The sequence below is a fragment of the Duganella levis genome, assembly GCF_009857605.1.
Lineage (GTDB): Bacteria > Pseudomonadota > Gammaproteobacteria > Burkholderiales > Burkholderiaceae_D > Rugamonas > Rugamonas levis.
In genome coordinates this window covers 1-57,629 of the sequence record NZ_WWCT01000031.1, presented here as the reverse complement: position 1 = coordinate 57,629, position 57,629 = coordinate 1, and the positions used below count along the sequence as shown (strand labels likewise).

Below are 57,629 nucleotides of genomic sequence, written 5' to 3'. Positions count from 1 at the left end.
CACGCGATCGCGGCTGGCCAGCTTGCCGACTTTCTCCGGCGGCGTCCAGAAGCCCAGCGATTCGCTGCCGCCGGCAGGCCGTGCCTCGCCCTTTGGCGGCGCCGGCTTCTTGGCCAGTGGCGGCGCGCCGGCAGGGCGCTTGGCGGCGTTGGGCGGCGGACCTTTGCGCGCCGGCGCCGCAGCACCTCTCGCCGAGGTTTCAGGCACACGGTGGTCGGCTTCAAAGCCTTGTTCTTCGAAACGCGGCACGGCTTGGCGCGTCAACGTCTCGATCGCCTTCAGCACATCCACTTCGTCGGCGCACACCAGCGACACCGCTTCGCCCTCCATGCCCGCGCGGCCGGTACGGCCAATGCGGTGAATGTAGTCTTCGGCCACGGACGGCAGGTCAAAGTTCACCACCAGCGGCAGCGCTTCGATATCCAGGCCGCGCGCCGCCACGTCGGTGGCGATCAGCAGTTGCACTTCCTTGCGCTTGAATCGGTCCAGCGCTCGCAGGCGTGCCGGTTGCGTCTTGTCGCCGTGGATGGCGTCCGCCGTCAGGCCATGATCCAGCAACTCCTTGACCAGCGCCTCCGCGCCTTTGCGCGTTTTGACGAACACCAGCGCCTGCGTCCAACCCAGCTTGTTCAGCAGGTGCAGGAACAGCTCCGGCTTGCGGCGCTTGTCGGTGGTGACCAGCCACTGTTTGACCGATTTGACGGCCGTATTGGCCGCTTCCACCTGAATCGACACCGGATCGCGCAGCAGGCCCTTGGCCAGCTTGCGGATCTCGTCCGAGAAGGTGGCCGAGAACAGCAGGGTCTGACGCTGCTTCGGCAGCGCCGCCAGCAGAATGTCCAGATCGCGTTCAAAGCCCAGGTCCAGCATGCGGTCCGCCTCGTCCAGCACCAGCGTTTGCAGCAGTTCGAAACTGATCACGCCCTGGTCGTGCAGGTCGAGCAAACGGCCCGGCGTCGCCACCAGCACGTCCAGACCCTTGCGCAGCTTGGTGATCTGCGGCTCGATCGCCACGCCGCCATACGCCACGGCGCTGCGCAGCGGCAGGTTGCTGCCATAGCTGCGGAAGCTTTCGTAGACCTGTTCCGCCAGCTCGCGCGTCGGCACCAGCACCAATGCGCGCACGCATTGCGGCGCGGTCGCGCCTTCCATCGTCAGGCGATGCAGGATCGGCAGCGCGAAACCGGCGGTCTTGCCGGTGCCGGTCTGCGCGGCCGCCATCACGTCGCGGCCTGCCAGTACGGCGGGAATGGCTTGCTTTTGCACGGGCGTAGGCTGCTTGTAGCCCAGCGCGTCCAGCGTGCGCAGTAAGGGATCGATCAGGCCGAGGGATTGGAAGGTCATGGTGTGGTCAGTCAAACAAAAAGGGGCGCAGTATAGCCGGTTTATGCGGTCGCCAGCGCATCCGACCACAAGGCCAGGATCTCGCGCACGCGCTGGTCGGACAGCGACAGCAGGTTGTCGCCGATGTACAGCTCTACCCAACTGCGGTCCGGCAGCGCCGCATGATTGGCGCCGTTGAACAGCCACACGCCATGTTCCTGCGCGATGCTGCCACGAATTTCCAGCGCGCGCTGGCGGCTCACCGGCAGGTGAATGTGCAGCATATTGGCGTGCGGCTTGGCCGGATTGGGCATCAGCAGCGGATAGTCGCGCAGCGCCTCATACAGCCATTGCGTGCGGCGGAAGTAGTCCGGCATCGCCGCCAGCCGCGCGTCGAACTGCATGGCGGCGGCGACCACATAGGGCGTGCGCTGATACACATTGCCGCCCTGGCGGCGATACCACTCCTGCGCCTTGGCGACGAAGGCCGCGCTGCCAGCCAGCATGGCGCCGCCCATGCCGCCGATGCCTTTGTACAGCGACACGTACACGCTGTCGAAGCCCGTCGCGATCTCACTGGCAGGGCGATCGAAAGCGGCGGTGGTTTCCCACAGGCGCGCGCCATCCATGTGCAGGTGGATGCTTCGTTCTTTGCAATAGGCTTTGATGGCCGCCAGTTCGTCCCAGCTTGGGCACTGGCCACCGATTTCGCGCGCCGGCAGTTCCAGCGCGGCCGCGCCCAGTTGATCGGGAATGGCTTTCAGTTCATCCAGCGTCCACGGACGATTTGGATCGCCGATCTGCAAGGCCTGGAAATGGTCGAACAACTGATGGTTGCCGCGTTCATGCTTGAGAATGTGCGAGGTGGGATGCAGCGCCACCAGCTTGCTGCCACGCTCCGCGCAGGCGATGCGCAGCGCGGTGGCTTGCGTCATGGTGCCGGTGATGCAGAACACGGCCGCCTCAAAACCCAGCAGGCGCGCGACTTTCGCTTCAAAATCCTGTATCAGCGCGCCGCTGCCGTAGACGTCATGCGTGACCTTGTGCGTTTCGCACCATTCGCCCATGGCGGCAAACAGCTCGGCGGGCGAGGGCGTGCGATGGCCGGGCAGGTGGCTGCGGCAACTGAGTTTGAGTTCTGCGTCGGTCACGGCGGTCTCCTGAAAGGCAGCATGTTACCACTTCGCCCTGTACTGCCCCTCGTAGTCCGGCGACAGGGTGCCCATCATGCGGTCCCAGAACAGGAAATACCAGCTGAAGTTATAGCGCGCCTTGGCGTGGTGGATGTTGTGCGCAGTGGAGGTGTTGATCCACCGGCCCAGCCAGTGGCCGGACAGCGCGCGCGGATACAGCTCGTAGCCGAGGTGCGTGTACACCGCATACACCGTGTTGATAATCGAGAAGGTGAAGATGGCCCAGCCGGTCATCGGCACGATCAGCAGGATCAACACCCCGGCGCCGCTGTCGACGATGGCTTCCAGTGGGTTGACGGAGTAGGTCGACCACGGATTGGTGTTGGTCGAGCGGTGGTGCGTGCGGTGGAACCAGCGGAACAGGCGGCGGTGGTGCATCAGCCGGTGCGTCCAGTAGAAGTAGGTGTCCTGCACCACCATCGCCAGCAGGATGCTGAGGAAGAAGTACGGCCAGCCGTGATCTGATATGCGCGGATAAAACTGCGTGTATTCGCCGAAGCCGATCAGGAACAGCAACGGCAGGTAGCTGGAGAAGACGATGATGCTGCCGATGGAGGTGAAAAGCTCACGGCGGATTTGCGACACATCGACCGGCTTGGGCTGCAACGGCTTGCGCTTGCCGGGCCATTTGCGCCACCACAGCCACAACGCGAAGAACGCGCCCGCAATCACCGCATAGTAGATTGCGGTTTGCTGAAGGCTGTTGAGTATTCGGTGCAGCAGCATGGCGTCTCCCGGTATTGGAAGACGCCATCATACGGTCGGCCTGCGCCGGCTGTGCTTATAAAATAATTAATGCACTATGTGGACGTTGTGGAATTGCAGTGCCGCGAGGTTGGCGTAGATGCCGCCCAGCGCCACCAGCGATGCGTGCGTGCCGGTTTCGACGATTTTGCCGTCTTCCATAACGATGATGCGATCGGCGCGCTGCACTGTCGCCAGGCGGTGCGCGATGATGACGGTGGTGCGGCCGACCATCGCCGCTTCCAGCGCGCTTTGCACCAGGCGTTCGGATTCCGCATCCAGCGCGCTGGTGGCTTCGTCCAGCAGCAGCAGCGGTGGATTTTTCAGCAGCGCGCGCGCAATCGCGATGCGTTGACGCTGGCCACCGGACAAGCGCACACCACGCTCACCCAGGAAGGATTGATAGCCTTGCGGCAGACGTTCGATGAATTCATGGGCGGCGGCCAGCTTGGCGACCGCGATCACTTCTTCGTCGGTAGCGCCGGAGCGGCCGTAGCGGATGTTTTCCATGGCGTTGGCCGAGAAGATGATCGTATCCTGCGGCACGATGCCGATGGCGTCGCGCAGCGTGTGCAGGTCGAGCTGCGTGATGTCGACACCATCCAGCTTGATGCTGCCGTGTTGCGGATCGTAGAAGCGCAGGAACAACTGGAACAGCGTGGTCTTGCCGGCGCCGGAAGGACCGACGACTGCCACCGTTTCACCCGGCTTGATATCCAGCGATACGTGGTCGAGCGAGTTGGTCTCCGGCCGGGATGGATACGAGAACATCACGTCGTTCAGCGTCAGTGCGGCGCCGTTGGCCGCGCGCGGTGGCAGCGCCAATGGCGTGACCGGCGATTGAATCCTGGATTTGACCGACATCAGTTCCAGCAGGCGCTCGGTGGCGCCGGCGGCCCGCTGCGCTTCGCCCATCACCTCGGACAGCGCGCCAATCGCACCGGCCACGATGGAGGCGTACAGGATGAACTGACCGAGGTCGCCACCGGTCATTTCGCCCGACAGCACGGCGTGCGCGCCGAGCCAGAGCACGAAGACGATGGCGCCGAACACCAGCACAATGGCCAGCATGGTGAGTACGGCGCGCGCGCGGATGCGGCGCATGGCGGTCTGGAATGCGCCTTCGACCGAATTGCCGAAGCGCTGCGATTCGATTTTTTCGTGCGTGAAGGCCTGCACCGTCGGCATGGCGTTGAGGATTTCGCCGGCCATGGCGGAAGCGTCGGCCACGCGGTCCTGCGAGTCGCGCGACAGCGTGCGCACGCGGCGGCCGTACATCACGATCGGCAGCACTGTCAGGATCAGCAGGCCGATGATGATGGCCGACAGTTTGGGACTGGTCACGAACAGCATCGCCAGGCCGCCGATAAACAGCAGCACGTTCCGCAAGGCCATCGAGATGCTGGTGCCGACCACCGACTGAATCAGCGTGGTGTCGGTGGTGATGCGTGACAGGACTTCGCCGGTCTGCGTGGTCTCGAAAAATTCCGGGCTTTGCGTGACGACGTGCTTGTAGACGGCGCTGCGGATGTCTGCGGTCACGCGTTCGCCCAGCCAGGAGACGGTGTAGAAGCGCGCCGCCGTGGCCAGCGCCAAGATGGTGGCGAGGCCGAACAGCGCCAGGAACACCAGGTCCACATGCTGGATGCTGCGCGTGCCGGCGCCGCCGAATCCGAGGTCGATCATTTGCTTGAAGGCGGCGGGAATGGCCAGCGTGGAGGCGGCGGCCACCACCAGCGCAACCCCGGCCATGGCGAACTGGCGCTTGTACGGCGCCAGGAATGGCCCCAGCTCGCGCAAGGTGGCAAGGCTGCCTTTTTTAAGTTCACGGGATGCGTTCGGTGCAGCGGCGGTTGGCGTGCTGGCGGTGGTGCTATTGGTCATCGTGTGGCTGCGGTTACGTGAATATACTTGTTATGACGTCTGGTACGGCTTTATATTGTGCTTACAATTTCATGGCGCTGACATAGCCCGTCAATTCCAGATAGGCGCGGCCGATACGCTTGCCGTCACGGTTCAGCGTGACCGCACCTTCCCAGTACACCGCGCCGACCGACCGGCGCGAATCGAGCTCCTGGTCGTCCTGCAGCGGCACCACGTCCCAGACGTTGCTGCCGGTGGTGAGCCGGGTGGCGACCGGATACTCGGCATTGGTGCGCGGTGAACGCCACTTCCGTTGCGGGCTGAAACTGACCTGGTCCGGCGCGAACTGCGTGATCTTACCGGATGCGTCGCGCCATGTCGCGTGCGCCCATAGTTTAGCACCTGTCTTGCTTCTGATCTGGAATGCCATTAATGCACCGCCGTCATCGAGGTTGGCGCCGATCCAATCCCAGCCGCTGGCATCGGGATCGACATACTCGCTGAACCACTCGTGATCGAGCCACGCGCTGCCGGTGACGGCGACCGGCTTGCCGTTGCGGGTGACGTTGCCGCTCACTTGCAGGTGCGGTTCGCTGTAGTAGTAGCTGGCCTGGCCCGGGCGCGGGCCCTTGCGCGAGTAGCCGCGTTGATCTTCTGGCATCACGGCCTGGCTGGGCGTCAGTTTGATGTCATATTTGAATTGCGCGCTGTCGACATGGACGGTGTAGCTGCCGTCGGCGGCGCGTACCATATGCCAGTCTTCCAGCTTGACGTTGGTGTCGCCGGTTTTCGCGTAGGACAGGCCGAAGCCTTCGCGCTCGGAGCGTTGGTCGTGCAGCAGCTTGCCGTTGGCCGGGTCGGAGACGGCGGCGTGGCCGATGATCAGCTGCTTGGGCGCGAACTGGCTCGGGTTGTCGCGGTCGTGCGTGGTGGCGCTGCGGAAGAAGGTGACCTGGAAGCCGAGCGGTTTGCCGTCCGGCGTATCGAGCCAGCCGGTGACGTACCACCATTCGGTTTTGAAGTCGGGATGGGCGCCGTAGTCTTTAGGGAAGGACAGCGTGGCGCCGGCCGGCAGCGGCGTGACGGTCGCAAATTCCGGCGCGGCGGCATGCGCCGGCGAAGACAGAGCTAGCGCCAGCGTGGCTGCGACAAGGCGCAGTAGGCGAATGAACATTACCAGTCCTCCCTGACGGCGCGTATCGGTCCGCCGGACAGCGCCTGGCGGCCGGCCAACAGCGCGGTAAGCGCGGCGGCGGCCAGCAGCAGGCCGGCCACGGTGGCCAGCAGCGGCCATGGCATGTGCAGTTGCATGGTCCAGTGGAAGGACTGCGGATTGACGACGAACACCAGGATCAGGCTAATCACCCAACCCAGCGCGAAGCCGGTGACGATGCCGAGCGCCGTCAGCGAGCCGCCTTCAATCGCCAGTATCGACAGCACCTGGCGGCGCGTGACGCCGACATGGCGCAGCATGCCGAATTCCTTGGCGCGCGCCAGCGTTTGCGCCGAGAAGGTGGCAGCCACGCCGAACAGGCCGATGACGATGGCAATCGCCTCCAGCAGGTAGGTGATGGCGAAGCTGCGGTCAAATATCTTCATGCTCATGGCGCGGATTTCCGATGGTTCGCTGGCGTTCAGCGCGGCGGCGAACGGCAGTTGTTTAAGTGCCTTGATGGTGTCCTCCGGCCGGCTGCCCGGTTTGAGCGTGAGCGCCACGCCACTGGCTTCCTGTTCGCCGGTGATGGCGCGGTAGTCGTTCAGCCGCATCTGGATGGTGCCGGTAGGGCGGGCGTAGTCGCGCCAGATGCCGGCCACGAGGAAGGCGCGCGGCGTGCCGGCCAATGGCAGTTCGATGCGCTGGCCGACCTTCATGCCGTACAAATCGACCATGGCTTCCGACACCCACACCGGCGGCGGTCCGCCTGCTGCGGGTAGTTGCGTGGCGCCGACGATGGCCAGCGTGCGGCCGGGATTGGCCGCATCCACGGTGCGCGCCATCAGCGTGACGGGCGGACGGCCCGGCGCCAGGGCGACGGAGCGCGTGGTCAGAAAGTCGGCGCTGGCGACGCCTGGCAGCGCGGCCATCGCCGCCTGTTCCAGCGGCCGCAAGCCGGCCGTGGCGCCGCCGCTGGCGGTACTGACGTAGATATCGGCCGGCAGGATATGTAGCAGCCAGTCGTCCAGCGACACGCGGAAGCTGGCGACCATGATGGCCATAGCGACCATCAGGCTGAAACTGGACAGCACGCCGCCCAGCGCGATGCCGGCCTGGCTGGAGGCGTTGGCGAGGCGGGACAGAGTGAGCGTCATGACGGCCGATGCATCGGGCTTGCCGGCGGTGGCGACACTCCAGCGCTGGTGCGCGAAGCGGAACACGATGGCGGCCAGGCGCGGCATCAGGCCAATGGCGCCAATCAGCAGCAGGGCGATGGACAGGTAGCCGAACAGCGGCAGTTCGAATATCGGTGGGGCTTGCGACAGCAGCGCGGCCAGGGCGATGCACGCCAGCGACGGCCAGGCACGCGACAGGCGCGACATCGCGGCTTCTTCGCTGCCGGATTTGAGGGCGATGGCTGGTTTTGCGCGGGCGGCGTCCAGTGCCGGCGCGGCGCAGCCCAGCAGGGCGACAGCCACGCCCAATGCGAAATAGATGGCGGCGGCCACCGGTGTGAACTGCACTTGCGGACGCACACCGGAGAAGAAGCCGGCGCCGAGATCCGCGCCCATGAAGTGCAGCGCGGCGGCGGCCAGGCCATAGCCGGCGGCGATGCCGATGGCCGAACCGGCGATGCCCAAGCACAGCCCTTCGAGCAGGATCTGGCGCAGCAGGCGGTGGCGGTCCATGCCCAGCACGCGCAGCAGCGCGAACTGGCTGCGGCGGCGGATCACCGACAGCGCTTGCGTCGAGAAGACCAGGAAGGCGCCGGTGAACAGCGCCACCAGTGCAAGCACGGTCAGGTTGACGCGGTAGGCGCGGCTCATGCTTTCGTTGCTGTTGTTTTGTTCGTTGTCGTTGGGCTGGTTGACGCGGAAGCGGCCGGGGTAGCGGGCTTGCAGGTCTTTTTCCAGTTGGGCCTTGAAGGCTTCGCGATTGACGCCATCGCGCAGTTTGAGGTCGATGCGCGACAGTTGGCCGAGTTTTGCGAAGCGCCATTGGGCGGCGCCGATGTCCATCACCGCGATGCGCTGGCCGGCGCGGGCGGCAGGCAGGGAGCCGGCGACGCGCAGTTTGATCTGGCTGGTGCCGACTTGCAGCGTGACGGCGTTGGCTTGCGGTTGCAGCCATTGCTGGGCGGCGGCGGACAGGAACAGGGCGTCGTCGGCGAGGGTGTCGTTGATGTTGTTGTCGGTCGGCGTGCCGACCAGTTCCGGCGAGATGTAGCTGGCGCGGAAGGCGTCGGTGCCGATGATTTTAAGGGCGGTGCGCTGGCTGGGGACCGAGGCATCGAATTCCAGTACGGGGGAGGCGACGACCACACCGTCGCGTTGGGCCAGTGTTGGGTAGATGGCTTCGTCGAAGAATGGTTCGGTGCCGCGCACCTGGACGTCGGCAAGGCCGGACAGGCCTTTGACGGCGGCGGAGAATTCGTTGAAGGCGGCGGCGTTGATCAGGTGGATGGCGAAGCCGAGCGAGATGCCGACCGCAATCGCCGCAATCGCCACCAAGGCCCGTACCGGATGCGCGCGCCATTCGCCCAGCAGCAACCAGCGTGACAGCCGGCGCATTGACGCCGCCGTGTCGGAGGGCGTGTGCAGCGGCGTTGCGTTGGCGCGGACGCCGCCGTCGTGCTCCGGCGGCGCGACGGGTGCAGGTGCGGGCGCGTGGTCGGACATTAGCGCGGACACTCCAGCGTCATGGCTTCGCCAGCGCGTTGGGCGCGGAGGCGGGCGGCTTCGGTGGCTTGGCCGGTGGCGCGGCGGGCGTCTTCGTCGGCCCAGCGTTTGTTCAGTTTGAGCTTGTCGCACTTCTTGCGCTGCACCGCCGCTGCTTGCGACACGCGCGCAGCATCGCGTTCGTCACGCTCTTCGCGCTTGATACGCGCCTTTTCCAGAGCGTCCGCCTGTTTTTGCTGGCGGCGCAACGCGGTGGCCGCAGCCGCATCACGCGGCGGCGCGGCTGGCGCCTGCAGCGTGGAAGCATCCGCGCCAGCAGGACACGGCGCATCGCTATAAGTCGTCTTGCCATCCGCCTTGCATTTGTAGACGGTTTGCGCGTACGCCACCAGCGTGGTAGCCCACAGCACCACAACGATCAGCAGTTTCATGTCAGCCTCGGTCAAAGGATTTTCCCGGGATTCATGATACCCAGCGGATCCAATGCCGCTTTGATGGCTCGCATCATATTCAGCTCTATCGCCGACTTGTAGCGCGCCAGCTCATCGCGCTTCAATGCGCCAATGCCATGTTCGGCCGAAATCGAGCCGCCAAACGACACGACGCTATCGTGCACCACACGGTTGACCTTCTCCTGGTTCGCCAGGAAGTCCTCGTTAGAGATGCCAACCGGCGGCGCCACGTTGTAATGCAGATTGCCGTCGCCCAGATGGCCGAAGCACACCAGCTGACAACCCGGAAACGCCGCATCCAGCTGCGGCCCGGTGACGGAGATAAAGTCCGCAATCCGCGACACCGGCAGCGAAATATCGTGCTTGATGTTCTTGCCCGCCTTGGCCTGCGCCAGTGGAATATGCTCGCGCAACTGCCACAGACCAGCCGACTGCGCCACCGACGTCGCGACCACCGCATCATTGATCACACCACGCTCCAGCGCCGCGCCGATCGCCTGTTCCAGCAGCCCGACCGCATGCTGCTCCGACTCGCTGCTGCTCAATTCCAGCAGCACATACTGCGGATGCGACGTGGCGAAAGGCTTGGGCAGTTGCGGGAACTGCTCCGCCACCAGCTCCAGGCAGTAGCGCGACATCAGCTCAAAACCGGTCAGGCTGGAAGCGCAATAGTCCTGCATCAGCACCAGCAACTGTTGCGCAGTGGCCGGTGAGGGCAGCGCCGCCAGCGCCGTGATGCTGGCCTTCGGCTGCGGATACAGCTTGAGCACCGCGCCGGTGATGATGCCCAACGTGCCTTCCGCGCCAATGAACAGGTCGCGCAAATCGTAGCCGGTATTATCCTTGCGCAGGCCGCGCAAGCCGCTCCAGACCTCGCCCTGCGGCGTGACCACTTCCAGCCCGAGGCACAATTCACGCGTGTTCCCGTAGCGCAGAACAGCCGTGCCGCCAGCATTGGTCGACAGATTGCCGCCGATGGTGCAGCTGCCTTCCGCCGCCAGCGACAGCGGGAACAAGCAGCCCTTGGCTGCCGCGGCTTCCTGGATTTGCTGGAGTATGCAGCCCGCATCCACCGTCATGGTGCGGTTGACCGGATCGACCTGGCGAATGTTGTTCAGCCGCGCCAGCGACAACACCACCTGCGCGCCGCTGGCATCCGGCACGCTGCCTAGCACCAGTCCCGTGTTGCCGCCTTGCGGCACCAGCGCCACGCGATACGATACGCAGGCGCGCACCAGCGCCGCCACTTGCTCCACTGAGCCGGGACGCAGCACCGCCAGCGCCTTGCCGGTAAAGCGTCCGCGCCAGTCGGTGAGGAAGGGCGCCATATCGGCCGGCGCGTCGAGCACATAAGCGTCGCCGACGATGTCGCGGCACTGCGTGAGGAATTCCATCATTTGACCGTGTTGACCTTGATCTTGTCCAGCAGCTCCCGCGCCATCTTTTTCGCGGCGCGCTTGTACGGACGCAGATACAGCACCGCGCATACAAAGTAGACGCAGACCACCGCCGCCTCGCCCCAGCCCAGCCACGCCGACAACGAGCCGATATCGCTCCAGCCGCGCACCACGCCTTCGGTGAAGTACAGCAGGATCATCATCGAGGTCCATTGCAGCGTGTAGATATCACGCTTGTAGACGCCGTACAGCGGCAGCAGCAGCGGCACCGCCTTCAGCACCAGCCAGGAGCCGCCCGGCTTTAACGGCGCCAGCACCATCTCCCACAACACACACAAGATAATCAACGTCACCAGGCTGCCGATGGCGCCCCAGTGAAAATACTTCTGCATTGTGGTTTCCATGGCGCTTATCCGTGTAGTTTGACTGCTGTTTCGGCCAGCCGCTTGCCCATTGCGATGGCCAGGCGTTTCTCGTCTTCGGTGATGACTTTCTTGCCATCGAGGCCAGACCAGTGGCTGGCGCCATACGGCGTGCCGCCGCTCGAAGTAGTCATCAATTCAGGATTGGTGTAGGGCAGGCCGAGCACCATCAGGCCATGATGGAACAGCGGGATCATCATCGACAGCAGCGTCGACTCCTGGCCGCCATGCAGGCTGCCGGTCGAGGTAAACACGCAGGCCGGCTTGCCCGCCAGGGTGCCGGACAGCCACTGGCTGGCGGTGCCGTCCCAGAAATACTTCATCGCCGCCGCCATGTTGCCGAAGCGGGTAGGCGAGCCGACCGCGATGCCGGCGCATTCGGTCAGGTCGTCCAATTCGACGTAAGGCGCGCCGTCGGCCGGCACTTCCGGCTCGGTGGCTTCGGTCACGGTGGACACCGCCGGTACCGTGCGCAGACGCGCATCGCAACCCGGCACGCTCTCGATTCCCTGGGCGATCAGCTCCGCTAATTTGCGGGTGGCGCCCTGGCGAGAGTAAAACAGTACAAGAATAGTCAGATTAGGATGGTTCATCGGCGTTATTATAGGGCGCTTTAGCGGATGGCATCATTGCCACTGTTGTAATACGATAGCGTCCATGTACCAAAAATATATCCGTCCCGTTTTCTCTTATCTCTTCCGCACCTGCCGCAGCGGCATCCAGACCGTCCGGTCGCTGTCCTGGCCGGAGGTGCGGGATCTGTTCCTGTTCGCGCGCCGCCGGTTGCAGGAGGAGAGTGTGCCGCAGGTGGCCGGCAGCCTGACCTTCACCACCGTGTTTGCGCTGGTGCCGCTGCTGACCATCGCGCTGGCGATCTTCACCACCTTCCCGATCTTTAACACCTTCCGCAGTTCGCTGGAGGCGTACTTCGTGCAGAGCGTGATGCCGAAGACAATTTCCAGCACCATCCTTAACTACCTGACCATGTTCGCCTCCAAGGCCACGCGGCTGTCGGCGGTGGGTGCGGTGGCGCTGATCTTCACCTCGATCGCCATGATGAACCTGATCGAGCGCGTGTTCAACCGCATCTGGCGGGTGCGCGGCCAGCGTTCGTGGACTAAGCGCATCCTGGTCTACTGGGCGCTGATTTCGCTCGGACCGCTGCTCATCGGCGTCTCGCTGACGCTGTCGTCGCAGGTGTTCATGGCCACCAGCGACCTGGTTGGCGATGTGCCGATCCTGGGCGCGCTGATTTATACCGTGCTGTCGTTCACGCTGACCATGGCCACCTTTACGCTGCTGTACGTGGTGGTGCCGAACCGCGACGTCGACTGGCACGACGCCGCGTGGGGCGGCCTGGTAGCCGGCCTGGCGTTTGAAATCGCCAAGCGTGGTTTCGCCATTTTCATTACGCAGTTCCCGACCTATTCCAAGATTTACGGCGCACTGGCGGCCTTGCCGCTATTCCTGTTGTGGGTCTACGTGTCGTGGATGATTACCTTGTTCGGCGCCTTGCTGACGGCCGCGCTGCCGGTGGTGAAGTATGAACGCTGGTGGCATGAGGCGCTGCCGGGCGGCGAGTTTGTCGACGCCATGGCGATCCTGCGCGTGCTGCATGTGGCCTCGATGTGCGGCGATACGGCGCTGGTCAGCTCAGGGCAGATTCGCGAACGCACGCGACTGGGCTTTGATGAAATGGATAATCTGCTGGAACGCATGGTGGCGGAAGGCTGGGTAGGCCGGGTGCCGGTGGCCGCGCCGCCGCGCGTCCAGTGGGGCAAGCGGGTCAGCGATGGCGCCGACAACTGGGTGATCCTGGCCAATACCGACAAACTGACGTTGGCCGAAGTCTACCGCCTGTTCGTCTTTGCCGGCATGCCGGTCAACGCCGGCGTGGTGGCGGATGGCGACGATGAGCGCGACCTGCAGGCCGCGCGCGAAGCCGCCTCGCTGGCGCGCGAGGTGGAAACCGCGGTGGAATCAGGCCTGGGCAAGACTTTGGCCGACCACTTCGGCCCTATCGACTGCCGATAAAGCCGGCCAGCGCGCTGTTCACGGCGCGCGGCTGTTCTGCCATCATCGCGTGGCCGGCTTCCAGTGTCACGGTTTGGGCGTGCGGGATGGCTTCGATCAGCCGGCGCGCGGCCTTGGGTGGCGTCATGACGTCGCCCGCGCCGAAGATGAACAGGGTAGGGCAGCGCACCGCGCGCGCTGCGGTTTCGCCGTTGTCGTAGGCGTTGCAGGCGGCGAGGTCGGTGTACAGCAGTTGCGCGGGATTGGCGGCCGCGAGGCGTAGCATCAGCTGGCGCAAGGTGTCGGTGTCCGCATAACCCTGCGCGTGCGACCATTTGGTCACCATGTCGATGGCGCGGGTTTCGTCGTTGCGCGCGGTGTCCAGCAGCGCTTCCGCCACTTTCATCGGGAAGGCGGCGCCCAGCAGGGCCAGATGCGTGACGCGCTGCGGCGCCTTGCTGGCTACTTCCAGCGCGATGAGGGAACCCATGCTGTGGCCCACTAGCGCCGCGTGCTGCACGCCGGCCGCGTCCAGCGTGGCGAGCAGCCAGTCGGCCATGGCGGTCACGCTGGCCAGCGCCGGACCAGCATCCGGGCCGTGGCCGGGCAGGTCAATCGCGAGGATGGGATAGCCCAGATCCGCAAGGTAGCGGCTTTGCGCCGTCCACACGGTATGGTCGTTCAGTGCGCCGTGGATGAAAACCACTGTAGGCATATGCAGCATGTCGGTCTCCGTTTTTTGCGGCTATCCTACAGTAAGATCATAATGTTATGTTTTGCTTATCCGAAGCACTGGCTTTTTTGGCGGGCATACGCTACATTCGCAACAAGGCTTAGAACAACTAGAACTCCCATTCACAGAGCGCATATCAGCGAACAGGACGGCCCAACATGAAAGTCTCCGAAATTCTGCAAGTTAAAGGTTCCATCCTTTACACCATCTCCCCCGATCAACCGCTGGTGGACGCCGCCAACACCATGGCCGAGAAAGACATCGGCTCGCTGGTGGTGATGGAATTTGGCGATCTGGTGGGCATGCTCACCTTCCGCGAAGTGCTGCGGGCGCTGCATGACAATCAGGGAACTGTGGGCGGCGGCACGGTCCGCAAGCACATGGACGACCATCCGATCACCGTCACGCCGGACACGGAAGTCAACGAGGTGCGCCGCATCATGCTGGAAAAGCACGCGCGCTACCTGCCGGTGATGAACGCCAAGACCATCCTGGGCGTGATTTCGTTCTACGACGTCGCGCGCGCGGTGCTGGAAGCGCAAAGTTTTGAAAATCGCATGCTCAAAGCCTATATCCGCGACTGGCCGGCCGAAGCCGAACAAGCCGCGGATTAATTGCCGTATCAGGCGGCGCCCTCCAGGGCGTCGTTGCTGAGCCAGCCGTCCAGTGCGGCGGCTGTCATCGGCCGGGCGAACAGGAATCCCTGCGCCAATGGGCAACCCAGCGCTTGCAGGATCTGCGCCTGGCGTTCGTCTTCCACACCCTCTGCGATCACCGCCAGGCCCAGATTGCGGCCCAGCTGGATCACCATTTCCGCAATGCTGCTGCCGCGCGCCGAACCGGTGATCTCGGTGACGAAGGCACGGTCGATCTTCAGGCGGTCGATTTGCAGGCGCTGGAGGTAGGACAGCGACGAGAAGCCGGTGCCGAAGTCGTCGATGGCAATGCTGACGCCGGTTTGCTTGATCTGGCCCAGCATCTTGATCAGCAGGTCCGGCTCTTCCATGGCCATTGATTCGGTGATTTCCAGCTCGATGTTTTGCGGTGGCGCGCCGGTGTCTTCCAGCGCGCGCTTCAGCATGTCGAGGAAGAGCGGATGGCGGAACTGCACCTGCGAGACGTTAATCGACATCATGAAGTCGTGGTGGCCGGCCTTGCGCAGGTCGACCAATTCGCGGCAGGCAGTACGCATCACCCACTCGCCGAGGTCGATAATCAGGCCGGAATACTCGGCAATTGGGATGAAGCGGTCGGGCGAGATGAACTTGCCGTCCGGCGTTTGCCAGCGCAGCAGCGCCTCGGCGCCTACCGGGCGGCGCGTGACCAGGTCAATCTGCGGTTGATACACTACAAACAACTGGTTCTGGCCGAATGCCGTGCGCAGCGCGTGCATCATGCGCACCCGTTCGCGGATTTCCACACCCATCGAGCGCGAGAAATAGAAGTGGCCGGCGCGCTGTTGCGACTTGGCACGCTTGAGGGCGATGTCGGCGTCTTTCAGCGCATCGGCGCCGCTGCCTTCGTGTTCGTTCAGGCGCACCAGGCCCAGCGTTGCGGACAGCTGCACGTCCTGGCCGTCGATGCTGAAAGCACGCTGGAACAGCGCCAGAATATTGCCCGGATTGACCTGGGCCGAATCGCCCAGCACACAGAAGATATCGCCGCCGATGCGGGCCACGGTCACCCGTTCGCCCAGCTCGGTTTGCAGGCGGCCGGCTACGGCGACCAGCAGCAGGTCACCGAACTGGTGGCCGAGGGCGTCGTTGGTTTCGGCAAAGTGGTCGAGGTCGACCAGCGACAAGGTGGCTTCGTCGCGCGCCGGACCGGCCAGCGTGGCGTCGAGGATTTCCACCAGCCGGGTACGGTTGGGCAGCTTGGACAGCTGGTCGTAAAACGCCGCGTTATGCAGATGGGTAACCAGCTCCACATTGTCGAGACCGACTGCAACGTTGCTGCAGAACACTTCCAGCAGGCGCTCGTCGATTTCTGTCGGCGCCCGTTTGACTTCAAGGAAGCCGACGAAGTCGCGGCTGGCCTTGCCGGCGAAGTAGAGCGTGATGTAATCCGGGCCGTAGATGTTGCGCCGTTGCGCCAGCGCCAGTTCCAGTGCTTCATGAATGCGCTGGTCTTCGCGTACGGTCAGCGTGATATTGCTCAGGTGGCGGAAGGTGCCGGCACTGGCCATCACCATCAGCTCGTGGCAGCTGTCGTCCGGGCATTCCTGCACGCACAGCACGCCGTTGGCTTCGCAGCCCAGCAGGTCGCCGATTTGCGCCAGCACGCCGGCCGCAAAGTTCTGCACGCCGTGCAGCGCCATCAGCTGCGTGCTGGCGTGGACGATCTGGTTCAGGCCGCGGCGGCTGTCGTTGATCTTGCGGATCTGCTCGTAGGAGCGGATCGCCGCCGTGACCGTGGTGAACAACTTGATGCGGGTCAGCTCGGACTTGGTCTTGTAATCATTGATGTCGAAGTCGCGGATTGCGTCGATTTCCGGCGCGTAGCCGGGTTGGCCGGTGCGCAGGATGATGCGCACATCGTGCAGTTTCAGCGTTTCGCGGATGTAGCGCACCAGGTGCAGGCCGGCGTCGTCTTGCTCCATGACCACGTCGAGCAGGATGACGGCGATCTCCGCCTCATGCTTGAGCATTTCGCGCGCTTGCCCGGCCGAGTAGGCGTGGACAAATTCCAACGGCCGATGCTGCATGTCGAGATTACCGAGCGCAAAGGTCGTCGTCGAGTGCACGTCTTCATCGTCGTCGATGATCATGACACGCCACACGTTGCGGCCGCCAGGGGCTGCGGGCGCTGCCGGATGCTCTTCTAAGAATACCAAATCGTCTTGATCATCCTTGGACTGCTCAAGGGGTGTGACCGGTGGGGGCATGTGTAGCTTCTCCAGGATTACTCGGTGTTCTTGCGTTCAAGTATATAGCGAATTGTCAAAATGAATGCGGTTTTCCAGCGCTTTCAGTAACCGCCCGGGCGCCGACGTGCAAGCCGTGTTCAACTTGCAGCATACTTGTATCAAAAGAATGATATTTTACCAAGCGAAACTTGCTTTGTGGAAATTATTGTGTGGGCTGCCCGCCACGGTGCGTGGGCTGGTAAAATGAGGAACTTTCCCCATTTTCCGAAGATTCTTTTCCTATGTCCGGTAATACTTTTGGCAAATTGTTCTCTGTAACTACTTTTGGTGAGTCGCACGGTCCCGCGATTGGTTGTGTGATCGATGGTTGCCCACCAGGTTTGCCGTTGTCCGAAGCCGACATTCAGCCGGAGCTGGACCGTCGCAAACCGGGCACGTCGCGCCACGTTACCCAGCGCCAGGAGTCGGATACGGTGGAGATTCTGTCGGGGGTATACGAGGGCGTGACCACCGGCACGCCGATCGCGCTGCTGATCCGCAACGAGGACCAGCGCAGCAAGGATTACGGCAATATCGCCGACACTTTCCGTCCCGGCCATGCCGATTACACCTACTGGCACAAATACGGCGTGCGCGATCCGCGTGGCGGCGGCCGCTCGTCGGCGCGTCTGACGGCGCCGGTGGTGGGCGCGGCGGCGATTGCCAAGAAGTGGTTGCACCAGCAGTACGGCACGGTGTTCAAGGGCTGCATGAGCCAGCTGGGCGAGATCGCGGTGCCGTTCCAGGACTGGTCGCACGTGCCGGACAATCCGTTCTTTGCCGCTACCGGCGACGCCGCTGTCATCGAGCGCATGGAAGCCTATATGGATGAGCTGCGCAAGGCTGGTGACTCGATCGGCGCGCGCATCGACGTGGTGGCGCAGAATATTCCGGTCGGCCTGGGCCAGCCGATTTACGACAAGCTGGATGCCGACATCGCTTACGCCATGATGGGCATTAACGCCGTCAAGGGCGTGGAGATTGGCGCCGGCTTCAAGTCGGTCGAGCAGAAGGGCACCGAGCACGGTGATCCGCTGACGCCGCAGGGCTTCGTCGGCAATAACGCCGGCGGTGTGCTGGGTGGGCTGTCGACTGGCCAGGACATCACGGTGTCGATCGCCATCAAGCCGACCTCGTCGATCCGCACGCCGCGGCCGTCGATCGACAAGGCCGGCAATCCGGTGATGGTGGAGACCTTCGGTCGTCACGATCCGTGCGTCGGCATCCGCGCCACGCCGATTGCGGAAGCCATGCTGGCACTGGTGCTGATCGATCATGCGCTGATGCACCGCGCGCAGTGCGGCGATGTGAAAGTGTCGACGCCCAACATCGCGCTGTAATTGGTTCCTGCACAAGCGCTCAGCTTCGCTTTATTCCTCTTCTGTTATTACGCCCACGCGGGCACCTGGTCGACCTACGCGACGCTGTACTTTGCCGATAAGGGCATGACGGTCGCGCAGATCGGCGTGTTGATGTCGATGATCCAGGTGCTGCGCATCGTCGGCCCCAATGTGTGGGGCTACGTCGCCGATCATTACGACCGCCGCGTGCTGGTGCTGCGCATGGCCGGCTTTGCCGCGCTGATGGGCTTCTCGGGATTTTTCTTCGGCAGCAGCTTTGGCCACTTCATGCTGGCCATGGTCATCCTCAATCTGTTCACCAGCGGCCAGGCGCCGATCTGCGAAGCATTGATGCTGTCGGAGATGAAGGGCGACCTGACTTACTATGGCCGCATCCGCATGTGGGGCTCGATCGGTTTTATCGTGTCGGTGACGCTGGCGTCGGTGGCGCTGGAGCATTACGGCATCGTCACGCTGCCTTGGGTGGCTGCGGCGCTGCTGGTGGCGACTATTGCGGCGGCGTTCCGGCTGCGCGACGTGCCGCGCCGCACGCATGCGGTGGCGCCGCCGCCATTGTTGTCGCTGCTGCGCCGGCGCGAGGTGATTGCCTTCTTCGCTTCCACCGCGCTGATGGTGTCGGCGCATACGTCGCTCTACACCTTCTATTCGCTGTACCTGGAGCGCAGCGGCTATAGCAAGACCGTGATTGGCGCCATGTGGTCGCTGGGCGTGTTGGCTGAGGTGATGCTGTTCTATTTCCAGGCGCCGCTGTTCAAACGCTGGGGCGCGATGCGCATGATGTATCTAGCGCTGGGCGTTGGTGTGGTGCGCTTCCTGATGATCGGACTGGGCTCGCATGATGTCTGGCTGCTGGTCGTGGCGCAGCTGATGCATGCGGCCACGTTTGCGCTGCATCATTCGTCGTCGGTGATGTCCTTGCAGCGCTGGTTCTCCGGGCCGTTGCAGGCGCGCGGGCAGGCGCTGTACATGAGCATCTCATACGGCATCGGCGGCTCGCTGGGCGGCCTGTTCCTGGCGCAGTGGTGGGAGCGCGCCGGCGCGGAGAGCGTGTATTTTGTGGCGGCGGTGCTGGTGTGCTTGTCCGCTGTGGCAGCGACGCTCTCATTCCGCTGGCAGCGCAACGACGGCTATCAAACAGGCGTGGCTTTGTAGCGCATCAATACAGCCGGGCAAGGCGCGGACGTAGACTGGATGAATGTCCAATGCCGTCCGGCACCGCGATCCCGATGAACTGTATGCCGCCAAGTGGCAACTCACCAAACGACGCGGAAGAAGCTGTCGAGGGCCAGCATGGAGCAAATCGGCGTCTGGAGCGATGCGCTGGCGGAAGCGCAATCGCTGAAGCAGGTGTTCGCGTAGAGGCTCGTCAGCCTTAGCGCGCGACGGCTTCCGATACTACGCCATGGCGTCGCTCGACAGCGCGCACAACCATCGCCCGCATGTCGTTCAGCAGCGAAAACTCGGTCTGGCTCAGCTGGATCGGCGGGAAGGATTCATCCCAGTCGCCATACAGGAAACCAGCCGGCTGACCATTGGCTGACAACGGCAGGATGACAAAGCTGCGCGCTTCGGCCAGCGAACTGCGCCACCACAGCGGCAGCTTGGCCGAGAACTTGGCGTCGTGGGCGTTTTCGATGAAGATCACGCGGTCGCTGTTCAACGCCGCATGAAACACGTTCGGCTCGTAGGCGTCGTCGAACGTCATCGCCGACAACAACTCGCGGGTGCCTTCGCCGAAGCTGATTTTGGCCGCGTATTTGTTCTCCTTGCGGTTGCGCACAAACGCCACCGCGCGCGAGAAGTCCAGGCCTTTGTACACCGTCTCCAGTGCGATCTGCACCATCTGGCCGGGACTGGCGCTATCCAGCACATCGCGCATGTCGGACAGGCCGCTGAGCAGGATCTTGTTGCCGGCCGCGCGCTGACGCGTCTTGGCCAGCGCCTTGGCGCGGCGTTCGGCGGGACGCGACAGCGGCGCGATGGTCAAATCATTTGCGGCGATGACCTTGGCCTGCTCGATGGCGTGAATCAGATTCGGCGCTTCCACGCCCAGCATGCCGGCATAGCTTTCGGTCAGCTGCTTGACCTTTTCGGCGCCGTCGGCGTCGTCGTGCCACAGCGATTCCGCGCAGCGCGCGGCCATGGTGGACAGGGCGGCGATCCAGTCCGCAGGCGAAAGTTCCTCTCCCGCTTCGACCGGCGCCAGCGTGCGCATGCCGTTCAGCAGCGACTTCGGCAAACCCCAGTGCACCGCCGCCGCATGGCCTACTTCTTCCAGGCTGACACCCAGCAGTTCGGGCGCCGCTTCTTCCACCGTGCGTCCGTCTTGGTCGGCCAGGCGTTGCAGCTCGTTCCAGCGCTCCGGCATGTAGTAGGTCAGCATCATGCGGCCCAGCGTGTGCAGCATCGAGCACACCACGGCCTCTTCGCCGTGACGGCTTTCGGCGGTGTAGGCGATCTGCTGCGCCACCAGCCCGGCCAGCACGGCCTTTTCCATTTCGATGTGGGCGACCGTGGTGTCGGTCGACGTCGTCGCCAGTTCTTCAATCAGCTTCAGGCCCAGCGCCAGATGGCCGATCGCTTCGGTGCCCAGCACCAGTACCGCTTTCGATACCGTGTTCACATGCTGGCCGAAGGCCGAGTACATGCCGCTGTTGGCCAGCCGCAGCACCTTCTGCGTCAGCACCGGATCGGACAGCACGGTGCGCGTCATGTTGAATTCCTGCTCGTCCTCGCCGCGCATGGCGCCGAGAATGGCGGTGATGGCCTTGGCGAAGCCCGGCATGTCGCCGCGCCGGCGCGTGCAATCACCCAGCTCGCTCAGCGTCTTGTTGCCCAGGGCCGTGCTGGCCTTGTAGCTGTTGATCATGGATGCACCTGCCGCAGTTCGGCCGGCACCACCTTGGCGTGAATGCTTTCCTTCAGCGCCGCCAGCGCCACATTGGCCGCCATCGGCTTGCCGGTCAGGTAGCCCTGGATGTACTGGCAGCCGCGTTGTTCCAGATAGTGCAGTTGCTCTTCGGTTTCCACACCTTCCGCCACCACCGACAAATCCAGGTGCTTGGCCAGATCCAGCACGGCATTGCAAATGGCGCCGTCCTTCTGCGAACCGGGCAGGTCGCGGATGAAGGTGCGGTCGATTTTTAATACCGAGATCGGGAAGCGCTTCAGGTAAGCCAGGGAGGAATAGCCGGTGCCGAAATCGTCAATCGCGATGCGCGCCTTGCGTTCGGCCATTTTAGACAGGATGGACTCGGCGTGCACCGGGTCGATCATCAGCGTGCCTTCTGTGATTTCTAAAACCAATTGCTCACCAAGTAGGCCGGAGAAAGCAATTGCGTCATCCAGCACATCCAAAAATTTATCGTTGCGGAATTGTCGGGGACTGATATTAACAGAGATGTACAGGCTGCGCTTGGCCACCTCTTCGAACTGCTTGAGCTGTACGCAAGCCGCCTTCAGCGCCCACGCGCCCAGCAGATTGATCAGGCCGTTGGTCTCGGCGATCGGGATGAAGCGTGCCGGCGGCACCATGCCCAGCGTCGGATGCTTCCAGCGCATCAGCGTTTCAAAGCCCTGGATCTCGCGCGTATGGGCGTCGACGATCGGCTGGTAGTACAGCAGGAATTCGCCTTCGCGCACGGCCTGGAACATGGCCGCTTCCAGCGAAATGTCATGCTGCGGCGGACCGGCCAGATCCTCGCTATAGACCACTGCGCGCGCCTTGCCGGTTTCCTTGGCGCGCGACATGGCGGCGTCGGCCAGGGCCAGCAGGCGGATGTCATCCTCGCCGTGCTGCGGATAGACCGAGACGCCGACCGAGGCGCCGACATAAATCGTGTGGCTCCCGATTTCAAACGGCGACTGCAAGGTGGCGATCAGGCGGCCGGTGACCAGCTTGATCTGCGCTTCGGTGGCAGTGCCGGGCAGGATGGCGACGAATTCGTCGCCGCCCACGCGGGCAAGCGTATCGCTGTCGCGCAGCGTCTTGCGCAGGCGTTGGGCAGCCATGCGCAACAGCGCGTCGCCGATCGGATGGCCGAGGCCATCGTTGACTTTCTTGAAGCCGTCCAGGCCGATGGAGGCGACAGCGAAGCCCTGCCCGGAGCGGCGTGAGTTAGCGATCACCATGCGCATGCGGTCCGACAGCAGCAGACGGTTTGGCAGTTCTGTCAAAGCGTCGTGCGTGGCCATGTGACGCAGGCGTTCTTCGGTGGCGTGCTGCACCGTCATGTCGCGGCCGATCACCAGCAGTTCCGGCGCGCCGTCGGCATTGGCGTAGCAGGAAATGCGCAGCTCGTGCCAGATTTCGAGATCGGGGGTTTTGATGCGCGCTTCCAGTAACTGCGGGGCGCGCGACGCCAGCGCGGCGGCCAGCACCGGCGGCAGCAGGGGCTGGTCGCCGTCGGCCAGCAGTTTGACCAGGGCCGTGCCCGCCAGCGGCGCCGGGCTGCCGATACGGGCAGTCGCGCGGTGGCTGGCAAACAGCAGCTGGCCCAGCTGGTTCAATCGAAATACAACATCGCCAGCCTCCTCCATGAGGTTATCCAATTCATGACGCGGCTGGGGCAGAACACTGGTTGGCATCGCGAAGATTTACTCTTTCAATTTATGCATGTAACAGTTTGGTGGCGCTTGTCTTGCAAAACCAGAACGCAATGTATCACCGATGCCACTGAAATTACATGAAAAAAGACAACATTCCAGCGACTTTTGTATAAAACTCTTGAGTTGGCTCTAAAAACCACTTTCTACAGGGGGAAAACGCCTTTGCGCAGGACTGGATTGATGGCGGTTTGACAAAAATACCGGCTCTCGATATGCAGCGCATGGTCGAAGTCCACTTGCAGCCCTTCGACCATCGCGCACAGGATGGCTTCGGCTGCCGGATGGGGGCCGCCGGCGCGTTCGCGCAGCTTGGCGGGCGCCGCCTGCAGCAGCGCCCGCAGCGGCGCCGAATCGATGGCGCCGCCGGGCAGCCGGTAGTGCCGCGCTTGCCATGGCTGGCGGCTGGCGCGCGTGTCCTGGGCATTGCTTGCCAGTTGTGCCAGTTCCGGCTCACCGGCCGCAATGTCGTGCAGCAGGCCGGCTTGCTGCGCCTGCGTGGCGCTCAAGACCGCGCCATCGAGCAGCAAGGGCATCGCCGCCTGCACGCCGGCCAAGCGCACGGTGCGGGCGATTTCGCCGGCCACCGGCGCCAGTCCCAGTTGTACCTGCGGCAGGCTGACGCGCGCGTCGTGCAGGCCGATGCGGTGCGGGCAGGCCAGCGCCAGGCCCAGCGCATGGCCGCTGACTTCGCCGGCCAGCGCGGCGATCACGGGAATGCCCAGACTTTCGAGGCGCAGCAGCAGCGCGTTGTAAGCTGTCAGCATGTGCATGCAGTCGGCGGCCTGGGCTGGTGTCAGCGCCATCAGGTGTTCCAGTTCGTGGCTGGTGGCGCCTTGATCGGCATCGAAGCCGATGATGACGGCGGATAGCTTGTCGCGCTGGAGTTCCAGTTTGTCCAGCAGCGTCGCCAGTTCGCGCTGGAAAAGGCGGCTCAGTGGATTGATGGTGCGCGCCTTCATCAGTACGCTCAGCGCGGCGCCGTTTTGGTGGGTGGTGATCATCTTATAGCCGCTCTATGATGGTGGCGATGCCGATGCCGCCGCCAACGCCCATTGCCACCAGGCCGTAGCGCAGGCGGCGCGTTTCCAGTTCGTCGAGCAGGGTGCTGACCAGCATGCAGCCGGTGGCGCCCGGTGCGTCGCCCAGCGCGATGGCGCCGCCGTTGACGTTGACCTTGTCGCCCGCGATGTCCAGTTCGCGCAGGAAGCGCAGCACCACGGCCGCATAGGCTTCGTGGACTTCAAACAAGCTGATGGCGTTGATTGGCAGCCCGGCTTTCTTCAGTGCTTTGCGCGTGGCGGCGACTGCACCGGCCAGCATCAGCACCGGATCGGCGCCGGTGATGGCCGCCGCCACGATGCGGGCGCGCGGTTCCAGCCCCAGCCGCGAGCCGGCGGCCTTGCTGCCGATCAGCGTCAGCGCCGCGCCATCGGCGTTGACGCTGGTGTTGCCCGCCGTGTGCAGGTGACGCAGGCGTTCCAGCTGAGGATGCTGGCGCAGCGCCACGCTGTCGAAACCGGATTCGCTCTGCGCATCAAACGACGGCTTCAGGCTGGCCAGCGCTTCCAGGCTGGAGCCGGGTTTGAGGCATTCGTCTTGCGCCAGTACCGGCACGCCATTCTGGTCGCGCACCGGCACCACGGCGCGGAAGCGGCCTGCGCTGCTGGCGGCCGCGGCGCGTTGCTGCGAACGCAGCGCGTAGGCGTCCAGTTGTTCGCGCTGGCAGTCGTCCAGCGTGGCGATCAGGTCGGCGCTGATGCATGGCGGCACGTAGCCGGTCAGCAAACTGGTTTCCGGGTCCAGCGACCAGGCGCCGCCGTCGGCGCCGGGCGGCACGCGCGACATCGATTCGACGCCGCCGGCCACCAGCAAGTCATCCCAGCCGGAGCGTACTTTCTGCGCCGCCAGATTGACCGCGTCCAGCCCGGACGCGCAAAAGCGGTTGAGCTGGGCGCCGGCCACTTTGCAGTCCCAGCCGGCGGCCAGCGCGGCGATGCGGGCGATGTTGGCGCCCTGGTCGCCGACCGGCGTGACGCAGCCCAGTAATACATCGTCGATGAGGGCGGTGTCGATCTGGTGACGCGCCTGCAGTTCGCGCATCAGGCCGGTGACCAACGAAATCGGCTTGACGCTGTGCAGGCTGCCGTCCGGCTTGCCGCGACCGCGCGGGGTGCGGATCGCCTCATAAAGATACGCGTCGCTCATGGCATCTCCTTTTGAATATGCTAGTCTGAGCATTGTTCAAGAAAACTGACAACAGCAGTTTGAACGGAGACAAAATGCAGGCTTTCGATACCCACGAAGTGCGCAATACTGTTGCGCCGTTTGAGAATATCAACCTGTTTGCAGCCGATCCGGCCTTGCAGGAAGCGCTGGCGCGCGAAGGCGCCGGCGACGCGGCCGCCGCGCTGCATGCGCTTGGCGCCGAATTGGGCAAGGCGAAAACGCTGGATCTGGCGCGTCTTGCCAATCTCTACACCCCCAAGTTGCACAATTTTGACCGCGAAGGCCATCGCATCGATGAAGTGGAATTTCACCCGGCATGGCATCAACTGATGGCATTGCTGATCGGCCATGGCACGCATGCGTCGCCTTGGCTGGGTGGCGCCGGCGCGCAAGTGGCGCGGGCGGCATGCTATTTGCTGTTCGGCCAGGTGGAGAATGGTTCGCAATGCCCGGTGACGATGACCTACGCCTCGGTGCCAGCGTTGCGGCAAGCGCCGCGTATCGCGCAGAAGTGGCTGCCGAAAATCCTGTCTACGCAATACGACCCGCGCTCGTTGCCGATCGAACAGAAACACGGCGCACTGATCGGCATGGGCATGACCGAGAAGCAGGGCGGTTCCGACGTGCGCGCCAATACAACGCGCGCCGAGCCGGTGCCGCTGTCCGAAGCGCGCGCCTTGTTTGGCGAGGAGGGCGACGACGTATTCCGCGTCGTCGGCCACAAGTGGTTTTTCTCGGCGCCGCAAAGCGATGCGCATTTGATCCTGGCGCAGACCGATACCGAGGGCAGCGCCGGCCTGTCGTGCTTCTTCCTGCCGCGCTACCTGCCGAACGGCGAGCGCAACGCCATCCGCGTGCAGCGGCTCAAGGACAAGGTCGGCAACCGTTCGAACGCGTCTTCGGAAGTGGAGTTTGCCGGCGCCTATGGCTGGCTGATCGGCAAGCCGGGACGCGGCATTCCCACCATCCTGGAAATGGGCAGTCACACCCGACTCGATTGCGTGCTGGGTAGCGCCGGGGCGATGCGCGCCGCCTTGACGCATGCGCTGCACCACGCCCGACGCCGCGTAGCGTTCGGCCGTCCGCTGGCCGAGCAGCCGCTGATGCAGAATGTACTGGCCGATCTGGCGCTGGAATCCGAGGCCGCCACCGTGCTGGCAATGCGGCTGGCGCGCTGTTTCGACGAGTCGGCCGATCCGGCGCAAGCGATGCTGGCGCGCATCCTGACGCCGGCCGGCAAGTACTGGGTCTGCAAGCGCGGGCCGGGCTTCGGCGCCGAGGCGATGGAAGTGATCGGCGGCAGCGGCTATGTCGAGGACAGTCCGCTGGCGCGGCTGTACCGCGAATTGCCGGTCAACTCGATCTGGGAAGGTTCGGGCAATGTAATGTGCCTGGATTTGCTGCGGGCGTTCAGCAAATCCCCCGAGGCGCGCGAAGCGCTGGCGGCCGAACTGGCGCTGGCCGGCAGCGGCGATATTTTCTTCGTCGCCTACCGCAGCACGCTGCTGGCGGACCTGGCGCAGCAGCAGGCCGATGAATTCAGCGCGCGCGTGCTGGCCGAGCGGGTGGTGCTGGCGGTGCAGGCGGCATTGCTGCTGCGGCATGCGCCGCCGTATGTGTCGTCGGCATTCGTGGCGTCGCGCCTGAAACGCGAGCCCGGCGGCACGTATGGGCGGCTGCCGGGCGGCCTCGATTGTGCGGCAATTCTGGCGCGGGCGTTGGTGGAATAGGGCGCCGGGCTTGTATAATGCGGCATATAACTATCTGAACAAGAGCTACCTAATGAAACAAGATCCGCGCTTTCCTAACCTGTTCATCACCGACCATCCACTGATCCAGCACAAACTGAGCCACATGCGCGCCAAGGATACGTCGACCCGTACCTTCCGCGACCTGCTCAAGGAAATCACGCTGCTGATGGGTTACGAGATCACCCGCGATCTGCCACTGACCACCCGTAACATCGAAACCCCGCTGATGACCATCGACGCGCCGGTGATCGCCGGCCGCAAGCTGGCCATCGTGCCGATCCTGCGCGCCGGCATCGGCATGAGCGACGGCCTGCTGGACCTGGTGCCGTCGGCACGCGTCGGCCACATCGGCGTGTTCCGCGATCCGGCAACCCACCAGCCGGTGGAATACCTGGTGCGCCTGCCGGATACTGTCGAGCGTACCTTTATCTTGTGCGACCCGATGGTGGCGACCGGCAATTCGGCGGTGCACGCGGTGGACGTGCTGAAAAAGCGCGGCGTCACCGATGAACAGATCATCTTCCTGTCGCTGGTGGCGGCGCCGGAAGGTATCGAAGTGTTCCAGAAAGCCCACCCAGGCGTGAAGATCTACTGCGCCTCGCTGGATTCCCACCTGAACGACCACGCTTACATCGTGCCTGGACTGGGCGACGCTGGCGACCGTATCTTCGGCACTAAATAATATGGCTACGCCTGTCGATCCAGATTTCCGCGCCCGCCTGGCGGCCCTGAACGAAAAGTTCGCCGCCACCGTGCCCGGCACGCTGGCCAAGATCCGCGCCGCGCTCGACGAGTGCAAGGCCGGTGGCGAGCAGCCGTCGCAGGCGGCGCTGCATCAGCTGCATGAAGTGCTGCATGGCGTGGCGGGATCGGCCGGCACCTTTGGCTTCACGGTCTTTGGGCAGGAGGCACGCCGCGTCGAGCAGCTGGTGCGCGCGGTACTCTCTAGTAATAGTGGCTGGCCGCCGGTGGTGCCGGAAGTCGAGAAGCTGCTGGCGTGGGCCACCCGTGACGCCAAGGCAACGAGCTTCGAATGAGCCGTGCGCTTGATGTGGATCAAACACGATAGTATTAAGATGTCTATAGTGACAATCACTGCCCAACGCGAGCGGTTTTTACTAAGAAAAACAGCACTTTGCATTTATTTTTACGAAAACGTGCTTTTCTCTCGTAAATGGGTATAATACGGCATCGTTTAGATTCAAGAGTAGTACAGTTTGTCTTTCTTGCCTCAAAAACGATATCACGGGCGCAAGCCCAAATTAACTGAAATAGGAATTGTAATGGCAACTGGTATCGTAAAATGGTTCAATGACTCGAAGGGTTTCGGCTTTATCACCCCTGACGAAGGCGGCGAAGATCTGTTCGCTCACTTCTCGGCGATTCAGTCGGCTGGCTTCAAGTCGCTGCAAGAGAACCAACGTGTTTCCTTCGAAGTAACCGCTGGCCCTAAAGGCAAGCAAGCTTCGAACATTCAGCCAATCTAATACGCTGGATCTAACGATCAAGAAATCCTCGTTATTCGAGGATTTTTTTTTATCTGTTCACTTTGCGCCAGTAGTCTTGCTGCGCATAGGTATGACGCAAGAAGTCCACAAACGCCCGTATCCGCAACGGTAAATGGCGACGCTGCGCAAACACCGCGTAGATGTCATTGCCCGGCGCTGAATAGTCGTCGAGCACGGTCTGCAATTTGCCGGCCTCGATCGCACTGCCCACTTCCCACATCGACCGCCACGCCAGCCCTTTGCCGGCCAAGGCCCATTCGTGCAGCACCTGTCCGTCGTTGCTGGCCATATTGCCGTTCACTTTGAGTACCGTATTCTTGCCGTCTTCACGGAAGGTCCAGCCGCGCTGGCTGCCTTCGCTGCTGATCGCCAGGCAGTTGTGCTTGCTTAGTTCGGCCAGCGTTTTCGGCTCGCCGTGGCGTTTCAGATAGGACGGCGCGCCGACCACCACCCGCTGGTTGTCCGCCAGCTTGATGCTGACCAGGTTGGAATCCGGCAGGCTGGCGATGCGGATCGCCACATCAATGCCTTCGCCGACGATATCGACCACGCGGTCGCTCATGTTCAGCGTGACCGTGACGTCGCGGTGTTCGGTCAGAAAGGAGGGCAGCAGCGGCGCCACGTGCTGGCGGCCGAAGCCGGCCGGGGCCGAGATCATCAAATGCCCGGTGGCGTGCAAACTGCGTTCGGCCACGGCCGATTCCGCCTCTTCCAGCTCGGCCAGGATGCGCTGGCAATCTTCGAGGAAGGCGGCGCCTTCGTCGGTCAGCGCCAGCTTGCGCGTGGTGCGTTGCAACAGCTTGACGCCCAGCCGCGCCTCCAATGCGTCCAATCGCCGCCCGATCATCGCCGGCGCGATGCCTTCGGCGCGCGCGGCCGCCGATAAACTACCTCTTGCAACCACCTCAACAAAGGTGGAAATCTGCCTGAACTGCCCCATAAAGTCTCGTCTCCGTCACTTTTTACTAAAACGCATAGATGAAGTGATTTTTAGTCTTGTTTGTATAACTAACGAGTGAATATACTTTATAAAAACACCGCAATGCAACAAGCTTATAATGAGATTGATTCGTTAATATTTTTTACGGAGACTAGCGCATGACCACCATCACTTTGCCAGCAGGCATGGAAATTACCGGCGACATCAAGCCCGGCTACGAAGCAATCCTGACCCCGGACGCATTGGCGCTGGTGGCCAAGCTGAGCCGCGAATTTGAAGTGCGCCGCCAGCAATTGCTGGCCGTACGCGTCGAGCGCGCCAAGAAACTGGATGCCGGCGAGCGTCCAGATTTCCTGGCCGAAACCGCACACATCCGCAGCGGCGACTGGAAAATCGCGCCGATTCCGAAAGCGCTGGAATGCCGCCGCGTGGAAATTACCGGTCCGGTCGAGCGCAAGATGGTGATCAACGCCCTGAACTCGGGCGCCGACAGCTACATGACCGACTTCGAGGATTCCAACACGCCAAACTGGGACAACCAGATCACCGGCCAGATCAATATGAAGGATGCCGTGCGCGGCACCATCGCGCTGGAGCAGAACGGCAAATCCTACAAGCTGAACGACAAGGTCGCGACGCTGGTGGTGCGTCCGCGTGGCTGGCACCTGGATGAAAAACATGTGCTGGTGGATGGCAAGCGTATCTCGGGCGGTATTTTCGATTTCGCGTTGTTCATGTTCCACAACGCCAAAGAGCAGATCGCGCGCGGCGCCGGTCCGTTCTTCTACCTGCCGAAAATGGAATCGCACATCGAAGCGCGCCTGTGGAACGACATCTTCGTGCTGACCCAGCAGGAACTGGGCCTGCCGCAAGGCACCATCAAGGCGACCGTGCTGATCGAAACCATCCTGGCCGCCTTCGAGATGGACGAAATCCTGTACGAACTGCGCGAACACAGCTCGGGCCTGAACGCCGGCCGCTGGGATTACATCTTCTCGTGCATCAAGAAGTTCAAGCTGGACAAGGATTTCTGCCTGGCCGACCGCGCCAAGGTGACCATGACCGCGCCGTTTATGCGCGCCTACGCCTTGCTGCTGCTGAAGACCTGCCACAAGCGCAACGCGCCGGCCATCGGCGGCATGGCGGCGCTGATTCCGATCAAGAACGATCCGGAGAAAAACGACATCGCCATGGGCGGCGTGCGCACCGACAAGGCGCGTGACGCCACTGACGGCTACGATGGCGGCTGGGTTGCGCACCCGGGCCTGGTCGACCTGGCCATGGCCGAATTCACCAAGGTGCTGGGCGACAAGCCTAACCAGATCGAGAAACAGCGTCCGGATATCGACGTCACCGCCGCGCAACTGCTGGACTTCAAGCCCGAAGCGCCGATTACCGAGGCCGGCCTGCGCTACAACATCAACGTCGGCATCCACTACCTGGGCGCCTGGCTGACCGGCAACGGTTGCGTGCCGATCCACAATCTGATGGAAGATGCGGCCACGGCGGAAATCAGCCGTTCGCAAGTGTGGCAATGGATCCGTTCCGACAAGGGCGTGCTGGAAGACGGCCGTAAAGTCACGGCCGACATGGTGCGCGCGATGATTCCGGAAGAACTGGCCAAGGTGCAGGCTGCCGCGCCGGGCGGCGATGGTCCGACCTATCCGCGTGCGGCGCAGATCTTCGAGCAGATGTCGACCTCGGCAGCGTTCGAGGAATTCCTGACGCTGCCGCTGTACGAAGAAATCTAAGCACTACGGCCCGCAAGGGCCGTTTTCTTTAGAAGTCGTTTTTCCACAAACGTAGCGCGGTGAAGGTCGCCAGCGGCGTATCGATGCGATCGAGACGCCCGGCCTTCACCAGCTGCTCCGCAATCGCCGGCTCGCGGTAACGCAGGAAGGGGTTGGTCGTCTTTTCCAGCGCGATGGTGCTTGGCACCGTCGGCACATCGTGCTCGCGCTTGTCGGTTTCCACCTTCACCCGTTCTTGCAGCGCCACATTGTTCGGCTCCACCACGCGCGCGAAGCGCAGGTTGGACAGCGTGTACTCGTGCGCGCAATACACCAACGTATCGTCCGGCAACGCGGCCAGCTTGCCCAGGGAACTGATCATCTGCGCCGGCGTGCCTTCAAATAGACGGCCGCAACCGCCGGCAAACAGCGTGTCGCCGCAGAACAGCCAGGTCGGTGCGTCAGCCGATGCCTCGCGGACATAGGCGATATGGCCCATCGTGTGGCCAGGCACATCCAGCACATTCAATTTCAGCGCCAGGCCCGGCACATCGACAGTCTTGCCTTCGCCCACCGGCAACGTGACGGTGGCGATGGTCTCGTTGCGCGGACCGAAAACAGGAACCTGATAATGCTGTAATAATTCAGGAACGCCGCCAATATGGTCAGCGTGGTGATGGGTGAGTAGAATGGCGGTGAGCTTGAGTCCGTTCGCTTTCAGCGCCGCCAGGATCGGTTTGGCGTCGCCAGGGTCGACTACTGCGGCATGTGTGCCATCATGTATCAACCACAGGTAGTTATCGCGGAATGCTGGAACCGTTAGAACAGTGAGAGCTTGAGTAGAAGATATGGTCATTGGATTGCAAAAGGCTAAGCATGGATAAGGCGGGGTCGGAGAAATCCATTATAGCGCTGGAAGGCTGGCTGCAAACGCCCGCAGGCGTGTACCTGCGTGCGTGGGAACAAAGCTGTCTCGATAATTTAACAGCGGATATCTTCGGCTACAACGCCGTGCAGATCGGCATGCCGCAAATGGACGCGCTGGCGGCCAGCCGCATGCCCTATAAAATCCTCGCCGACCGGAAAGTGCGCAGCGCGGATGAACCGGCGCGGGCGGTGTCGGTCACGCTGGATTACACCGAATTGCCGTTCGCCTCGCAAAGCATCGACCTGGTGGTGTTGCCGCACGTACTGGAATTTTCCACCGACCCCCACCAGGTGCTGCGCGAGGTCGAGCGGGTGCTGATCCCGGAAGGGCAGGTGGTCATCTGCGGTTTCAATCCGGCCAGCCTGTGGGGCGCGCGCCATGTGCTGCGGCGCGTCGGCGGCACCTCGTTTCTGCCGCGCACGGAGGAACTGATCTCTATGCCGCGCATGAAAGACTGGTTAAAATTATTGAATATGAGCGCCAGCCAAAGCCACTTCGGCTGCTACGCGCCGGCCTGCCGCACAGAAAAATGGCTCAACCGCTACGCCTTCATGGATAATGCCGGGTCGCGCTGGTGGCCCTACCTGGGCGGCGTCTACATCGTACAAGCCATCAAGCGGGTCAAGGGCATGCGCTTGATCGGTCCGGCATGGAGCCGGAAAACGGCAAACGCCCCGGTGGCAGTGCCGGTTACAAACAAACAACGGGAACAGCAGGATGGAAGATAAGGTCGAAATTTTTACCGATGGCGCATGCAAGGGCAACCCGGGCCTGGGCGGCTGGGGCGCCTTGCTGGTGGCCGGCAATGCCGAGAAGGAAATCTGCGGCGGCGCGCGCGACACCACCAACAACCGCATGGAGTTGCAGGCGGTGATCGAAGCGCTGACCGTACTCAAGCGGCCGTGCACGGTGGTGCTGCATACCGATAGCCAGTATGTACAAAAAGGCATCAGCGAATGGATCCATGGCTGGAAGGCGCGCGGCTGGAAGACCGCGAGCAAGGAGCCGGTCAAGAACGAAGACCTGTGGAAGGCGCTGGACGCCGCGCAGCAGATGCACAACGTCGAATGGCGCTGGGTGCGCGGCCACAATGGCCATCCGGGCAACGAGCGGGCCGACATGCTGGCCAACCGCGGCGTGGAAGTGGCGCGCGGCCGCTGATATACTGCACGTTGAAATTCATTACGGAACACTATGCGCCAAATCGTCCTCGATACTGAAACGACCGGTATCAACCCCAAGCTGGGCAACCGCATCCTGGAAATCGGCTGCGTCGAGCTGAACAACCGCATGCTGACGGGGAATAATCTCCACTTCTACATCAATCCGGAACGCGACTCGGAAGAGGGCGCGCTGAACGTCCACGGCCTGACCACCGAGTTCCTGCGCGACAAGCCGAAGTTCCATGAGGTGGTCGAGCAGCTGCGCGAGTACATCCAGGGCGCCGAAGTCATCATCCATAACGCGCCGTTCGATCTGGGCTTCCTGAATCACGAATTCAAGCTGCTGAATCTGCCGGATTTCTCTAGCCACATCGGCGGCGTGATCGACACGCTGGTGCAGGCCAAAGAACTGCATCCAGGCAAGCGTAACTCGCTGGACGCGCTGTGCGACCGCTACGGCATCTCCAACTCGCACCGCAAGCTGCACGGCGCGCTGCTGGATGCGGAGCTGCTGGCCGACGTCTACCTGGCCATGACGCGCGGGCAGAACAGTCTGGGCATGGATGTGGAAGAGGAAGTGGTCAACATCGGCGACATGCTGGAGCCGGTGGCCATGGCCGACATCATCTTTGTGCCGGCCTCGGAAGCCGAACTGGCGGCCCACGCCGACACACTGGCTGGGCTGGACAAGGCGGTGAAAGGGCAGTGCATCTGGACCGCCTCGCTGAATCCGCCGGTGCCGGCATAAACTGGACTTGCGCTTCGTGCGGGCAAGCTCTATAATGCTCGCACTCAACGGGAGGTTAGCTCAGGGGTAGAGCACTGCATTCACACTGCAGGGGTCGCAAGTTCGAAACTTGCACTTCCCACCAGAATTCTTCTTTATTCTTCAAATACTTAGCGTGATTTTGATGTTGCGCTGTGAAAATTTGGGGCAAATTTGGGGCAATGCGATTCGCGCACCCCGTCTCAAGGCGCGTCAGCACCGCGCTGCTGTCTATGTAAACTTCGGAAACTCATTTGTGCGGCGCACATCAGTCTGCCCATATAGCTTGAGCAATCGCGCCCGCCGATCTCCATCGAGGCCGGCCTTAATCCATTTGCCATAGTGTCGCGTGATCATGTTGGTGTCGGTATGGCCCATCTGCCCTGCGACATACAGGGGGACCGCGCCCAGCATCAGCAGCGTCGATGCGAAGGTATGGCGGGTTTGGTATGAATTGCGGAAACGCACGCCGGCGCCTTTCAATATACGCTGCCAGCGTCGGTAGATCGGTTTGTCGCCGGCCCATTGATCGCCGGTGCGTGAATTCAGGAACACCAGGCCCTGCGACGTCCCCGTGTATTGGAACTGCGATGCGAGCGCGTTGAAGGCGCCGGTGCGCATGTCAATCGGACGCAGACTCGCGGCGGTTTTGGCGCGCAGTTTCTGACGCCCGTCGACGTAGGTCTCGGCGACCAGCACCTGGTGGGCGCTGACGGAGGGCCAGCGCAGCGCAATGTATTCGGAAGGCCGCGTGCCGGTAGTGAAGGCGAACAGGAACATGTTGCGCTCTTGTTCGTTCTTACAGCCGGCCAGTATGGCCTCGATCTCGTCGATGTCGAACGGATCGGCTTTGAAATCGGACGTCTTCTGTTCCTTCGACACCAGTCGGGCGAGCTTGATGTGATCGAATGGATCCTCCTCGAGGATGCCATCGGCGACCGCCTGCGCTGTCGCATTCCGAAGCGGTGTCAGGATCAACTGAATGGTCTTGCGCTTGCCGGGCAATTCCATGATCCACCGCCGCAACTCGCGGGCCGTCAGGTCGTCAATCGCGGTGTCGTCCCAGCGCGGGAACAGGTGGGTTTTCGCGATTGCCTGGTAGCAGAGGTAGGACGAGTGTTCGATGGTTTTGTTTGAAATATCCAGTCCTTCGCGTACCAGATCACCGACGGTGCGCGCTTTCCTTAAGGCTTCTGCCGCCGCTGCTTGCTGTTCGGCACGGGTCTTTTTGGCGGTCGTCGAGTTGGGGAAAAATTCCTCGTAACTGAACGTGCCGCGAGCGATGGCGATGGTGACCTCCGCCTGCAAGCGCCGCGCATAGGCGATATTGGTCTTCGTGTGGGCGAGCGGCAGCGATTCGCGGCATCGCTTGCCGCCAAACGAGAAGACAATCCGGATGGTCTCGGACCGCGCTCCTTTGCGCAGCTCTATCCCCTGGCCGCTATTCCTTGCCCCCATGTCTCCACCCATTTTTCCGCCGCAGGCAGGTTCACCCACAGCATTTCATCGACCACCTTGCACTGCACGCCGTCGCGCCATTTTCCCGCCCGCCGTCTGGCGTGCACCGAGGCTGCGGTGTCTCCGGTGAGTTCTTCGTACTTCTTGATTTTTACCCACGCTATTGGATGGTTCACGGCGATCTCCCGGTTTGTTGATTGTAGTTATGTAACGAATGAGGTAATTTTGTCATCTGTTCGTTTAAGATAGCTCGGGACGACGGCGCTGTCATGAGGGAGATCAAGGCTGGCATCGGTGCGGTGGATCGCACGCTTCCCCCCGCGCCGCTTCGCGTTTGCGGTTTTCCCTTGTAAAATCCCGCGACCACGATTTTCCAGTCATGGTGGCAGTCACTCGCCCGGCCGGTTTCTTCAGTCAGCGCGGTGGAATTTCTGCCCGAATTAGTGGAAGGTAATTTTATAAATATAAACAATATAAATAGTATATATCGTTAAATATTTATTTGCCATTGATCCGAATCTCGCTGCATACACTGATCCTGATGCAATTGTTCCGGACGCTGGTAGCTTGGCGCCCAGATCTGTCCGATTACCGAAAACCGACATCGGCGTGTCAGATCGTGCTCAAGTCGTCGGGGCGGCGATACCTCGAGCTTCACGGCGAGATCCCGGACCTAGAGTGTTCGTTTGCTGGCAGAATTGACCCATTCCAATTGACCCGCCTTCCACTGCCTGGCAAACGCCGCCACACGGTCGTATGATTCTTCATAGCCGAGTTCTCTCAGTTCCAGATGGAGCTGCTTCAAATTGCGCCGCTGCTTACGAGGCTTTGTAGTCTCAGCCTTTAGCCAGCCTGATAGCTGCACCAAGTATTTATCTAAGCCGCTAGATGATCGCCGCTCCGAATAAGGAGGACGCAGTTGTTTCCGATCGTAGGCAGCGTCGGACGGTGTTGCGCGAGATGCCGAGTCGTCGGGCAATCTCTCGTATGGGAGTCTGGTCACGAAGGTGCCAGCGTGGAATCATTCCTAGCAATGCCACGTCGATCACTCCGATCGCCTGCCGAAAGGACAGGGGGTTGTGCTACTAAAGTGGATCAGATTCCGTTGCAAATTCGTGGGGAGGTCGGGTCAGATTTCAGTGCAATTTAACACCAAGCGGTTACCAAACAATTTGGCAGCCATCTGCACGGCGCTCGGTCCATACTGCGCACGAGCTATTCGGCGTGGTCGTGGAGTCCACTTACAACTAGTTCTGCTGGCGAAAGCCTGCCATTAAATTCGTGGCGCGGCTTCGGATTGTAGAGCATCTCGATGTAGTCGAAGATGTCTTGCCTGGCGTCGTCCCTGGTTGCATAGGTCTTTCGCTTGATGCGCTCGCGTTAAAAGCTGGAAGAAACTTTCAGCGACAGCACAATCATGCCAGTTTCCACGCCGGCTCAGGCTTGACTCCAGCCGATGCGCCGTCAAGAAATCGCGCCGTTCCTTGCTGGTGTACTGCGAGCCCTGATCCGAATGAACCGTTACAGCATTGGTCGGGTTGCGTTGCCAGACCGCCATCAGCAGCGCATTCATTACCAGCTCTGTATCAATCCGCGAACTCATCGACCACCCGACCACCTCGCGTGAAAACAAGTCGAGCACAACTGCTAGATGTACCCACCCTTCATGGGTTGAATATAGGTTATGTCAGTCACCCACACCCGTTTTTCTCAAGCACATCAAGTTGCCGCTACAGACGATTCGGCGCCGCCACCGATGGCACGCCGTCGCCTTTCCACTTGCGCTTGCCATATCCGGTCTGTGAGCGCAGCCCCGGCGTGCGCATGATGCGGTGAACGCGCTTGATGCCGCACCGCTCGCCCAAGTCGCGAAGTGTTATTCTTGTTAGCTTCGAGAACGGGGTCTAGCAGATATGGACCGAAGACCGGGGGCAATACGTCGTCAAGTTCTATCGGCCAGGGCGCTGGAGCGATAAGGGTATTCTTGAGGAGCATATGTTTTCGCTTGATTTTGCGAAGAAGGACGTTCCAGTAGTTCCGCCATTAAGCTTCAACGCTGGGACCCTACATCATTGCGAAGACCGGCGGTTTGCGTTATTCACTAAGCGTGGCGGCCAAGCGCCGGACTTGGATCGAGAGGATACGCTTTCGAAGCGGCGCCAGAAGGATGTGGACGCCCGCTGGAGCAAGAAACACCGCACGTCCTATTCCGGCTACAAGCTCGCGGCCGGCGCCGACAAACGTTACAAGTTCATTCGCAAAATCAAGATCAGTGCCGCCAGCGAACACGACACGTTGCATGTGAGGCGGTGATCGACCCGGCCAACACCGGGCGACCTCTAAAACCCCACAATCCACTGGACCGAACCGGTAGCATTCTGCCTTCTACACGTCCATTGAGTGCCCGCGATGATGAAGCCCCGGGTCAGACTGTTTGCCAAACATGAGCGCGAAGATCGGCTACAAAAATCGGCGACCGCTGGTCAGCTTCAAAAAGCACGTGGACTTCGAGGCGCTGGCCGTCGGCATGTATGCAGCGGCGCCGAGGCCAACGCGGGCCAAGGGAGACCGTCCTTCATATCCGATGGTGTTGATAGTTAAGATCTTGGTGCTCCAGCAGCTCAACAACCTGGCTGATGACGCGTTGGATATCAATTGCTCGACCGCCGCAGCTTCCTGCAATTTTTTGATCTGACCGAAAGCAGCAGCGTCCCGTATGCCAAGACGATCTGGCTGTTCCTTGGCCGCCTAGCCCAGGCTGGAGTGGGCAACCAGATCTTCGAGCAGGTCCAGCAGCCGTTACAACGGCATGGTTACATGGCGCGCTGCGACCAAATCGTTGAGGCTTCGCTGGTGCAAGCGGCCGGTTCAACGTAACAAGCACGAGGAGGCCTACATCTTCAAGGAAGGCATGATGCCGCTGAATTGGAAGCCGCACAAACGCGCGCAAAAGCATGTCGACGGGCACTGGACGAAGAAAGACGGCAAGAACCACTTCGGCTGCAAGCTGCACGCCAGTGTAGACAAGCGCTACAAGCTGATGCGGAAAAAAAGCCGTCACGCATGCCTCCGTCACTGACGGCACAGTATTTTAGCCGCTGCTGTACCGCGCCAACACCAGCCGCGATGTCTATGCGGATGGTGGCCGCCTTATCGCCGAACGGGGAGCAAAATTGAAACAGGAAGGCCAGCGTGTGCATATCCATATCCAGCGCAAGGGCAGCGCCACCAAGGGCATAACCACTACACAAAAGAAGCGCCACCGACACCGCGCGCCTGTGTCGAACAAGTGTTCGGTGCTTTGGCCCCAATGGGCGGCAAGCTGGTGCGCTGCATGGGAGTCATCCGCCTCACGTTCGCCTTACCGCCTGTAACAAGGTCTCGCTGGCACCGGCTTCGATCAGGCGTTCCTTGAAGGTCCAGATGGTGGCAACGGTCAGGCATCTGGCTGCTTTGGCGCAAGTCGACAAAGCGCTGGAAGCTGAGGCGGTCGAGCAGTTGGAATTCCGTTTGCTCATCGCTCAGGCTAAACAGCTTCTGAATAAGCAGCACCCGGACCGTCAGTTCGGCCGGGACCGGCGGGCGACCGCCACGTTCGTTGCTGGAGCGCAGCGCAGCATGATCGACTGATGCGGGCAACGCTGCGAGTCAACATGCTGCTCCAGTAGACGCAACGTGTCGCCAAGTTCATTGAGACTGGCTTTCCGCTCTTGGGCGGCAAACAGGCCAAGTTTCATCATTGCTATCACATCAGAATCGGTTCGTCCGCGTGATACCAGACGTGGTGAGGTTTTTCTAGGTGCCACGACTCGAGCTAGTTATGAAATTCAACAACCTGGTTTGTGATTTTTAACAACTTTATAAAAAATTACATTTGGATAGAATTGAAATAGTTCTATGTTGGTAATATTTCTAAAATAAAATTTCAATGAGTAAATCGGTATCTGATACCCGTAAATATATACGCTAAGAAGAGCTATTAGTTTTCAATCGAATAGAACTTAAAACTAGAAGCTTAAGATATTCAGGAAGCCACTTCTCGAAAACTCATTTTTTAAAATCAGAATCCACAAATGCTCAAATTACCGGACTCATCATTCTTGAAATTTAAAGCTACTAAGCTAGCATGCCCGCAAACAAAATGGATGAATCCACAACTTCCTATCAGTGATGCTCATATGAAGGAGCTCACATTTTGTCTTCCAATGGATGGTGAAAATTCGAGTATTTACTGTACAGATAGACGCGAATTTCTAGCTGAAAGGTATGGTGGAGCGGGACTGGGCCTGAATGGAGGCGGCGTACGGTGTGGCCTCGTTGGCGATACCCAAATTAAGGGAATTGGGAAGAACATTCTAGCAGGCGCAACGGATGACTATTGGCACACTTACGGAGGATCTACGCTCGAAGAAGGAATTCAAGAAGCGATGTGGGGCGAAGTTTGTGACATTGCACTACCTTATGGCGCCGCTCGTGTTAAGGGAATTATTACCACGGGCTCTACTATTCGATCAAGAAACTTCCAAGGAGAGGGCTTAAGTGATCGAGCTTTGATCTTCAGAGAGTTCATTATCCGCCCCGCACATTATATGAGATCTGTGTTTTTTACGGGTTCTTGGGATCAAACCATTGCAATTATTCCAGATTCAATTCGGACCAGCAAAGCGATTAGCAGTCTATATGATTATATACAAAGAGAAAATATAACGTCCGATGAGGGATCATTATCAACTCATATCAATAAGCTTTTGGTTCAGATATGCCGCAGAATTGCATCGCAATTTGCAGCTGCGCGTGCGAAAAAAATAATGCACGGGACTATTACCGCTTCAAATATAGGGATGGACGGCCGTTGGATCGATTTTGGAACAATATCGACTGTGTCGGACTACGGTAGGATAAAAATAGGAACGAATATATATTCAGATATGACAATAGAATATTCTTCCACAAAAAATTGGATGGATGAACTGATATTCTATATTAGAAAATATTCTCCTAGGAAAATAGCAAATGACATTATAAATAGTAAAGAGTTGGCAAGGGTTTATGATTTTACCTATTTTTCCCGCTTACAAGTCGAGATGGTAAAGCTAACGGGAGTACCAGAGCATAAAATGCCGGATATTAATCCGACGCTACTAGCCGACATGGCAAAAGCGATAAGCAAAATTTTAGAAGATGCAATGTTTAAGCCGTTTAAAATAGATTTTCCCAATCACTGGCATATGCCTGAATATATGGGAAATAATCATTTGAGTTCTATACTAACTACTGCTGCATTTTCATATACCAAAGACCAATTAGTCAAAACTACAGAATCACTTATAAAAAACAAAAATGTACACCGAGAATTTTGTAATTCCTACTGGAAGCTTAAAGAGGAATTCTCCAATAGCGTTCCAGTTTCGAATAGAAAAAATCTAGAAATATATAGAACAGTAAATTCTCTGCGTAGAAATATTTCTGTTCCAGAGTTGTATAGAACAAAAATTGAAAATGACATAAAAAATATAATAGATAAAAATGATTCAGTACCCAAATATATTGCTAAAATTGCCAAGATTGCAAATTTTCATTTTGGGGAAGAGGAGAAAGGTCCAATAGAATTAGACGCATGCTTTGAAAATTTGAGGCTTGACTTGAAACACGGATTGCATATCAATAATGTGGAAGTCAAAATAAAAGATCTGCTAGTTCGAGGGCCTTTTACAAAACTAACACCGTCCCAGATCGATCTATTTGAAAAATATGCTCAGTACATTGAAAATTGACAACAAACAGTCAGATAAGTCAAAAATCCGAGCAATAATATGCGGAAATATTTTTCAGATTATTGCTACTGCCTCATCTCACCAACATCTCGGTACAGCCTATTTAACAGATGTAGTACTTCCTGCAATAGCACATAGAAATGTTAAAGTCTATTTTAACGATATGGGAGTTCCCGTTGGATACGTAATTTGGGCCTATTTGTCGGATGACGTAGAAAAAAAATTCAAAGAAGAAAATAATTATAAAATGCATATCAGTGAATGGAACGAAGGCAAATCATTATGGATAATTGATTTGCTAGCACCATTTGGACATTTTAAAAATATATGCAGAGACATTAAAAAAAATGTTTTTCGTGAAAGTAAGGAAATCAATTTCTTTGCTGCGGCGCCAGGACGAAATACATTAAGAAAATATTTTCGGCGTTCAATATAGTTATTTTTAATGTAATTTGCATAATTGAATTTAAAATAATCTTGATTAAATTAATATCACAAAGTTCTTTGGGAACTATCTCCTGCGACGATATCGTTTTATTGGGCGTAGGCCGAAATGAAATGATCAGAGCGCCTTCATTTTTGAGGCACTATCGTTCTTTAGGCGTAAAACGATTTTGTCTCGTAGATAACGAATCGACTGATGGAACTCGCGAATTCCTTGAAGCTCAACCGGACGTGGAACTCTGGTGTACCTCCCAGGCGTATGGAGAAGCCAATTGCGGCCATGATTGGATTAGAGCATTACTCCGATTGAATGTTGGACAGTGGTGCGTCGTTGCTGATTTTGATGAATATTTTATTTTCCCGGGATGTCAACATCGCAGTCTTAAAGATTTCGCCATCCAGCTAAGCTTAGAAGGTGCAACAGCTGTGTCGTCTATTTTATTTGACATGTATTCGACAACCGATATAAAAGAAAATTTCCTTCATGATGATGAAAATCCAATCGATAAATTTAGGTACTACGATCCAGTCATAGCTCTTGATAACCTTCACCATCCACTACGTGGAATTTATCCAATACACAGTAAAGGTGGAATGAGAAAACGCATTTTTGGAATCGAACCCTGCTTGAATAAAATATCGTTTTTCCACAATTTAAACGGTACGCATCTCCTGCAGGGGGCTCACTACATTGATGGAGCAACCTTTTCCTCAACGCCGGTAGCCACGTTGCATTTTAAGTATCTTCAGCAATTTTCTGGCTACGCTCAAGCTGAGTCGATTAGGGGTGAGCATTTTAACGGTGGATCTGAATATAAAGCCTACGTTAATATACTGGATAACAATCCAGTTGTTAAACCTGTTTGCGAGGAGTCGCGCGAATTAATTGATATTGACGAATTTCTACAGCAACAGCTGGTGCGTTGTGTAACGCCTAAATTTGCGTCAAACGTAAAAAATATTCCGCTAGTGGAATACAAGGTGGCTTCGTTGATTAAAGGTTCGATTGGTTCATCAAAGGAATTTTTTGAATTTAATGCATGCGATTCTAATTTGCTCTGTCGCGTTCTTGAACTAACCGACGTTGGTGATAGACCAATTATTATTTTTTCTAATAATAAAATGTACTCTAATGCCAAAAACAAACTTATATATAAGTGTAAAAAAATTAAACAAGTAAATATAGATGAAAGAATCAACTTTTTAGATCTATCAGAAACAATAGATGATGAACTTCGAATTAACGCAGTGGTCGTATTGGATGCCGTTAATCTGGAGCTAGGCCGCCTTCGAATGGCCACTTTTGTGGATGAAATATGTAAAAAATTCGAAATCCACGCTGGGAGGATATTAGTAAATATATCGAATGCAGCGCTATTTCATGGTTTTGACCATGACGTTGACGGAGTAGATATTTTTTTCGGCAAAATCCCGCGATTTTCTGGTGCAGAAAACAGCGCATATTTTTTAAGCGCTAACAAAAAAAATGCAAATAAAGTCATACAAGATCGTTCCTATTCTGCCGTAGAAAATTTATCACCGGATGTTTATTTCCGAGCAAAAGACGAAACGCTCCTATTAGCAAGTGCAATAAGATCAATTCTTATAGAGTGGGGATTTGAGTTAGCAGAGCATTTCAGTGTCTTGAATATGCTAACGGTTTTTCAATTCAACGGTGACGAATTATTTGACTATCGCCCATATTTAGTCCAAGTAGAAGGTTCCATTGGATATTATTATATCGACCATGGATTCTTCTCTTGCGAAAACCTAACCAATGAGTTGCCAGATCTCGCCATGGCACTTAAAGTAAAAAACATTAGTTATGCTAGCGCCTTAAGGGTTTTAAATAATATGAATCACTTATCATAGATAACGTGAAAATAGAAAAGAAAATTAGAAATACCAGGCGGACGCCGTATGATGCCTTCTTTGAAGTATTGATGTGAAAGAACGAATAAACATGAATGCGTTTTTCCCCAGCGAAAATAAAAACGTTGATTCTGATAGAAAGTCAGAGAATGCTAATAACCAGTTTAATTTCGGAGCTATTGAGTGTTTATGCTTCGCTGCGGCATTTCATGATATTAGAGCAGATCCGAAAAAACTAAAACGCTCTGTGGGCGCTATGCCGTCCTCGTTAGGAAATTATGAAATAGCGCTCGCTGCAAAGGAATTAAAAATTAAAGCAAAGGAATCGCGCTTTTCGTGGACTAGGCTGAAAAAAGCGCCTTTACCTGCGATAGCCCAATTTCGAGATGGAACGTACTTCGTGATTGTCCAACATTTTATGTCTCAGATTGCGATTCATGATCCACGTTCGCCAGAGACGCCAAAAATATTAGATCAAGCTACTCTAGAAGCTAATTGGACAGGGAATGTAATACTTCTAAAATGCCACGGTTCTGAAGTGGACACCAATAGAAAATTCGATATTGGATGGTTCCGAGAACCAATTTTCCAACACAAACGTATTTTCGTTGAAATCATTATTGCTGCTTTATTTGTCCAGATATTTTCATTTGCCACACCTTTATTAACCCAAGTAATATTTGATAAGGTGGTAGTACATCAAAACATTTCTACCCTGCATGTTCTGGGATTGGGAATGGCCGTTATCATTATTTTTGAGTCGATACTGTCGTATCTGCAGGGCTATTTTACGGCTCATACTGGAACGCGCATTGACGTTCTTTTAGGATCAAAAGTATTCGCACATTTGCTTGGGCTTCCTCTCAAGTATTTTGAACGACGTCGTGTTGGCGATACGGTTGCAAACATACGTGAAATGGACAGTATCAGACAATTCTTAACTGGTGCTTCCGCTGGCGTTGTAGTCGATACATTTTTTATTGGCATTTTTTTACTAGTCCTATTTTCATATAGCGCTGAGTTAACAATAGTCGTAATGTGCACATTGCCATTTTTTATTGCGCTGACAGTTTTAGCAAGGCCAAAAATGGAACGCACCATAAAAAAACTTCATGATTGCTCCGCGCAAAATCAATCGTTTTTAGTAGAAATAGTAACAGGTATCCAAACGGTAAAATCATTGGCCATTGAGCCAATACTTAGCTCGCGTTGGTCGAAAATGTTGGCAAAGCACGCCTCCGCCTCCTTTTCTTCATCAAATACAAACGCGATACTGGTTTCAATTGGGCAACTCATTCAGCGATTTGCTACCTTAGCTATATTATGGAAGGGTGCTAGCTTGGTTATAGCGAACGAATTGAGTGTTGGTGAACTTATCGCTTTTCAGATGTTAGCGGCTCGAGTTATTCAACCTATAATCCGCCTGGTGCAGGTATGGCAGGAACTAAATAACGTAAAAATTTCTGTGGAAAAGCTTGGCGACATCATGAATGGTCGGACTGAAACGGCGAAATCCGTAACCGCTAGCTCTAGCGATTCAATTTTCGGAAAAATCGAGTTTTCAAATGTTGTATTTAGATATAGTCCCAAAGGTGCGCCTGCTTTAAATAGACTCACATTCAGCGTGTTGCCTGGTCAGACAGTGGGAATTGTTGGACGAAGCGGTTGTGGGAAAAGTACTCTTTCTAAATTAATGCAACAACTTTATCGACCTGAGACGGGTGAAATTTTGGTCGATGGTAATGATTTATCGTCTCGAGATCCTGCATGGCTTCGGTCCCAGATAGGCGTTGTATTACAAGATAACCACCTATTTTCTGGATCGATATCAGAAAATATTACTATCCAAAAACCTTTTGCTACTGCTGAAGAAGTAATTCGTGCTGCAAAGCTTGCTGGTGCGCACGATTTTATTTCCACAATGCCGGGAGGTTACGATACTCAAACAGGAGAGCGTGGAATCGCACTATCTGGTGGCCAACGTCAACGTATAGCGATTGCTCGCGCATTAATTACCGATCCTCGAGTTCTAATCTTTGACGAAGCCACTAGCGCACTGGATAGTGAATCGGAAAGTTTGATACAGAAAAATTTGAGTGAGATATGCAACGGTCGAACCGTCTTCATTATTGCTCATCGACTTTCAACGATACGAAATGCTGACGTTATTTTTGTTTTAGATAAAGGATCGATAGTAGAGAGTGGAAATCATCTAGAGTTGATTGCTTTAAAAGGTCACTACTATAACTTATTTTTTCAGCAGGATTTATTAAATGATTTCACCGTTTTTCCAGTCTCGTGCGCTGCTTGACACAATCCGAAAATACGTCTTAGGCAATAATAAAACGGGAAATTCATTTCAGCTCGCGAAAAGCGAACTGGAGTTTTTACCTGAAATTATACGAATTCAGGAAACCCCACCGGTCACAGCCGCGCGTTGGCTTTCGGCGACAATTGCTACGGGCGCTGTTATAGCAATTATTTGGGGATTTATAGGCACCATCGATGTCTATGCCCAAGCCCAAGGGCGTCTAGTTCCTGCTGGCCATATAAAGTCAGTGCAAGCGGTGGATGGGGGAGTAGTTTCGTCTATATTGATGACTGAGGGGCAGTACGTCAAAAGAGGTCAAGTTTTATTGAAACTGGATCCGTTGATGAATGAGGCTAATCTGAACAGCCTCATTGAGAAAATTAACCTAACTAAAATTGAATTAAGACGTTTTGAGGCTGAACTAGATGGAAAAAAAGCGAACTATGATGATTTAGCTATTTCTGATCCACAACGCTCTCTCCAAGATGCACTCTACACCTCTCGCGACATGATGCATGCTGCGCGTGTTGCCGAGGCCAGAAACTCATTACACACTAAAAAATCGGCGTTAAATACATCTGAAGACACACTGCTTAAGTCAAATAAATTATTAATTACTATTCGAGAAAGAGAGGAGAAGATTAGACCCTATGTCGGCGAAGTGATGCCTAAGTTTGATTATCTCAGATTAAAGGATTCTTTAGTTCAGGCAGAAAATGATATCGATTTGGGTACAAATAAAGTTGTAGAAGCGAAGGAGGAAGTTCGTGCGGCAGAGCAGCGTATCGTCCAAATTTCTCAAGAATGGCGCGGCGAAATTCTGGCTGAAATATCAAAAAGACGCAGTGACCTAATACAGTTTGAAGCTGATCTCACAAAATTGCGGCAATTAGCTTCGCAACGCGAACTACGTTCACCAGTCGACGGAACATTGCAGAATGTTGAAGTTTCTACGATCGGTTCTGTTTTGGGTGCCGGGCAAACAGTGGCAAAAATTGTGCCATCTTCCGCAGATTTAATTGTTGAGGCTGTGCTCCCGAATGAAGATGTTGGTTTTGTCGAAATCAACCAGAAAGTTGTAATAAAAATCGATGGTTACCCTTCTCATCGGTATGGTTCGATTAATGGCACTGTTGTGCAAATTAGTCCTGACGCGGAGGATATGAATTATAGCTCCGCCGACACGGATTTATCACGTAAAACCAAGAGTGTTCCCTCGCGAAGTAGCGTTCTATATCGCATTAGGATTAAACCAGAACTGTTGGCGATAAAGCATGAGGGCGTTTCATTTCCCTTGGTTTCAGGAATGACTCTTGTTGCTGATATTAAGACTGATCGCCGAAGAATAATCGATTTTTTGATTGCGCCAATCGTAAGTAATTTTTCTAGCGCAGTAAAAGATCGATAAGCATTCTATTTTGTTTTGAGAAGGCAAAATAGTTATTCATTAACTTCTCATATTTAGGAGAATATTTTGAGCGCCACTTTTAACTTTACCAAAGAGCAATTGGCTGTTGAACAAAAAATTATTGCATATGGTAGTAATCACGGTTACGGCTCCAGTGAAATAGAATATGCAGTTCGCGTCGCATATATTGAATCTAGATTCGATCCATCAGCCCAGAATTCTTCTACAACCGCAAGCGGTTTGTTTCAATATACAGATTCGACTTGGTCTACTTACAATGCTGATTTAGGAGCGAAAAATGATGCGAATAATCAGATCGCTGCAATGTATCGAGAAATTACAAAATATTCCAGTTGGTTTAGCGATCCGGCACAAAATCAAAATATTCCTTCTTCTATGACGAGAAACGAATATCTTTATCTAAAACATCATGATGGCGTAGGTGCAACGCCGTCGATTTCCTCTCCTGCAATATCTATTTGGCGTACTACGGACTATGTTCCACGAGTTTCAAACGGGCATATGAGTTTTTACGCTGGTGGCGCACATTATGATGGCTACTATGATCTGGTCTGGAATGATAACATGTATGGCTTTGCCACTCCTGAGAGAACTCCGAACGTTACTGTAATTTACACGAATTCCAATGAATTTTACGGCTAAAATAAGAATGGTTAATTCGGGTTAATTTTTTTGTGAGATATTTCTATGAAAGCATTTTCTTCTTTTTGCTTATTTTTGACGTTAAGTGCAAATTATTGCGCTGCTGCTACTTGCTATCCAGAAAGCGCTGTGTATGAAATGAGGGGCAGCGACGCTTATACTGCGGGATTTCGGAAAATTAAGAGTGCTATGGGTGATTTAGCCTTCTTTGTTAGTTCTAAAACGACTGGACGAAGCTATTGGTTTCAAATGGACATGGGTAATGGGTATACAGACACTTATTTGTTACCAATAGCTGAGCCTCAAAGAGGCATGCAACCAGTTCCTACTCATGGTGCTTCGAAAGTTCCTCCTATTTCGTTTTTTTCACTGAACAAAAAATTAGATATAAAGTCTGAGGTCTTGGTCAGTTCCAATGAATCCCCTGAGTACATATTCTTGCCACAATTGGGCGCTGATTTATATTATTTTAATTCGGCGCTCACAGATTCCGAGGTGGAAGGCAAGCGTGAGTTGCTGCCAAGAGGGCTTTGGGAATTAAAAGCATGCACAAGTAAAAATTAAAGTTAACGTTGAGCGTATGACTTTTATCTAAAAACGGCAGATCAGACGGATCCGACGCTTTATCGTTGGATCCGTAATTTCAATCCTGATTTACGATGTTTTTTGACAACCTAAAAATCGGAGCGTTGATCTGTTGAGTTGCACGGAAAATTGCTCCATTGATTATTAAACCTGAGACAATAGTTTAAGCTGCCGTTCGTAAATTGGTGACAGCGAATTAGCAAACGTAAAAATCCTGGACATAAGCTGGCGTTCAAAGCCAACTTCATTAATTTTAATTTTGGCAGGAATCTTAATTTTGATTTTTCACAATTTACAAAAAAATTGATTCTAGATATTCTGAGTTTGTATGGGTCTTGTAATTTTTAAAAATATATGAATTTTGTAAATTGTTTTAAGTTGTAAATTATTAATGGAAATTATTGTAATTATTTCATGAAAATTCTGGTAACTGGAGGTTTGGGTTATATCGGGTCACATATTTCAGTGGAGTTGATGCTCGATGGTAATGATGTAACTATTGTAGATAATTTAGATAATAGTTATTTTTATACCCTCGAAAAAATCAACATTATTTCTGGAAGAGAAGTAAAATTCATTAAAGCCGATGTACGAGATTTCGTTTGTATGTGTGGAATATTGTCAAATGAACGATTTGATGCCGTGATTCATCTCGCTGGTGCTAAATCATTACATGAGTCAATACGGGATCCCATTAAATACTATGAGAATAATGTATGTGGAACCATAGTTTTGCTAAAGGCTATGGAAAGGACAGGGATAAAGATGCTGGTGTTTAGCTCTTCCGCAACTGTGTACGGAATTCCTAGTAGCTCGGCGATTACGGAAAGTTTTCCTTTAAAGCCGAATTCTCCTTATGGGATGAGTAAATTAATGGTAGAGCAAATTCTTCAGGATAAGGTAAATTCCGATGCTTCGTGGCGCATTGCAATACTACGTTTTTTTAATCCCGTAGGCGCACATCCAAGCGGTCTGATCGGTGACGCCCCAAAAGGAATTCCTAATAATTTAATCCCATATGTTGTCCAAGTTGCAGCGAAACATCGAGATGTCTTGTCTATCTATGGAAATGATTACAATACCCTTGATGGTAGCGCTATCCGCGATTACATACATGTTGTAGATCTGGCCCGGGGACACTTGCAGGCTTTGCAAAAGTTGAAAAATACCTTCGGTGTGGTTAAATATAATTTGGGAACAGGCGTGGGAACCTCAGTTTTGCAAATCGTGCAGGCGTTTGAGAACGCGACTGGAGAAAAGGTTCCCTATTTGATTGCGCCACGGCGACTAGGCGATATTGATCAATATTTTGCGGATTCGAGTTTAGCGGAAAAGGAATTGGGGTGGAAGGCATCGCGCAATGTGAAACAAATGTGTGAAGACGCATGGAGATTTCACGTTCGATCGTGCCAGTAACTGTCCGCAAACGTGCTATTTCGGATTGGCTTTGTTGCACAAATCGCCATCATTGCCAGTTGATGCAGAGTTTCGGTAAACTGGCTGTATGAGTGCCCTGACGACGGAGGCCATGGCCCAACTCAGCCAGGAAAAGGGAACTTACACCTTCAGCTTATTTGGACTACAAAGTCCAACAGAAGCAGAACTGGTAAAGATAGAGCGCGTAATGCACGTGACTTAGGCCGCCGGGGGGTGGGCAGATCGCAGGCCGTTAGCCTCACACGCAGGCCGTTAGCCTCACAGGGTGTTCGTTTGCTCGCTGAATTGACCCGTTCAATTTGACCTTCTCCCCAGACTCTCGCGAATGCCGCGACGCGGTCATAAGATCCCTCAAACCCCAATTCCATCAGGACTTCGTGTATCTGTTTTAGAGTACGTCGTTGCTAGCGATTCCTGCTGGCCTCGGTTTTGAGCAGAGCAGCGAGCTGGAAGGCGTATTTGTCGATGGCTGGCGCCGCGCCTCTCAGGGGAGGTTGGCTCTACCATCTCCGCACGGAGATAGCATCTGACGGTGTTACTGGAGATACCCAAACGCCGGGCGATCTGTCTCACCGGAACCTGGTCGCGAATGTGCCAGCGTCGAATAATGCATAGCGTGCCACGTCGATCACTCCAATCCCCACGCAATGTCGTCAGTAGGATTGCGTCTTAAACATGGCCGGCGTTGTAGACGCGGCTTACGAGCAGTTTGCCGGGGGCCTCGTCGGTCAAGGTGATCAGCATTTCAGCAGGCTGGTCCTATACGTGGTCGCCGTTTTCCAACACTGCCTACATCGCAACCACAACTGTACCCACATCATGGACGAGACAACTATTCGCAGCCTCCGTATGATTGCTGACGTCTGCCACCCGTCCGGCAACGCCAATCGCCTTAACGATGAGAGCAACTTCCATGTCCAAGCTGAGCAGGTCCGGTTGTGATCGTGACGATAGTTGACAGCTATTAAAACAGTTTCATTGCCGGCGCAATCGTAATAGCACAACTTTCCGCTGTTACCAGCGACCAACGCCTTCCGCCATAGCTGCCACCATTGTTTACCTTACTGATGTTTTAGATGCCTCAGCCTCCCGTCATGCCACCGCAGCGGATTTGATGGCGGCTTTCGCCGCTTGTTCCATTGCGCAGGCTGTACGCTTTGCTTGCTCGGCTTGCGCGACTGCTGATGCCTCGATGCAGGTATCTGGTAGCGTGTATCGGGCCATATTCAAGAAAATGGGCGGTCTCATAAGATGTGCCGGGCACGCAAGAGACCTAGAACGAAGCAGGGGAAGTCCGCTGTCGTCTCAGCGTCTCAGCGCGTCAGACTTCCTTCACCACGGCGAGCAGGACGAGCACGCAGAGAGCGGCGTTATCAAAGGCGCAATTGCCAGTGCTTATGACCTGCATGCGTCGATCGACCCAGTCGGCTGGATTTTCGCCCGATTGCAGTTCGGCTTGCGCCATCGCAGTAAATGCTGCCGATCGAAGCTTGGGTTCCGCTCCGTTGCGTCGTGAGCACCGAATGGTGATTTGCCAGCCACTATACTCACTGTGGTCGGTATGGCACATAGCGGACCCTGACGGTAATTGTCGATATTATCATCCACCTTTGCTGGCGGCGGAAATTGTTTTGCGATCGGCGGTGCATTTCATAAATGCGATCCCCATAAGCACAGTATCAAGGCGATGACTCGTACTGCGTTCGCTCGCGGTAAACCCAGCGGGCCGTGCGCCAGAAAAACCCGGCAATGTCGCGGGTATCACCGCTTGATGCTTAACTTTCCACGCGTTCTTGCCTGCCATTTCGGCAACGCTGGGACTGCGTGCATCGCTTGGCCTAGCGCAACGCGCGCGTTGACGTTGTCAGGTAATTTGTTTTTCGAGTGATCGATGTTCGTTTTTTCTGATACGCGCTTTGGGGGGCCGCGGATGCCCGGTGGAGACGCTATGGAGACAGTCGCGGTGCCGGGCGATGCGCCGTCCAAGCGGTCGGCCGCAGCCTACGTGCGCATGTCGACGGCGGCGCAGGACTGTTCGATCCAGTACCAGTTGGATGCGATAGGCCGCTACGCCGACGAGCGGCGCTTGGCGGTGGTGCGCACGTTTGTTGACGCAGGACGCAGCGGATTGAGGCTGGAGAACCGCCCGGGACTGCTATCGCTGTTGAACGAGGTGACTGCCGCGCACTGCGGATTTTCTGTGGTACTGGTCTACGACGTAAGTCGTTGGGGGCGGTTCCAGGATGTTGACGAAAGCGCGTACTACGAACACCTGTGTCGCCGCAACGGCGTGTCCGTGCTCTATTGCGCCGAGGCATTCGTCGCCGATGGCATGCCGATGAATGCGCTATTGAAAGGCATCAAGCGCATCATGGCGGCGGAATACAGCCGCGAGCTGGGCGCCAAGGTGCTGGCGGCCCAGTCCCGTTTTGCCAGCATGGGCTACAAGCAGGGCGGCAAGCCGGGATATGGCTTGCGCCGGGTCTCCGTGCCGGTGGATGGCGCGACGCGTACGCCGCTGCTGGCGGGAGAGCGCAAGTCCGCCTTGACCGACCGCGTCGCATTGGTTCCCGGACCGGCAGATGAAGTGGCGATGGTGCGCCGGATCTACCAACTGTACGTCGAGCAAGACTTGAGCGACCGGCGTATCGCCGCGTTGTTGCGCAAGGAAGGCACATCGCGCCTGCCCGGCGTGCCCTGGAGCGCCACCGCCGTGCGCCGCATTCTGGTCAATCCGCGATACTGCGGCGACCTGCTGTATAACCAGACCACGCGCCGCATGGGTAAAGCTATTGCCCGTAATCACCCAGCCGAGTGGATCTGCTGTCACGACGCACTCCCGGCCATCGTTGATCATTCCATGTTTGATCGGGCACAGGAGATCAGGCGCCTTCGCGACAGGGGACCGCAGCGCGAAGCTGTGCTGCTGCAGTTGCGCACGCTTTATCAGCGCCATGGCACGATCAGCATAGCGCTCTGCCGTCGCGATCCTTCCCTGCCGGGCGGCGGCACCATCCACGCGCTATTCGGCGGGTATTCGCGCGCGTATGCCGCCGCCGGACTGCCGCCGGTGGACAGTGCGGGCGGTGCGCTGCATGCCCGTAACAGCCGCTTGCTGGCGGCAGACCTGCTTTCCGAGGTGAGGCGTTATGCGGTGCTGGCCGGCGGAACCGCCGACGCCACCGCGTGGCATAACACCGTTTTGCTCAACGACAGGGTGCGGGTGAAGGTCGTGCTGGCGTTCTGCCGCCAGGACGCCGCAGGAGTGCGACGCTGGCGGATACCTTTGCGCCTGGCGATGCCGGCGAATTTTGTGCTGTGTGGATTGATGGATTGCGATAACAAGCACATCGAGCGCTACGTGCTGCTGGCGGCTGATGAGTTTTCACAGGATGCAATGTTCATCACGGAGCGGAGCATGGCGCGCGTGGCTCATGCATGCCACGATAATTTGGCACAGATTTTCGGCTTGTCTTGAGACGCGTGCTCCGCATGATGTCTGTTGGGAAGCCGATGATCATTGCACTGCGAATGGCGGCGACACGTCTAAGCTACCAACGCCAAGGTTCGTGGGGCAATGCCGGTGGCCGACGCGTTGTTGGCGATGGATGGACTTACGTCGATATGGCTTAGTAAGCGGCACGGTGCATGCGACGTGACTTCTGGTGGACGTCGTCAATCCTTCGCATAGTTGCGATGCGTCTCTGTTATCCGAACGCTTCGCGGGAATGGCCGCCGACACGGATGAATGCGCGAAGCTTTTGAGGTGGTGCGATGCGTAATGGCGACACGGAAAAAAAAGCGGCCGAGGGCCAGCCGTGTACAACGCGGTTGGTCACCGGCCGCAAGCTCGGCGCGGGGTGTTGCGGGAAAGGGCCAGCGCCCAGCCGGTAAGACACGGGGGACCAGGAGACACAAACCCACCGGTGGTCGCTGACAGAGTCATCGTAAGCCGTTTACGGAAAGTCGGTTTGCGCGGCGTCAGCGGCAATGCGTTGCGGCCGTGGTGACTGTGATGCGCCGCCACTGCAATCAGCTAGCAGTGGGCGCCACTGAGCGTTTCCACTCGGACGGCACGGTTAGTTGCTAGGAAGGACGGCTGGTCGGCGCCCACGACACATTCCGCCGCGTGGCCAGCCACGCCTGGGCGTGCTCACCATCGCGAGTAGCGGCGTGATCATTCGCGCATTTTGCGGTCCGGGCGAGATGCTATTCTTCCGGAGGCTAACCACATGAGGCGTGGCGAGGTGCCGTCAACGGCGGGTTGCCGTCGGCTTTTTCCTTCACTGATCACACGGAGAACATCGATGATTGTTTTCAACGGCGAGACTATGCGGGCTGGCACGGCATTACTGCGAAGCGATGCAGTGTACAACACCGTGCTGCGCGGGGATGTGGTGAGCATGGATCCTGCGGTGGGGATAGTGCGGCGCGGCAAGGTCTGCATTGCCGGCAATACGATCACCCACGTGCTAACGGCCGATGCGGCGGTGCCGCCCGAATTCGACGGTGTCGTGCCGGTGGAGACCGCCGGCACCATCTTTCCCGGCCTGGTGGACCTGCACAACCATCTGACCTACAATTTTGTGCCGCTGTGGTCCGTGTCGCGCCGCTATACGAACCGGAACCAGTGGCGCAACGAGCAGCCAGCCTACGCGCATGATATTGCGTTGCCGGCCTCCATCCTGGCGAAAAATCCCGACAAGGACTACACGCGGGCCATCGTCCGGTTTGCAGAGTGCCGTAGCCTGCTGGGCGGCGTCACGACGGGGCAAGGCATCTCCGCCTCGACGCGGGATGGCTTCCGCACCTATTTCGAAGGGCTGGTGCGCAACGTCGAACATCCCGCCGACGCGGATTGGGCGGCGTGCGGTGGCCAGACGCTGGACTACCTGCCGGCGCAGATCGCGACCGAGCTGGTGCCGGCGCTGGCGCGCGGTAAGCCGTTCTTCTATCACCTCAGCGAGGGCACGGATGCGGATGCCCGCGCGCGGTTTCGCGATCTGCAATTGGCGGATGGTAGCTGGGCCATCACGCCGTCGCTGATCTGCATCCACTGTGTTGGTCTGCAGCCGGCCGACTTCGACCAGCTTGCGGCCGCCGCCGGCATGGTGTGGTCGCCCACCAGCAATTTCCTGCTATACGGCGAGACCGTACGGATCGCGGAGGCGAAGCGGCGCGGCATCCCCATCGCGCTGGGTGTCGACTGGGCACCGAGTGGCTGCAAGAATATGCTGGGCGAGTTGAAGGTCGCGCGATCCGTCAGCCGCACGCTGGGCGATCTGTTTTCGTCCGAAGAACTGGTCAGCATGGTCACCGTCAATCCGGCGCGGATGATTGGCTGGGACCGGCACATCGGGCGGATCACGCCTGGACTGCGCGCCGACTTGCTGGTCATCGAGGGGACGCATGAGGATCCGTACGCGGCACTGATCGACGCGCGCGAGGACGCCATCCGCGCGGTGCTGATCGACGGTCGGCTCCGTTTAGGAGAGGCGGGCGGGTTCGCCGTGGGCACGCCCGAGACCAGTGAACTGTTCACGGTCGGAACGAAGCAGTACTTCCTGGATTTGACCGAGCCGGGCAACGACGCAATGGGCGGCATGTCACTGGCGACGGCGATCGCCAAGCTGGATTATGGCTTGCGGCATTTGCCGGAACTGGCGGCGGCGGTGCCCGCGCAGACGGCGCTGAGCGTGCTCGCCACGCGCGATGACAGCACGCTGGACCTGGAGTTCAACGATGCCATACCGGACGCCCGTTCGTTGCTGGCGTCGACTTCGCCCGAACGCGTGGATCCGATGCAGCTCGATCCGATCACCGCGGTCGACGATCCGTCGTTTAACGCGCGGCTGAAGGCGAATCCCAATCTGCCGGCGTTTCTCAAGGAAGCGCTGTAACGAGCTGCTCGCCGATACGTGATGGGCGGGATGTCGATGGATACCTCAGTCCGCAACCCGCCGGCCGTGCTGATCGGGCGAGCTCAACGTATCGGTGCGCGGCGTGAACTGCGAGCGGAAGGCTGACAGATGTCGCATGTTGCGGCGATGCGGCAACTGTTTCATCAGACCGTTTGGAAGACTGCTGTAGCGGCGACAACAGGCCGAATGATCAGCCGCGACGCTGCAAGAGTTGATTGTCTGGTCGACGAAATTGGAAGCGTTACGTGCATGCACTAACCACCTTGCCTTGACTCGTTGCAGCTAATCCGTGCGACTGCGCGACCGTCTGCGGCGGATGACTTGCGATCGGCTCAAGCATCCCGGCGACCAATGCCTTGTGCCCTGAGTGCGGTCAGTTCCCCGCGCAGGCTGGCTGCCTCTTCGCGTGCCACCGCGAGCATCGGACCACAGGCCGTGTGGGCGTCGGATACCTGTTGCAGGGCTGCGGCCTGATCTGCCTTCAGGTCGTGCAATTCCCGCGTGTGCATCTGGCGCATCTCGTCGATGTATCGGTTGGCGCTGATTACCGCCATGAGCAACTGGCCGTGTTCGCGCCGAAGAACCTCCGCATGCTGTTCAAGTTCCGTGATCCGGGACCGTGCATGCTCGGCAGCGGCGCGCAGCAGCGTGTCTTCTTGAGATAGCGCGTCGGCGCGTTGCTGGGTCGCCTTCATGTCCGCCATTGATTGTGCGCATTCCGCTTGAGCGCGTCCAACCAGTGTTTTCAGGTCTTCGAGTTCCTGCGCCTGCGTTTCGAAGGCGCTGGCGACCTGCTGGTTCAACGCTTCCAGTTCGGTGCGCTCGGCTTGCCAGGCGGATTGCGCCGCTTGCAGGGTGTCGTTGGCCAACGCCGTGGCCGCCTGCCACAGCGCTTGCAGAGCGTCGGCGCTGGCTTGTTGCAGCGGTGCGGGGACTTCGACGCAGACCGGCGCCACCTGCGCTGTTTGCGCCTTGCGCCAATCGCGCATGCCGACGCAGGCGTCGTTCATGTTGACCTTGGCGAGTTCCCGCACCGCGCCGACGGTGGGAAAGCCGTCCCCGCCGCCGTTCGTCTGCTGCAGCCGATCGGCGGCGGCGAAAATCCGTTCGCGTATGCGGGCGTCCATGGCTTCTCCTGCGTCAGTCAGGCATTCACGCTAACGCTTCGGTTAGGCGCTGGTTTGCGGTACGTCTAAGCGACGTCGATTTCTGCTTATTACGGTGGCGCATTCGGTAATGATCGCTCGTGATAGTGATAAGGCAACGCGAAATAATGGTAACAACGAGTAATAAGAATAAGAAGAGTCATGCCGGACAGTCGATGGACGAGCAAGCGGCTGGCGCCGGTGCATCTCGATAGCGTCCCTACTGAAAATCGCGGCTGCGGGTATCGAGTTCGCCGAGCAGGTGGCTCAGGTCGACCAGGCGCTTGGCCACCAGGTGGCGCACGTTGTTCGCTTCCTGCCACTGGCCGTAAACGCCCAGCAGGCGGGCGCCCATCACTTCGCGGCGCTGTTGTTCGACCAGGCTGGGCCAGACGATGACGTTGACGTTGCCGGTCTCGTCCTCCATGGTGAGGAACACCACGCCCTTGGCGGTGCCGGGGCGCTGGCGCACGGTGACCAGGCCGCAGCCGCGCGCCAGCTGGCCGTCGCGGTAGTGCTGCAGCACCTCGGCCGGCATGAAGCGCAGCGCGCGCAGGCGTTCGCGCAGGAAGCTCAGTGGGTGGCGGCCCAGGGTCAGGCCGAGGTGGCGGTAGTCGGCCACCAGGTCTTCCGCTTCGGACGGCGCCGGCAGCCGCAGCGCCTGTTCGGCGATGTGAGCCTCGCGCAGCAGGCCCTTGTCCGGCGTGCTGCCGGCGGCGTGCCACAGCGCTTCGCGGCGGTTGCCGCCGAG

At 57.8% G+C, this 57,629-nt stretch carries 52 protein-coding genes, 1 tRNA gene and 2 pseudogenes; 27 read left to right on the top strand and 28 right to left on the bottom strand.

Translation table 11 applies throughout. The features are described 5' to 3' along the window. From GTP69_RS27425 to wrbA, 10 genes are all read right to left on the bottom strand, one after another. Positions 1–1,344: DEAD/DEAH box helicase (locus GTP69_RS27425; protein WP_202424593.1), on the bottom strand; the 1,344-nt coding region annotated here is incomplete at its 3' end. A 41-nt stretch (positions 1,345–1,385) separates the two neighbouring features. Beyond that, entirely contained in the window at positions 1,386–2,474 is a 1,089-nt protein-coding gene (locus GTP69_RS27420; protein ID WP_161057856.1) for a threonine aldolase family protein, read from the bottom strand. 24 nt (positions 2,475–2,498) lie between these two features. After that, a complete protein-coding gene (locus GTP69_RS27415) occupies positions 2,499–3,242 on the bottom strand; it encodes a sterol desaturase family protein (protein ID WP_161057855.1) in 744 nt (247 codons plus the stop codon). 66 nt (positions 3,243–3,308) lie between these two features. Beyond that, a complete protein-coding gene (locus GTP69_RS27410) occupies positions 3,309–5,144 on the bottom strand; it encodes an ABC transporter transmembrane domain-containing protein (protein ID WP_161057854.1) in 1,836 nt (611 codons plus the stop codon). 61 nt (positions 5,145–5,205) lie between these two features. Next, on the bottom strand, positions 5,206–6,297 hold the full coding sequence (locus GTP69_RS27405) for a lipocalin-like domain-containing protein (RefSeq protein ID WP_161057853.1): 1,092 nt from the start codon (positions 6,295–6,297) through the stop codon (positions 5,206–5,208). Further along, the gene (locus tag GTP69_RS27400) at positions 6,297–8,849 is read right to left on the bottom strand and encodes an FtsX-like permease family protein (RefSeq protein ID WP_161057858.1); all 2,553 of its coding nucleotides are present in this window, start codon (positions 8,847–8,849) and stop codon (positions 6,297–6,299) included. Before GTP69_RS27400 ends, GTP69_RS27405 begins: the two co-directional genes overlap by 1 nt. 107 nt (positions 8,850–8,956) lie before the next feature. After that, positions 8,957–9,388, bottom strand: a complete 432-nt coding sequence (locus GTP69_RS27395; RefSeq protein ID WP_161057852.1) for a DUF4124 domain-containing protein — start codon at positions 9,386–9,388, stop codon at positions 8,957–8,959. A gap of 11 nt (positions 9,389–9,399) precedes the next feature. Next, positions 9,400–10,806: an FAD-binding oxidoreductase gene (locus GTP69_RS27390; protein ID WP_161057851.1), complete on the bottom strand. Its 1,407-nt coding sequence runs from the start codon at positions 10,804–10,806 to the stop codon at positions 9,400–9,402. After that, positions 10,803–11,210 (bottom strand): DUF2069 domain-containing protein, encoded by a 408-nt coding sequence (locus GTP69_RS27385; RefSeq protein ID WP_110847715.1) that lies wholly within the window; start codon positions 11,208–11,210, stop codon positions 10,803–10,805. The genes GTP69_RS27390 and GTP69_RS27385 overlap by 4 nt, the downstream gene beginning before the upstream one ends. Before the next feature lie 5 nt (positions 11,211–11,215). Beyond that, positions 11,216–11,821: an NAD(P)H:quinone oxidoreductase gene (gene wrbA, locus GTP69_RS27380; protein WP_161057850.1), complete on the bottom strand. Its 606-nt coding sequence runs from the start codon at positions 11,819–11,821 to the stop codon at positions 11,216–11,218. Positions 11,822–11,885: 64 nt separating this feature from the next. On the opposite strand from wrbA, the gene GTP69_RS27375 reads away from it, so the two are divergent. Then, complete coding sequence (locus GTP69_RS27375) at positions 11,886–13,262, top strand: YihY family inner membrane protein (protein ID WP_161057849.1); 1,377 nt, start codon at positions 11,886–11,888, stop codon at positions 13,260–13,262. Here GTP69_RS27375 and GTP69_RS27370 read toward each other — a convergent pair. Then, positions 13,246–13,965 carry an alpha/beta fold hydrolase gene (locus tag GTP69_RS27370; protein ID WP_161057848.1) on the bottom strand — a complete coding sequence of 240 codons (720 nt, stop codon included), beginning with the start codon at positions 13,963–13,965 and terminating at the stop codon, positions 13,246–13,248. The genes GTP69_RS27375 and GTP69_RS27370 overlap by 17 nt on opposite strands. Positions 13,966–14,132: 167 nt before the next feature. On the opposite strand from GTP69_RS27370, the gene GTP69_RS27365 reads away from it, so the two are divergent. Then, the gene (locus tag GTP69_RS27365; protein ID WP_110847719.1) at positions 14,133–14,588 is read left to right on the top strand and encodes a CBS domain-containing protein; all 456 of its coding nucleotides are present in this window, start codon (positions 14,133–14,135) and stop codon (positions 14,586–14,588) included. 8 nt (positions 14,589–14,596) lie between these two features. Here the strand turns inward: GTP69_RS27365 and GTP69_RS27360 are convergent, their stop codons facing one another. Then, a complete protein-coding gene (locus GTP69_RS27360; protein WP_161057847.1) occupies positions 14,597–16,858 on the bottom strand; it encodes a GGDEF/EAL domain-containing response regulator in 2,262 nt (753 codons plus the stop codon). A gap of 263 nt (positions 16,859–17,121) precedes the next feature. Between GTP69_RS27360 and aroC the strand changes: the two genes are divergently transcribed. Beyond that, complete coding sequence (aroC, locus tag GTP69_RS27355; protein ID WP_110847721.1) at positions 17,122–18,219, top strand: chorismate synthase; 1,098 nt, start codon at positions 17,122–17,124, stop codon at positions 18,217–18,219. Next, positions 18,220–19,392 (top strand): MFS transporter, encoded by a 1,173-nt coding sequence (locus GTP69_RS27350; RefSeq protein ID WP_161057846.1) that lies wholly within the window; start codon positions 18,220–18,222, stop codon positions 19,390–19,392. A gap of 220 nt (positions 19,393–19,612) precedes the next feature. On the opposite strand, the gene GTP69_RS27345 is transcribed toward GTP69_RS27350, so the two are convergent. The 4 genes from GTP69_RS27345 to GTP69_RS27330 all read right to left on the bottom strand — a co-directional run bounded on the left by GTP69_RS27345 (position 19,613) and on the right by GTP69_RS27330 (position 25,053). After that, positions 19,613–21,109 carry an HDOD domain-containing protein gene (locus GTP69_RS27345; protein ID WP_161057845.1) on the bottom strand — a complete coding sequence of 499 codons (1,497 nt, stop codon included), beginning with the start codon at positions 21,107–21,109 and terminating at the stop codon, positions 19,613–19,615. Further along, positions 21,106–22,779 carry a putative bifunctional diguanylate cyclase/phosphodiesterase gene (locus tag GTP69_RS27340; protein WP_161057844.1) on the bottom strand — a complete coding sequence of 558 codons (1,674 nt, stop codon included), beginning with the start codon at positions 22,777–22,779 and terminating at the stop codon, positions 21,106–21,108. The genes GTP69_RS27345 and GTP69_RS27340 overlap by 4 nt, the downstream gene beginning before the upstream one ends. 212 nt (positions 22,780–22,991) lie before the next feature. Further along, positions 22,992–23,849 carry an enoyl-CoA hydratase/isomerase family protein gene (locus GTP69_RS27335; RefSeq protein ID WP_161057843.1) on the bottom strand — a complete coding sequence of 286 codons (858 nt, stop codon included), beginning with the start codon at positions 23,847–23,849 and terminating at the stop codon, positions 22,992–22,994. A 1-nt stretch (position 23,850) separates the two neighbouring features. Next, positions 23,851–25,053, bottom strand: a complete 1,203-nt coding sequence (locus GTP69_RS27330) for an acetyl-CoA C-acetyltransferase (protein WP_161057842.1) — start codon at positions 25,051–25,053, stop codon at positions 23,851–23,853. Positions 25,054–25,127: 74 nt separating this feature from the next. Between GTP69_RS27330 and GTP69_RS27325 the strand changes: the two genes are divergently transcribed. The 4 genes from GTP69_RS27325 to GTP69_RS27310 all read left to right on the top strand — a co-directional run bounded on the left by GTP69_RS27325 (position 25,128) and on the right by GTP69_RS27310 (position 28,312). Next, on the top strand, positions 25,128–26,804 hold the full coding sequence (locus GTP69_RS27325) for an isovaleryl-CoA dehydrogenase (protein ID WP_161057841.1): 1,677 nt from the start codon (positions 25,128–25,130) through the stop codon (positions 26,802–26,804). A 52-nt stretch (positions 26,805–26,856) separates the two neighbouring features. Further along, positions 26,857–27,507 (top strand): uracil phosphoribosyltransferase, encoded by a 651-nt coding sequence (gene upp, locus GTP69_RS27320; RefSeq protein ID WP_161057840.1) that lies wholly within the window; start codon positions 26,857–26,859, stop codon positions 27,505–27,507. Between the two features lies 1 nt (position 27,508). Next, entirely contained in the window at positions 27,509–27,862 is a 354-nt protein-coding gene (locus GTP69_RS27315; RefSeq protein WP_161057839.1) for an Hpt domain-containing protein, read from the top strand. 246 nt (positions 27,863–28,108) lie between these two features. Next, positions 28,109–28,312: a cold-shock protein gene (locus tag GTP69_RS27310; protein ID WP_020703630.1), complete on the top strand. Its 204-nt coding sequence runs from the start codon at positions 28,109–28,111 to the stop codon at positions 28,310–28,312. A 49-nt stretch (positions 28,313–28,361) separates the two neighbouring features. Here the strand turns inward: GTP69_RS27310 and GTP69_RS27305 are convergent, their stop codons facing one another. Beyond that, the gene (locus tag GTP69_RS27305) at positions 28,362–29,273 is read right to left on the bottom strand and encodes a LysR family transcriptional regulator (RefSeq protein ID WP_161057838.1); all 912 of its coding nucleotides are present in this window, start codon (positions 29,271–29,273) and stop codon (positions 28,362–28,364) included. A 158-nt stretch (positions 29,274–29,431) separates the two neighbouring features. Here GTP69_RS27305 and aceB point away from each other — a divergent pair, with 158 nt between their 5' ends. Next, positions 29,432–31,024, top strand: coding sequence for a malate synthase A (gene aceB / locus GTP69_RS27300; RefSeq protein ID WP_161057837.1), 1,593 nt, complete (start codon positions 29,432–29,434; stop codon positions 31,022–31,024). 28 nt (positions 31,025–31,052) lie between these two features. Here aceB and gloB read toward each other — a convergent pair whose 3' ends face one another. After that, positions 31,053–31,859, bottom strand: coding sequence for a hydroxyacylglutathione hydrolase (gene gloB, locus GTP69_RS27295; protein ID WP_161057836.1), 807 nt, complete (start codon positions 31,857–31,859; stop codon positions 31,053–31,055). A 20-nt stretch (positions 31,860–31,879) separates the two neighbouring features. Here gloB and GTP69_RS27290 point away from each other — a divergent pair, with 20 nt between their 5' ends. The 4 genes from GTP69_RS27290 (at position 31,880) to GTP69_RS27275 (ending at position 33,966) form a co-directional block, all read left to right on the top strand. Then, complete coding sequence (locus tag GTP69_RS27290; protein ID WP_110847733.1) at positions 31,880–32,659, top strand: class I SAM-dependent methyltransferase; 780 nt, start codon at positions 31,880–31,882, stop codon at positions 32,657–32,659. Beyond that, a complete protein-coding gene (gene rnhA / locus GTP69_RS27285) occupies positions 32,649–33,092 on the top strand; it encodes a ribonuclease HI (protein ID WP_161045375.1) in 444 nt (147 codons plus the stop codon). The genes GTP69_RS27290 and rnhA overlap by 11 nt, the downstream gene beginning before the upstream one ends. A 33-nt stretch (positions 33,093–33,125) precedes the next feature. After that, positions 33,126–33,842 carry a DNA polymerase III subunit epsilon gene (dnaQ, locus tag GTP69_RS27280; protein WP_161057835.1) on the top strand — a complete coding sequence of 239 codons (717 nt, stop codon included), beginning with the start codon at positions 33,126–33,128 and terminating at the stop codon, positions 33,840–33,842. 49 nt (positions 33,843–33,891) lie between these two features. After that, a tRNA-Val gene (locus tag GTP69_RS27275) sits at positions 33,892–33,966 on the top strand. 125 nt (positions 33,967–34,091) lie between these two features. Here the strand turns inward: GTP69_RS27275 and GTP69_RS27270 are convergent. The 5 genes and pseudogenes from GTP69_RS27270 to GTP69_RS31520 form a co-directional block, all read right to left on the bottom strand. Further along, entirely contained in the window at positions 34,092–35,330 is a 1,239-nt protein-coding gene (locus tag GTP69_RS27270) for an Arm DNA-binding domain-containing protein (RefSeq protein ID WP_161057834.1), read from the bottom strand. Continuing rightward, entirely contained in the window at positions 35,288–35,494 is a 207-nt protein-coding gene (locus GTP69_RS27265; protein ID WP_202424592.1) for an excisionase, read from the bottom strand. Before GTP69_RS27265 ends, GTP69_RS27270 begins: the two co-directional genes overlap by 43 nt. Positions 35,495–35,991: 497 nt before the next feature. Continuing rightward, positions 35,992–36,183, bottom strand: a complete 192-nt coding sequence (locus tag GTP69_RS31950; protein ID WP_503826650.1) for a hypothetical protein — start codon at positions 36,181–36,183, stop codon at positions 35,992–35,994. A gap of 19 nt (positions 36,184–36,202) precedes the next feature. Further along, the gene (locus GTP69_RS27260) at positions 36,203–36,343 is read right to left on the bottom strand and encodes a helix-turn-helix domain-containing protein (RefSeq protein ID WP_229261174.1); all 141 of its coding nucleotides are present in this window, start codon (positions 36,341–36,343) and stop codon (positions 36,203–36,205) included. Between the two features lie 190 nt (positions 36,344–36,533). Further along, a pseudogene (locus tag GTP69_RS31520) lies at positions 36,534–37,192 on the bottom strand (IS3 family transposase); the annotation flags it as partial. A gap of 37 nt (positions 37,193–37,229) precedes the next feature. On the opposite strand from GTP69_RS31520, the gene GTP69_RS31905 reads away from it, so the two are divergent. From GTP69_RS31905 to GTP69_RS27235, 4 genes are all read left to right on the top strand, one after another. Beyond that, a complete protein-coding gene (locus tag GTP69_RS31905; RefSeq protein WP_371868156.1) occupies positions 37,230–37,631 on the top strand; it encodes a phosphotransferase in 402 nt (133 codons plus the stop codon). Positions 37,632–37,761: 130 nt separating this feature from the next. Continuing rightward, on the top strand, positions 37,762–38,013 hold the full coding sequence (locus tag GTP69_RS27245) for a transposase (RefSeq protein WP_161057830.1): 252 nt from the start codon (positions 37,762–37,764) through the stop codon (positions 38,011–38,013). Then, positions 37,974–38,195, top strand: coding sequence for a hypothetical protein (locus GTP69_RS27240; RefSeq protein ID WP_161057829.1), 222 nt, complete (start codon positions 37,974–37,976; stop codon positions 38,193–38,195). The genes GTP69_RS27245 and GTP69_RS27240 overlap by 40 nt, the downstream gene beginning before the upstream one ends. A 34-nt stretch (positions 38,196–38,229) precedes the next feature. Continuing rightward, complete coding sequence (locus GTP69_RS27235) at positions 38,230–38,397, top strand: hypothetical protein (RefSeq protein ID WP_161057828.1); 168 nt, start codon at positions 38,230–38,232, stop codon at positions 38,395–38,397. Between the two features lie 164 nt (positions 38,398–38,561). Here the strand turns inward: GTP69_RS27235 and GTP69_RS31900 are convergent, their stop codons facing one another. Beyond that, entirely contained in the window at positions 38,562–38,957 is a 396-nt protein-coding gene (locus tag GTP69_RS31900; RefSeq protein WP_161057827.1) for a transposase, read from the bottom strand. 434 nt (positions 38,958–39,391) lie between these two features. On the opposite strand from GTP69_RS31900, the gene GTP69_RS27225 reads away from it, so the two are divergent. The 8 genes from GTP69_RS27225 to galE all read left to right on the top strand — a co-directional run bounded on the left by GTP69_RS27225 (position 39,392) and on the right by galE (position 49,791). Then, positions 39,392–41,092 carry a hypothetical protein gene (locus GTP69_RS27225; protein ID WP_161057826.1) on the top strand — a complete coding sequence of 567 codons (1,701 nt, stop codon included), beginning with the start codon at positions 39,392–39,394 and terminating at the stop codon, positions 41,090–41,092. Next, the gene (locus tag GTP69_RS27220) at positions 41,082–41,528 is read left to right on the top strand and encodes a toxin-activating lysine-acyltransferase (RefSeq protein ID WP_161057825.1); all 447 of its coding nucleotides are present in this window, start codon (positions 41,082–41,084) and stop codon (positions 41,526–41,528) included. The genes GTP69_RS27225 and GTP69_RS27220 overlap by 11 nt, the downstream gene beginning before the upstream one ends. Positions 41,529–41,569: 41 nt before the next feature. Continuing rightward, positions 41,570–43,408, top strand: coding sequence for a glycosyltransferase family 2 protein (locus tag GTP69_RS27215; protein WP_161057824.1), 1,839 nt, complete (start codon positions 41,570–41,572; stop codon positions 43,406–43,408). Between the two features lie 91 nt (positions 43,409–43,499). Continuing rightward, positions 43,500–45,719, top strand: a complete 2,220-nt coding sequence (locus GTP69_RS27210) for a peptidase domain-containing ABC transporter (RefSeq protein ID WP_161057823.1) — start codon at positions 43,500–43,502, stop codon at positions 45,717–45,719. Beyond that, positions 45,682–47,127, top strand: a complete 1,446-nt coding sequence (locus GTP69_RS27205; RefSeq protein WP_161057822.1) for an HlyD family type I secretion periplasmic adaptor subunit — start codon at positions 45,682–45,684, stop codon at positions 47,125–47,127. The genes GTP69_RS27210 and GTP69_RS27205 overlap by 38 nt, the downstream gene beginning before the upstream one ends. A gap of 66 nt (positions 47,128–47,193) precedes the next feature. After that, the gene (locus GTP69_RS27200) at positions 47,194–47,790 is read left to right on the top strand and encodes a phage tail tip lysozyme (protein WP_161057821.1); all 597 of its coding nucleotides are present in this window, start codon (positions 47,194–47,196) and stop codon (positions 47,788–47,790) included. Between the two features lie 45 nt (positions 47,791–47,835). Beyond that, the gene (locus GTP69_RS27195) at positions 47,836–48,354 is read left to right on the top strand and encodes a hypothetical protein (protein ID WP_161057820.1); all 519 of its coding nucleotides are present in this window, start codon (positions 47,836–47,838) and stop codon (positions 48,352–48,354) included. A 435-nt stretch (positions 48,355–48,789) separates the two neighbouring features. Beyond that, positions 48,790–49,791 carry a UDP-glucose 4-epimerase GalE gene (galE, locus tag GTP69_RS27190; protein WP_161057819.1) on the top strand — a complete coding sequence of 334 codons (1,002 nt, stop codon included), beginning with the start codon at positions 48,790–48,792 and terminating at the stop codon, positions 49,789–49,791. 332 nt (positions 49,792–50,123) lie between these two features. Here galE and GTP69_RS31895 read toward each other — a convergent pair. Continuing rightward, positions 50,124–50,444: pseudogene (locus GTP69_RS31895) on the bottom strand (IS21 family transposase); the annotation flags it as partial. A gap of 689 nt (positions 50,445–51,133) precedes the next feature. After that, positions 51,134–51,277 carry a hypothetical protein gene (locus tag GTP69_RS27185; RefSeq protein ID WP_161057818.1) on the bottom strand — a complete coding sequence of 48 codons (144 nt, stop codon included), beginning with the start codon at positions 51,275–51,277 and terminating at the stop codon, positions 51,134–51,136. 483 nt (positions 51,278–51,760) lie between these two features. Here GTP69_RS27185 and GTP69_RS27180 point away from each other — a divergent pair, with 483 nt between their 5' ends. Continuing rightward, positions 51,761–53,290: a recombinase family protein gene (locus GTP69_RS27180; protein ID WP_161057817.1), complete on the top strand. Its 1,530-nt coding sequence runs from the start codon at positions 51,761–51,763 to the stop codon at positions 53,288–53,290. Between the two features lie 829 nt (positions 53,291–54,119). Further along, on the top strand, positions 54,120–55,712 hold the full coding sequence (locus GTP69_RS27175) for an amidohydrolase family protein (protein WP_161057816.1): 1,593 nt from the start codon (positions 54,120–54,122) through the stop codon (positions 55,710–55,712). Positions 55,713–56,065: 353 nt separating this feature from the next. Here the strand turns inward: GTP69_RS27175 and GTP69_RS27170 are convergent, their stop codons facing one another. Both GTP69_RS27170 and GTP69_RS27165 read right to left on the bottom strand, forming a co-directional pair. Beyond that, complete coding sequence (locus tag GTP69_RS27170; protein WP_161057815.1) at positions 56,066–56,860, bottom strand: DNA-binding protein; 795 nt, start codon at positions 56,858–56,860, stop codon at positions 56,066–56,068. A 238-nt stretch (positions 56,861–57,098) separates the two neighbouring features. Then, the coding region (locus GTP69_RS27165; protein WP_229261171.1) for an OB-fold nucleic acid binding domain-containing protein at positions 57,099–57,629 on the bottom strand (531 nt) is incomplete at its 5' end.

What these genes read in the sequence shown, in the direction of transcription:
- GTP69_RS27415 (WP_161057855.1), bottom strand. Translation starts at nt 3,242, where the DNA reads ATGCTGCTGCACCGAATACTCAACAGCCTTCAGCAAACCGCAATCTAC.
- GTP69_RS27410 (WP_161057854.1), bottom strand. Translation starts at nt 5,144, where the DNA reads ATGACCAATAGCACCACCGCCAGCACGCCAACCGCCGCTGCACCGAAC.
- GTP69_RS27405 (WP_161057853.1), bottom strand. Translation starts at nt 6,297, where the DNA reads ATGTTCATTCGCCTACTGCGCCTTGTCGCAGCCACGCTGGCGCTAGCT.
- GTP69_RS27400 (WP_161057858.1), bottom strand. Translation starts at nt 8,849, where the DNA reads ATGCGCCGGCTGTCACGCTGGTTGCTGCTGGGCGAATGGCGCGCGCAT.
- GTP69_RS27395 (WP_161057852.1), bottom strand. Translation starts at nt 9,388, where the DNA reads ATGAAACTGCTGATCGTTGTGGTGCTGTGGGCTACCACGCTGGTGGCG.
- GTP69_RS27390 (WP_161057851.1), bottom strand. Translation starts at nt 10,806, where the DNA reads ATGATGGAATTCCTCACGCAGTGCCGCGACATCGTCGGCGACGCTTAT.
- GTP69_RS27385 (WP_110847715.1), bottom strand. Translation starts at nt 11,210, where the DNA reads ATGGAAACCACAATGCAGAAGTATTTTCACTGGGGCGCCATCGGCAGC.
- wrbA (WP_161057850.1), bottom strand. Translation starts at nt 11,821, where the DNA reads ATGAACCATCCTAATCTGACTATTCTTGTACTGTTTTACTCTCGCCAG.
- GTP69_RS27375 (WP_161057849.1), top strand. Translation starts at nt 11,886, where the DNA reads ATGTACCAAAAATATATCCGTCCCGTTTTCTCTTATCTCTTCCGCACC.
- GTP69_RS27370 (WP_161057848.1), bottom strand. Translation starts at nt 13,965, where the DNA reads ATGCTGCATATGCCTACAGTGGTTTTCATCCACGGCGCACTGAACGAC.
- GTP69_RS27365 (WP_110847719.1), top strand. Translation starts at nt 14,133, where the DNA reads ATGAAAGTCTCCGAAATTCTGCAAGTTAAAGGTTCCATCCTTTACACC.
- GTP69_RS27360 (WP_161057847.1), bottom strand. Translation starts at nt 16,858, where the DNA reads ATGCCCCCACCGGTCACACCCCTTGAGCAGTCCAAGGATGATCAAGAC.
- aroC (WP_110847721.1), top strand. Translation starts at nt 17,122, where the DNA reads ATGTCCGGTAATACTTTTGGCAAATTGTTCTCTGTAACTACTTTTGGT.
- GTP69_RS27345 (WP_161057845.1), bottom strand. Translation starts at nt 21,109, where the DNA reads ATGATCAACAGCTACAAGGCCAGCACGGCCCTGGGCAACAAGACGCTG.
- GTP69_RS27340 (WP_161057844.1), bottom strand. Translation starts at nt 22,779, where the DNA reads ATGGAGGAGGCTGGCGATGTTGTATTTCGATTGAACCAGCTGGGCCAG.
- GTP69_RS27335 (WP_161057843.1), bottom strand. Translation starts at nt 23,849, where the DNA reads ATGATCACCACCCACCAAAACGGCGCCGCGCTGAGCGTACTGATGAAG.
- GTP69_RS27330 (WP_161057842.1), bottom strand. Translation starts at nt 25,053, where the DNA reads ATGAGCGACGCGTATCTTTATGAGGCGATCCGCACCCCGCGCGGTCGC.
- GTP69_RS27325 (WP_161057841.1), top strand. Translation starts at nt 25,128, where the DNA reads ATGCAGGCTTTCGATACCCACGAAGTGCGCAATACTGTTGCGCCGTTT.
- upp (WP_161057840.1), top strand. Translation starts at nt 26,857, where the DNA reads ATGAAACAAGATCCGCGCTTTCCTAACCTGTTCATCACCGACCATCCA.
- GTP69_RS27315 (WP_161057839.1), top strand. Translation starts at nt 27,509, where the DNA reads ATGGCTACGCCTGTCGATCCAGATTTCCGCGCCCGCCTGGCGGCCCTG.
- GTP69_RS27310 (WP_020703630.1), top strand. Translation starts at nt 28,109, where the DNA reads ATGGCAACTGGTATCGTAAAATGGTTCAATGACTCGAAGGGTTTCGGC.
- GTP69_RS27305 (WP_161057838.1), bottom strand. Translation starts at nt 29,273, where the DNA reads ATGGGGCAGTTCAGGCAGATTTCCACCTTTGTTGAGGTGGTTGCAAGA.
- aceB (WP_161057837.1), top strand. Translation starts at nt 29,432, where the DNA reads ATGACCACCATCACTTTGCCAGCAGGCATGGAAATTACCGGCGACATC.
- gloB (WP_161057836.1), bottom strand. Translation starts at nt 31,859, where the DNA reads ATGACCATATCTTCTACTCAAGCTCTCACTGTTCTAACGGTTCCAGCA.
- GTP69_RS27290 (WP_110847733.1), top strand. Translation starts at nt 31,880, where the DNA reads ATGGATAAGGCGGGGTCGGAGAAATCCATTATAGCGCTGGAAGGCTGG.
- rnhA (WP_161045375.1), top strand. Translation starts at nt 32,649, where the DNA reads ATGGAAGATAAGGTCGAAATTTTTACCGATGGCGCATGCAAGGGCAAC.
- dnaQ (WP_161057835.1), top strand. Translation starts at nt 33,126, where the DNA reads ATGCGCCAAATCGTCCTCGATACTGAAACGACCGGTATCAACCCCAAG.
- GTP69_RS27270 (WP_161057834.1), bottom strand. Translation starts at nt 35,330, where the DNA reads ATGGGTGGAGACATGGGGGCAAGGAATAGCGGCCAGGGGATAGAGCTG.
- GTP69_RS27260 (WP_229261174.1), bottom strand. Translation starts at nt 36,343, where the DNA reads ATGATTCCACGCTGGCACCTTCGTGACCAGACTCCCATACGAGAGATT.
- GTP69_RS27245 (WP_161057830.1), top strand. Translation starts at nt 37,762, where the DNA reads ATGAGCGCGAAGATCGGCTACAAAAATCGGCGACCGCTGGTCAGCTTC.
- GTP69_RS27235 (WP_161057828.1), top strand. Translation starts at nt 38,230, where the DNA reads ATGATGCCGCTGAATTGGAAGCCGCACAAACGCGCGCAAAAGCATGTC.
- GTP69_RS27225 (WP_161057826.1), top strand. Translation starts at nt 39,392, where the DNA reads ATGCTCAAATTACCGGACTCATCATTCTTGAAATTTAAAGCTACTAAG.
- GTP69_RS27210 (WP_161057823.1), top strand. Translation starts at nt 43,500, where the DNA reads ATGAATGCGTTTTTCCCCAGCGAAAATAAAAACGTTGATTCTGATAGA.
- GTP69_RS27205 (WP_161057822.1), top strand. Translation starts at nt 45,682, where the DNA reads ATGATTTCACCGTTTTTCCAGTCTCGTGCGCTGCTTGACACAATCCGA.
- GTP69_RS27195 (WP_161057820.1), top strand. Translation starts at nt 47,836, where the DNA reads ATGAAAGCATTTTCTTCTTTTTGCTTATTTTTGACGTTAAGTGCAAAT.
- galE (WP_161057819.1), top strand. Translation starts at nt 48,790, where the DNA reads ATGAAAATTCTGGTAACTGGAGGTTTGGGTTATATCGGGTCACATATT.
- GTP69_RS27185 (WP_161057818.1), bottom strand. Translation starts at nt 51,277, where the DNA reads ATGGCGCAAGCCGAACTGCAATCGGGCGAAAATCCAGCCGACTGGGTC.
- GTP69_RS27180 (WP_161057817.1), top strand. Translation starts at nt 51,761, where the DNA reads ATGGAGACAGTCGCGGTGCCGGGCGATGCGCCGTCCAAGCGGTCGGCC.
- GTP69_RS27175 (WP_161057816.1), top strand. Translation starts at nt 54,120, where the DNA reads ATGATTGTTTTCAACGGCGAGACTATGCGGGCTGGCACGGCATTACTG.
- GTP69_RS27170 (WP_161057815.1), bottom strand. Translation starts at nt 56,860, where the DNA reads ATGGACGCCCGCATACGCGAACGGATTTTCGCCGCCGCCGATCGGCTG.